Origin of the sequence: Agromyces sp. C10, from assembly GCF_023217995.1 — a bacterium.
GTDB classification, from domain to species: Bacteria; Actinomycetota; Actinomycetes; order Actinomycetales; family Microbacteriaceae; genus Agromyces; species Agromyces indicus.
Map to the genome: position 1 here is coordinate 113952 of NZ_JALPSX010000002.1, position 55441 is coordinate 169392.

General features: G+C 72.5%; 57 protein-coding genes and 1 tRNA gene (2 of these 58 only partly in view). 29 read left to right on the plus strand and 29 right to left on the minus strand.

From position 1 onward, the window contains the following. The 4 genes from M1L56_RS02835 to M1L56_RS02850 form a co-directional block, all read left to right on the plus strand. Positions 1-392, plus strand: partial view of a cation:proton antiporter gene (locus tag M1L56_RS02835; protein WP_248598076.1) — the 3' portion only. The gene continues 862 nt to the left of window position 1, outside the view; the window shows 392 of its 1254 coding nt (coding positions 863-1254); its start codon lies beyond the left edge, outside the window; it ends in the stop codon at positions 390-392. A gap of 48 nt (positions 393-440) precedes the next feature. Then, on the plus strand, positions 441-1235 hold the full coding sequence (locus M1L56_RS02840) for a carbon-nitrogen hydrolase family protein (protein ID WP_248598077.1): 795 nt from the start codon (positions 441-443) through the stop codon (positions 1233-1235). Positions 1236-1317: 82 nt separating this feature from the next. Next, positions 1318-2790 carry an APC family permease gene (locus tag M1L56_RS02845; RefSeq protein ID WP_248598078.1) on the plus strand — a complete coding sequence of 491 codons (1473 nt, stop codon included), beginning with the start codon at positions 1318-1320 and terminating at the stop codon, positions 2788-2790. A gap of 62 nt (positions 2791-2852) precedes the next feature. Beyond that, on the plus strand, positions 2853-3611 hold the full coding sequence (locus tag M1L56_RS02850) for a FadR/GntR family transcriptional regulator (RefSeq protein WP_248598079.1): 759 nt from the start codon (positions 2853-2855) through the stop codon (positions 3609-3611). A gap of 64 nt (positions 3612-3675) precedes the next feature. Here the strand turns inward: M1L56_RS02850 and M1L56_RS02855 are convergent, their stop codons facing one another. Both M1L56_RS02855 and M1L56_RS02860 read right to left on the minus strand, forming a co-directional pair. After that, positions 3676-4458: a PspA/IM30 family protein gene (locus tag M1L56_RS02855; RefSeq protein WP_248598080.1), complete on the minus strand. Its 783-nt coding sequence runs from the start codon at positions 4456-4458 to the stop codon at positions 3676-3678. A 12-nt stretch (positions 4459-4470) separates the two neighbouring features. Beyond that, complete coding sequence (locus M1L56_RS02860; RefSeq protein ID WP_248598081.1) at positions 4471-5079, minus strand: hypothetical protein; 609 nt, start codon at positions 5077-5079, stop codon at positions 4471-4473. A gap of 173 nt (positions 5080-5252) precedes the next feature. Here M1L56_RS02860 and M1L56_RS02865 point away from each other — a divergent pair, with 173 nt between their 5' ends. Continuing rightward, a complete protein-coding gene (locus M1L56_RS02865; protein ID WP_248598082.1) occupies positions 5253-6191 on the plus strand; it encodes an aldo/keto reductase in 939 nt (312 codons plus the stop codon). A gap of 119 nt (positions 6192-6310) precedes the next feature. On the opposite strand, the gene M1L56_RS02870 is transcribed toward M1L56_RS02865, so the two are convergent. Next, on the minus strand, positions 6311-6598 hold the full coding sequence (locus M1L56_RS02870) for a hypothetical protein (RefSeq protein ID WP_067950832.1): 288 nt from the start codon (positions 6596-6598) through the stop codon (positions 6311-6313). A gap of 180 nt (positions 6599-6778) precedes the next feature. Here M1L56_RS02870 and M1L56_RS02875 point away from each other — a divergent pair, with 180 nt between their 5' ends. Further along, entirely contained in the window at positions 6779-8629 is a 1851-nt protein-coding gene (locus tag M1L56_RS02875) for a DEAD/DEAH box helicase (RefSeq protein ID WP_248598083.1), read from the plus strand. Between the two features lie 13 nt (positions 8630-8642). Here the strand turns inward: M1L56_RS02875 and M1L56_RS02880 are convergent, their stop codons facing one another. From M1L56_RS02880 to M1L56_RS02905, 6 genes are all read right to left on the minus strand, one after another. After that, positions 8643-9212, minus strand: coding sequence for a GIY-YIG nuclease family protein (locus M1L56_RS02880; protein WP_248598084.1), 570 nt, complete (start codon positions 9210-9212; stop codon positions 8643-8645). A 79-nt stretch (positions 9213-9291) separates the two neighbouring features. After that, positions 9292-10197, minus strand: a complete 906-nt coding sequence (locus M1L56_RS02885; RefSeq protein WP_248598085.1) for a VOC family protein — start codon at positions 10195-10197, stop codon at positions 9292-9294. A 98-nt stretch (positions 10198-10295) separates the two neighbouring features. Further along, positions 10296-10892, minus strand: a complete 597-nt coding sequence (locus M1L56_RS02890; protein ID WP_248598086.1) for a hypothetical protein — start codon at positions 10890-10892, stop codon at positions 10296-10298. A gap of 15 nt (positions 10893-10907) precedes the next feature. Beyond that, positions 10908-12056 carry a zinc-dependent alcohol dehydrogenase gene (locus M1L56_RS02895; protein ID WP_067950824.1) on the minus strand — a complete coding sequence of 383 codons (1149 nt, stop codon included), beginning with the start codon at positions 12054-12056 and terminating at the stop codon, positions 10908-10910. A gap of 132 nt (positions 12057-12188) precedes the next feature. Next, positions 12189-12830, minus strand: a complete 642-nt coding sequence (locus M1L56_RS02900; protein WP_248598087.1) for a response regulator transcription factor — start codon at positions 12828-12830, stop codon at positions 12189-12191. A 16-nt stretch (positions 12831-12846) separates the two neighbouring features. Then, positions 12847-14550 carry a GAF domain-containing protein gene (locus M1L56_RS02905; RefSeq protein ID WP_067950819.1) on the minus strand — a complete coding sequence of 568 codons (1704 nt, stop codon included), beginning with the start codon at positions 14548-14550 and terminating at the stop codon, positions 12847-12849. A 170-nt stretch (positions 14551-14720) separates the two neighbouring features. Between M1L56_RS02905 and M1L56_RS02910 the strand changes: the two genes are divergently transcribed. Next, positions 14721-15533 (plus strand): universal stress protein, encoded by an 813-nt coding sequence (locus M1L56_RS02910; RefSeq protein ID WP_248598088.1) that lies wholly within the window; start codon positions 14721-14723, stop codon positions 15531-15533. A gap of 297 nt (positions 15534-15830) precedes the next feature. Beyond that, the gene (locus M1L56_RS02915) at positions 15831-16775 is read left to right on the plus strand and encodes a phosphodiesterase (RefSeq protein ID WP_248598089.1); all 945 of its coding nucleotides are present in this window, start codon (positions 15831-15833) and stop codon (positions 16773-16775) included. 35 nt (positions 16776-16810) lie between these two features. On the opposite strand, the gene M1L56_RS02920 is transcribed toward M1L56_RS02915, so the two are convergent. Further along, positions 16811-18499 (minus strand): stealth family protein, encoded by a 1689-nt coding sequence (locus M1L56_RS02920; protein WP_082847363.1) that lies wholly within the window; start codon positions 18497-18499, stop codon positions 16811-16813. Between the two features lie 259 nt (positions 18500-18758). Here M1L56_RS02920 and M1L56_RS02925 point away from each other — a divergent pair, with 259 nt between their 5' ends. Together M1L56_RS02925 and M1L56_RS02930 are read left to right on the plus strand one after the other, a co-directional pair. Further along, positions 18759-20111: an aminotransferase class V-fold PLP-dependent enzyme gene (locus M1L56_RS02925; RefSeq protein ID WP_248598090.1), complete on the plus strand. Its 1353-nt coding sequence runs from the start codon at positions 18759-18761 to the stop codon at positions 20109-20111. A gap of 78 nt (positions 20112-20189) precedes the next feature. Continuing rightward, positions 20190-20684: an FBP domain-containing protein gene (locus M1L56_RS02930; protein WP_067950811.1), complete on the plus strand. Its 495-nt coding sequence runs from the start codon at positions 20190-20192 to the stop codon at positions 20682-20684. A 44-nt stretch (positions 20685-20728) separates the two neighbouring features. Here the strand turns inward: M1L56_RS02930 and M1L56_RS02935 are convergent, their stop codons facing one another. The 3 genes from M1L56_RS02935 to M1L56_RS02945 form a co-directional block, all read right to left on the minus strand. Then, positions 20729-21502: an SGNH/GDSL hydrolase family protein gene (locus M1L56_RS02935; RefSeq protein ID WP_248598091.1), complete on the minus strand. Its 774-nt coding sequence runs from the start codon at positions 21500-21502 to the stop codon at positions 20729-20731. An 89-nt stretch (positions 21503-21591) separates the two neighbouring features. Further along, a complete protein-coding gene (locus M1L56_RS02940) occupies positions 21592-21780 on the minus strand; it encodes a DUF1918 domain-containing protein (protein ID WP_067950807.1) in 189 nt (62 codons plus the stop codon). 73 nt (positions 21781-21853) lie between these two features. Further along, the gene (locus tag M1L56_RS02945) at positions 21854-23407 is read right to left on the minus strand and encodes a PucR family transcriptional regulator ligand-binding domain-containing protein (RefSeq protein ID WP_248598092.1); all 1554 of its coding nucleotides are present in this window, start codon (positions 23405-23407) and stop codon (positions 21854-21856) included. Positions 23408-23536: 129 nt separating this feature from the next. On the opposite strand from M1L56_RS02945, the gene gabT reads away from it, so the two are divergent. From gabT to M1L56_RS02975, 6 genes are all read left to right on the plus strand, one after another. After that, the gene (gabT, locus tag M1L56_RS02950; protein WP_248598093.1) at positions 23537-24895 is read left to right on the plus strand and encodes a 4-aminobutyrate--2-oxoglutarate transaminase; all 1359 of its coding nucleotides are present in this window, start codon (positions 23537-23539) and stop codon (positions 24893-24895) included. Positions 24896-24915: 20 nt separating this feature from the next. After that, positions 24916-26214 carry a Glu/Leu/Phe/Val dehydrogenase gene (locus tag M1L56_RS02955; protein ID WP_067950886.1) on the plus strand — a complete coding sequence of 433 codons (1299 nt, stop codon included), beginning with the start codon at positions 24916-24918 and terminating at the stop codon, positions 26212-26214. Positions 26215-26257: 43 nt separating this feature from the next. After that, positions 26258-27724: an NAD-dependent succinate-semialdehyde dehydrogenase gene (locus M1L56_RS02960; RefSeq protein WP_067950801.1), complete on the plus strand. Its 1467-nt coding sequence runs from the start codon at positions 26258-26260 to the stop codon at positions 27722-27724. A gap of 191 nt (positions 27725-27915) precedes the next feature. After that, positions 27916-29289, plus strand: a complete 1374-nt coding sequence (locus tag M1L56_RS02965; protein ID WP_248598094.1) for an NAD(P)/FAD-dependent oxidoreductase — start codon at positions 27916-27918, stop codon at positions 29287-29289. Further along, positions 29286-30164, plus strand: coding sequence for a universal stress protein (locus M1L56_RS02970; protein ID WP_248598095.1), 879 nt, complete (start codon positions 29286-29288; stop codon positions 30162-30164). Before M1L56_RS02965 ends, M1L56_RS02970 begins: the two co-directional genes overlap by 4 nt. A gap of 11 nt (positions 30165-30175) precedes the next feature. Continuing rightward, positions 30176-31726, plus strand: a complete 1551-nt coding sequence (locus tag M1L56_RS02975) for an APC family permease (protein ID WP_248598096.1) — start codon at positions 30176-30178, stop codon at positions 31724-31726. A gap of 247 nt (positions 31727-31973) precedes the next feature. Here M1L56_RS02975 and M1L56_RS02980 read toward each other — a convergent pair whose 3' ends face one another. Both M1L56_RS02980 and M1L56_RS02985 read right to left on the minus strand, forming a co-directional pair. Next, on the minus strand, positions 31974-32624 hold the full coding sequence (locus tag M1L56_RS02980) for an SRPBCC family protein (protein WP_248598097.1): 651 nt from the start codon (positions 32622-32624) through the stop codon (positions 31974-31976). A 1-nt stretch (position 32625) separates the two neighbouring features. Beyond that, positions 32626-32994, minus strand: coding sequence for a helix-turn-helix transcriptional regulator (locus M1L56_RS02985; protein ID WP_067950791.1), 369 nt, complete (start codon positions 32992-32994; stop codon positions 32626-32628). Between the two features lie 185 nt (positions 32995-33179). Here M1L56_RS02985 and M1L56_RS02990 point away from each other — a divergent pair, with 185 nt between their 5' ends. The 5 genes from M1L56_RS02990 to M1L56_RS03010 all read left to right on the plus strand — a co-directional run bounded on the left by M1L56_RS02990 (position 33180) and on the right by M1L56_RS03010 (position 36388). Continuing rightward, positions 33180-33554 carry a hypothetical protein gene (locus tag M1L56_RS02990; protein ID WP_067950789.1) on the plus strand — a complete coding sequence of 125 codons (375 nt, stop codon included), beginning with the start codon at positions 33180-33182 and terminating at the stop codon, positions 33552-33554. Between the two features lie 45 nt (positions 33555-33599). Next, positions 33600-34220: a DUF937 domain-containing protein gene (locus M1L56_RS02995; RefSeq protein WP_248598098.1), complete on the plus strand. Its 621-nt coding sequence runs from the start codon at positions 33600-33602 to the stop codon at positions 34218-34220. A 74-nt stretch (positions 34221-34294) separates the two neighbouring features. After that, a complete protein-coding gene (locus M1L56_RS03000) occupies positions 34295-34741 on the plus strand; it encodes a MaoC family dehydratase N-terminal domain-containing protein (RefSeq protein WP_248598099.1) in 447 nt (148 codons plus the stop codon). Further along, the gene (locus M1L56_RS03005; protein ID WP_248598100.1) at positions 34741-35178 is read left to right on the plus strand and encodes a MaoC family dehydratase; all 438 of its coding nucleotides are present in this window, start codon (positions 34741-34743) and stop codon (positions 35176-35178) included. The genes M1L56_RS03000 and M1L56_RS03005 overlap by 1 nt, the downstream gene beginning before the upstream one ends. Position 35179: 1 nt before the next feature. Further along, positions 35180-36388 (plus strand): UDP-N-acetylmuramate dehydrogenase, encoded by a 1209-nt coding sequence (locus tag M1L56_RS03010; RefSeq protein WP_248598101.1) that lies wholly within the window; start codon positions 35180-35182, stop codon positions 36386-36388. A 27-nt stretch (positions 36389-36415) separates the two neighbouring features. On the opposite strand, the gene M1L56_RS03015 is transcribed toward M1L56_RS03010, so the two are convergent. From M1L56_RS03015 to M1L56_RS03050, 8 genes are all read right to left on the minus strand, one after another. Then, positions 36416-38125, minus strand: coding sequence for a long-chain-fatty-acid--CoA ligase (locus M1L56_RS03015; RefSeq protein WP_248598102.1), 1710 nt, complete (start codon positions 38123-38125; stop codon positions 36416-36418). Beyond that, complete coding sequence (locus tag M1L56_RS03020) at positions 38122-39732, minus strand: phosphatase PAP2 family protein (protein ID WP_248598103.1); 1611 nt, start codon at positions 39730-39732, stop codon at positions 38122-38124. Before M1L56_RS03020 ends, M1L56_RS03015 begins: the two co-directional genes overlap by 4 nt. Positions 39733-39758: 26 nt before the next feature. Further along, entirely contained in the window at positions 39759-40430 is a 672-nt protein-coding gene (locus M1L56_RS03025) for a response regulator transcription factor (RefSeq protein WP_248598104.1), read from the minus strand. Next, positions 40427-41623: a sensor histidine kinase gene (locus M1L56_RS03030; protein ID WP_248598105.1), complete on the minus strand. Its 1197-nt coding sequence runs from the start codon at positions 41621-41623 to the stop codon at positions 40427-40429. The genes M1L56_RS03025 and M1L56_RS03030 overlap by 4 nt, the downstream gene beginning before the upstream one ends. Before the next feature lie 24 nt (positions 41624-41647). Next, on the minus strand, positions 41648-42544 hold the full coding sequence (locus tag M1L56_RS03035; RefSeq protein ID WP_248598106.1) for an ABC transporter permease: 897 nt from the start codon (positions 42542-42544) through the stop codon (positions 41648-41650). After that, positions 42541-43440: an ABC transporter ATP-binding protein gene (locus tag M1L56_RS03040; RefSeq protein ID WP_248598107.1), complete on the minus strand. Its 900-nt coding sequence runs from the start codon at positions 43438-43440 to the stop codon at positions 42541-42543. Before M1L56_RS03040 ends, M1L56_RS03035 begins: the two co-directional genes overlap by 4 nt. 158 nt (positions 43441-43598) lie before the next feature. Further along, the gene (locus tag M1L56_RS03045) at positions 43599-44603 is read right to left on the minus strand and encodes an isopenicillin N synthase family oxygenase (RefSeq protein ID WP_067950768.1); all 1005 of its coding nucleotides are present in this window, start codon (positions 44601-44603) and stop codon (positions 43599-43601) included. 275 nt (positions 44604-44878) lie between these two features. Further along, the gene (locus tag M1L56_RS03050; RefSeq protein WP_248598108.1) at positions 44879-45580 is read right to left on the minus strand and encodes a LysE/ArgO family amino acid transporter; all 702 of its coding nucleotides are present in this window, start codon (positions 45578-45580) and stop codon (positions 44879-44881) included. Between the two features lie 69 nt (positions 45581-45649). Between M1L56_RS03050 and M1L56_RS03055 the strand changes: the two genes are divergently transcribed. Next, positions 45650-46555, plus strand: a complete 906-nt coding sequence (locus M1L56_RS03055) for a LysR family transcriptional regulator ArgP (RefSeq protein WP_248598109.1) — start codon at positions 45650-45652, stop codon at positions 46553-46555. A 25-nt stretch (positions 46556-46580) separates the two neighbouring features. Here the strand turns inward: M1L56_RS03055 and dgt are convergent, their stop codons facing one another. The 3 genes from dgt to M1L56_RS03070 all read right to left on the minus strand — a co-directional run bounded on the left by dgt (position 46581) and on the right by M1L56_RS03070 (position 49880). After that, positions 46581-48092, minus strand: a complete 1512-nt coding sequence (gene dgt / locus M1L56_RS03060) for a dGTP triphosphohydrolase (RefSeq protein ID WP_248598110.1) — start codon at positions 48090-48092, stop codon at positions 46581-46583. 14 nt (positions 48093-48106) lie between these two features. After that, a complete protein-coding gene (locus tag M1L56_RS03065) occupies positions 48107-49324 on the minus strand; it encodes a pyridoxal phosphate-dependent aminotransferase (protein WP_248598111.1) in 1218 nt (405 codons plus the stop codon). A 133-nt stretch (positions 49325-49457) separates the two neighbouring features. Next, positions 49458-49880: a hypothetical protein gene (locus M1L56_RS03070; RefSeq protein WP_067950759.1), complete on the minus strand. Its 423-nt coding sequence runs from the start codon at positions 49878-49880 to the stop codon at positions 49458-49460. 266 nt (positions 49881-50146) lie between these two features. On the opposite strand from M1L56_RS03070, the gene M1L56_RS03075 reads away from it, so the two are divergent. The 5 genes from M1L56_RS03075 to rplA all read left to right on the plus strand — a co-directional run bounded on the left by M1L56_RS03075 (position 50147) and on the right by rplA (position 52946). Continuing rightward, a tRNA-Trp gene (locus M1L56_RS03075) sits at positions 50147-50219 on the plus strand. A gap of 40 nt (positions 50220-50259) precedes the next feature. Continuing rightward, positions 50260-50535, plus strand: a complete 276-nt coding sequence (gene secE, locus M1L56_RS03080; protein WP_067950757.1) for a preprotein translocase subunit SecE — start codon at positions 50260-50262, stop codon at positions 50533-50535. 68 nt (positions 50536-50603) lie between these two features. Further along, a complete protein-coding gene (gene nusG / locus M1L56_RS03085; RefSeq protein ID WP_067950755.1) occupies positions 50604-51527 on the plus strand; it encodes a transcription termination/antitermination protein NusG in 924 nt (307 codons plus the stop codon). Positions 51528-51681: 154 nt separating this feature from the next. Next, positions 51682-52110 (plus strand): 50S ribosomal protein L11, encoded by a 429-nt coding sequence (gene rplK / locus M1L56_RS03090; protein ID WP_067950753.1) that lies wholly within the window; start codon positions 51682-51684, stop codon positions 52108-52110. A 146-nt stretch (positions 52111-52256) separates the two neighbouring features. Then, entirely contained in the window at positions 52257-52946 is a 690-nt protein-coding gene (gene rplA, locus M1L56_RS03095; RefSeq protein WP_067950751.1) for a 50S ribosomal protein L1, read from the plus strand. Positions 52947-53009: 63 nt separating this feature from the next. On the opposite strand, the gene M1L56_RS03100 is transcribed toward rplA, so the two are convergent. The 3 genes from M1L56_RS03100 to M1L56_RS03110 all read right to left on the minus strand — a co-directional run bounded on the left by M1L56_RS03100 (position 53010) and on the right by M1L56_RS03110 (position 53873). Continuing rightward, positions 53010-53228 (minus strand): hypothetical protein, encoded by a 219-nt coding sequence (locus tag M1L56_RS03100; protein ID WP_067950749.1) that lies wholly within the window; start codon positions 53226-53228, stop codon positions 53010-53012. Continuing rightward, positions 53225-53467 carry a DUF2188 domain-containing protein gene (locus M1L56_RS03105; protein ID WP_067950747.1) on the minus strand — a complete coding sequence of 81 codons (243 nt, stop codon included), beginning with the start codon at positions 53465-53467 and terminating at the stop codon, positions 53225-53227. The genes M1L56_RS03100 and M1L56_RS03105 overlap by 4 nt, the downstream gene beginning before the upstream one ends. Positions 53468-53603: 136 nt before the next feature. Beyond that, a complete protein-coding gene (locus tag M1L56_RS03110) occupies positions 53604-53873 on the minus strand; it encodes an acylphosphatase (protein WP_067950745.1) in 270 nt (89 codons plus the stop codon). Positions 53874-53956: 83 nt separating this feature from the next. Between M1L56_RS03110 and M1L56_RS03115 the strand changes: the two genes are divergently transcribed. Next, positions 53957-54319 carry an iron chaperone gene (locus M1L56_RS03115; protein WP_248598112.1) on the plus strand — a complete coding sequence of 121 codons (363 nt, stop codon included), beginning with the start codon at positions 53957-53959 and terminating at the stop codon, positions 54317-54319. Continuing rightward, on the plus strand, positions 54316-55441 hold the 5' portion of the coding sequence (gene glsA / locus M1L56_RS03120; RefSeq protein ID WP_248598113.1) for a glutaminase A. Its footprint extends 122 nt past the window's final position; only the first 1126 of its 1248 coding nucleotides appear in the window; its start codon is at positions 54316-54318; its stop codon lies beyond the right edge, outside the window. Before M1L56_RS03115 ends, glsA begins: the two co-directional genes overlap by 4 nt.

Here is a 55441-nt window from a genome sequence, read left to right on the forward strand (position 1 = left end):
ATCGCCTGTTCCTCCTGCCCATCTTCGTGCTGTTCGGCATGGCCTTGCCGATCGAGGAGTGGCTGGCGCTGGGCTGGTCGGTGCCGCTCGCCCTCCTCGCGGCGGTGCTCCTGCGGCGCCTGATCACCATCTGGAGCCTCAGGCCCCTGATCCGCGGCCTGCACACGCGTCCTGAGACGTTCTTCCTGAGTTGGTTCGGGCCGATCGGAGTCTCGGCCCTCTTCTACGCCACGATGGCCGAACGACTGACCGGAGACGAGCGGGTGTTCGTGCTCGTCAGCCTCGCCATCACCCTGTCGGTCGTCGTGCACGGGCTCACGACCGCTCCCCTCAGTGCGTGGCTCGAACGTCGGTGGAACCGAAACACCCACGAAACGCGTTCGACCCATTAGGATCACTTTGATCTGTTTCAATGACGCGACGATCAAAGGGAGCGCCACATGAGTCTGACCATCGCCGGCCTGCAGCACGCGGGCGTCGAGGGGGACGTCGACGCGAACCTCGCCATCATCGCCGAGGCGGCTCGCGAGGCATCCGCGCGCGGCGCTCGCCTGCTCGTCACCCCCGAGATGTTCGTGACGGGGTACAACATCGGCGACCGTCTCCCGCCGCTCGTGGCCGACGACCTCGTCGACCGCGTGGCCGCCATCGCAGCCGAGGTGGGAATCGCGATCGCCGCCGGGCTGCCCGAACGGCGCCCCGGCGGCGGTATCGCGAACGCGGTCGTGCTCGTCGACGAGCACGGGGAGGAGCTGCTCCGGTACCGCAAGACGCACCTCTTCGGGGCGCTCGATCGCGCGCTCTTCGAGCCGGGTGATCGCCTGCCCGATCCCGTCGAGCTCGACGGGGTCCGCCTGTCGGTCCTCATCTGCTACGACGTCGAGTTCCCGGAGACCGTGAGGGCGGCCGCGCTCGCCGGCGTCGATGCGGTGATCGTCCCCACGGCGCAGATGGAGCCCTTCGGCCACATCGCCGAACGGCTGATCCCGGTCCGTGCCTGGGAGAACCAGATCCACGTCGCCTACGTCGATCGCAGCGGCTCGGAGGGCGAGCTGCGGTACGTCGGCCTCAGCAGCATCGTCGGTCCGGACGGCGAGGTCCTCGCGCGTCTCGGCGGCACCGACGAGAGCGGCCTCATGATCGCCACGATCGATCCCGAGGCCACCCGCCGCGCACGAGCGGCGAACCCGTACCTCGCGGACCGCAGGCCCGCGCTGTACGCACCGGAGCGGTGACCCCGCCGACCGCCTGCGCACCAGCACCTTCCCAACGATCACTCTCGGACGCCGCGGCGCCCCCACTGCAGAAAGCGACCACATGACCGTCTCTCCCATCGCCGAACCCCGCGCACGCCAGCGCGCGCGGCTCGACGGACAGCTCGGCACGAGCGCCATCGTCTTCATGGTGATCGCCGCGGCGGCACCGCTCACCGTCATCGGCGGCAACGTCCCCCTCGCGATCGGCGTCGGCAACGGCGTCGGCGCGCCGGCCGGGTTCATCCTCGCCGCCGTCATCCTCCTGCTCTTCTCGGTCGGCTTCGTCGCGATGACGCCCCACGTCCGCGAGGCCGGCGCGTTCTTCTCCTATGTGACGGCGGGGCTCGGGTCCCGTGCCGGGCTGGGAACCGCCTTCACCGCCCTCGTGGCGTACACCGCGATCCAGGTCGGCATCTACGGCTACATGGGGTGGGCCCTCGACGACCTCGTCACGTTCTTCGGCGGTCCGTCGCTGCCGTGGTGGCTCTACTCGTTCGCCACGATGGCGGTCGTCGCGGTGCTCGGCTATCGCCACATCGAGCTGAGCGCGAAGGTGCTCGGCGTCGCGCTGGTACTCGAGATCCTCGTCGTGGTGGTCCTCGACGTCGCCATCCTCGCGACGGGCGGCGAGAACGGCCTCGCGCTCGAGAGCTTCGACCCCGCCAACATGTTCACGACCGGGCTCAGCGTCAGCGTGCTCTTCGCCCTCACCGGCTTCATCGGCTTCGAGGCCACCGCCGTCTTCCGCGACGAGGCCCGGAATCCCGAGCGCACTATCCCGCGAGCCACGTACCTCGCAGTCGTCATCATCGGCGTGTTCTACGCGGTCTCCTGCTGGGCGCTCGTCACGGGCGTCGGCGCGGGCAATGCGGTCGCCGTCGCCCAGCAGACGCTCGCGGGCGAGGGGAACCTGCTCCTCGACACCACCACGCAGTACCTCGGGCCGGTCGTGCGAGACGTCGTCCAGGTCCTGCTCATCACGAGCCTGTTCGCGTGCGTCCTCTCGTTCCACAACGTGATCGCGCGGTACCAGTTCACGCTCGCCCACAAGGGCGCGATGCCCGCTGCGCTCGGGCGTCGCCACGAGAAGCACCACTCGCCCGCGACGTCCTCGCTCGTGCAGACGGCGACCGCCGCCGTCGTGCTCGCCGTCCTCGCGCTCTCGGGCCTCGACCCCCTCGTCGGCGTCTTCGGCTCGATGGCCGGCGTCGCGACGGTGGGGATGGTGCTGCTCATGCTCGTCACCTCGATCGCGGTGGTCGTGTTCTTCGCACGCCGCCCCGAGCTCGGCGCGGGGCGCGCCTGGACCACCCGAGTCGTGCCCGCGGCGGCGGTCGCCGGCCTCCTCATCGGGATGTGGCTCGTGCTGTCGAACTTCACCCTCGTGACCGGCGGGAGCCTCGGCGTGAGCATCATGCTCGCCCTGGTCCCGGCGATCGCGTTCGTCGTCGGTATCCTGCTGGGCAGGCGGTTCCCGCTCGACGCGTCGGATGACGACGAGGTCGCGGAGGTCGCCGCAGCAGACCGCGGCTGAACGCCGACCCCCGACATCCGTCACCGCGCCGGATCGCACGCGAGCCTCGGAAGGAGTCCTCGATGGATCTCTCATCCGGGCCGCTCGGTGCGATTCGGCGTTCGGGGGCGGTCGACACCGTGCGGGCGCGCATCATGCTCGCCGTCGAGCTGGGGATGCTCGCGCCCGGCCAGCGACTCCCGTCGCCCGAGGAGACGGCGAGGGCGTTCGACGTGAGCGAGATGTCGGTGCGCCGCGCGTATCGCACGCTCGCCGACGAGGGCCTCGTCTCCCGTCGTCGCGGCAACAGCGGCGGCACGTTCATCGTCGACGAGCCCCACGTGGGCGACCTGCCCGAGATCGAGGCGTACCGGGCCGATGCGCAGCACGTCCACGACCTCATCGACCAACGCGCCGCCCTGGAGGCCGGGCTCGCCGGGCTCGCGGCGCACGCCTGTCCGGCAGAGGACCTGGCGGCCCTGTCCGATCTCGTCGAGCGCATGCGCACGGTGCCGGACTGGGCGGGCTACCGGGAGCTCGACGCCGAGTTCCACGACCGCATCGCCCGCATTCCCGACGTGGAGGCGGCCGCCCACCTGCACCACCGACTGTCGCACGAGCTGTACGCGTACTTCATCCCGTACCGCATCGACTACCTGCGGGCGTCGAACGAGGAGCACGCCCGGCTCGTCGACGCCCTCGCGGCCGCGGATGCCGCACTCGCGAGCCGCCTCACGTTCGAGCACATCGTCGAGCTCCACGAGTCGATGTACGTGGGCCTCGGTGAGCGGGAGGCGCGCGGCGACTCGCGGCGTCCCGACCCGCCCGCCGACGCGCGGTGAGGCGGCCCGGCCGGGGCGCTCGGTGACCGGAGGCGCAGGCGGGGATGCCGTCGCCGCCGACCGCTCAGGACCCGGTCGGCCCCTGTCCGATGCTGAGCCACTCGCCCGCGTCCTCGGCGCCACCCGGTCGCCCTGCGCCGCCCGCCGCTGATGCGCCCGTGCCCTTCATCGCCTCGAGCTGCCGGTCGATGTCGGACTTCGCCTGCATCGCGGCGAGCTGGCGCTCGATGTCGGCATCCGCGGGGGCGGTGAGGTCCTTCAGCGCGCCGCTCGCGAGCATCTCGTCGGTGGCCTGGGCGCGCGCCTGCATCTGCGCGACGCGGTCGCGAGCGCGTTCGAGGCTCGTGCCGACGTCGTGCATGCTCGTGCCGAGCCCGGCGACCGCCTCGTTGGCCCGCACCTGCGCCTCGGAGGCGGAGTAGGTGGCCTTGATGGCCTCCTTCTCGATGCGGAAGGCGGCGACCTGCTCGGACAGCTGGCGTTCGCGGTCCTGCAGCTGCTCGGTCTGCCGCTGCATGCCGAGGTACTGCTGCTGCAGGTTCGCGACCTGCCGCTCGATGAGTGCGCGACGTTCGAGGGCGGCGCGCGCGAGGTCCTCGCGGCCGCCGTCGAGCGCCTCCTGCGCCTGCGCCGCGAGTCGCTGGTAGCGCGCGCCGAGTTCCTGGCCCTGCAGGTCGATGCGCTTCTTCGCGGTCGCGACCTCGGCGAGGGCTTGCCTGACCTGCTGCAGCAGCTTGACCTGCTGGTCGTAGCTGTCGTCGAGCATCTCGCGGGGGTCCTCGATGCGGTCGAGGGCGCGGGAGGTCTTGCTGCGGAAGATGTCACGCATGCGCGACGAGTTGCTCATGGTGGTGTTCCCCTATCTCGAGCGGTCAAGGCGTCGGGCGGATGTCTCGGGGGAGGCGTCACCGTACGCGTCGCGCCCGTTGAGGGCGCGGAGTGCCTGGACCCCGGCGTGCAATGCGGACACCTCGCGGTCGACGTCGGCGCGCAGGGCCGCGAGGCTATCGTCGGTGAGCCCGTCGAGTTGCGCGCCGACCGCCGCGCGGACGCGGCGCACGAGCGACACCAGCTGGTCGACGCGGCCCTCGGCGACCGGGAGGTCGCGGGCGAGGGCGGCGGCGTCGGTCTCGCTCTCCATGAAGCGCAGCTGACGGTCGAGGGCGTCGCCCTCCTGGGCGATGCGCCGGTGCAGCCGGTCGAGCTCGCCGCGCGGTCCGGCGCCCTGCGCCGCGAGTTCCACGGCGGCTCGTCCGCTGGCGAGCGAGTCGGCCAGTCGGACCCGGAGCCGGAGGACCTGTCCGCGCGGCCCGGTCGTGAACCGGGCGCGGGTGCGCAGGGCGCGGCCGGCGAGGGCGCGGCTGCGGCGAATGCGCCGGAAGACGGCGCGCACGAGGAGCACCACGATCGTGATCGAGGCCAGGGCCATGATCAGGAATGCGACGAAGATCCAGAGCAGGACCTCCACACGACCACCTCCAGCACGCGGGTCGCGCGGGACGAGTTCCGCGCGCTCAACTCGCGATATAACGCAATGTACGCCCCATCGCGGGTCGGACGGGAGGGTTCCCCCCAAACTCTCGGGATCGCGACGGAATCGGCCCCGACCGCTCGAGGCTCCCCGCGGCTACGCTGGGGCGGGTGACGGATGCCGCACCCCTCGCCCCGCTCGGCCTGGGCCTGGCCGCGCTCGGCCGCCCGGCCTACATCACGGAGGGTCGCGACGACGACCTCGGCGGCGACCGGAGCGTCGAGGCGCTGCGCGCTCGCGCGCACGCGATGCTCGACGCGGCGTGGGCCCGCGGCATCCGCTTCGTCGATGCGGCCCGCTCGTACGGACTGGCCGAGGAGTTCCTCGGGTCGTGGCTCGCCGCCCACCCCGACCGTCGCGCCGACCTCACGATCGAGTCCAAGTGGGGCTACGAGTACGTCGGCGGATGGCGCATGGACGCCGACGTGCACGAGCGCAAGGAGCACTCGTTCGCGATGTTCGAGCGCCAATGGCCCGAGACGCTCGCCGCGCTCGGCGGGGCTCCGGACGTGTACCTCGTGCACTCGCTCACGCCCGACAGCCCGGCGCTCGCCGACCGGGCGCTGCTGGGCCGCCTCCGCGGCCTCGCGGCGTCCGGCATCCGGGTCGGGGTCTCCACCAGCGGACCCCGGCAGGGCGAGGCGCTCGATGCGGCGCGCACCCTGCGCGATTCGCCGTTCACGGCGGTGCAGGCGACGTGGAACCTGCTCGAGCCGTCAGCCGGGCCGGCGCTCGCACGCGCGCACGACGCGGGCTGGCTCGTCGTCGTGAAGGAGGCCGTCGCGAACGGGCGGCTCTCGCCCGCGGGTGCCGGGCCCTCGGCAGCGGCGCTCGCGTCGGCGCGAGGCGCGTCGCTCGACGCGGTGGCGATCGGCGCGGCCCGCGCCCAGCCGTGGGCCGGCGTGGTCCTCTCGGGGGCGGTCACGCCCGAGCAGCTCGACGCGAACCTCGCGTCCGGTGCGACGGTGACGGATGCCGCAGCCCTGCCCGACCTCGCCGAGGACCCCGAGTCCTACTGGGACGCCCGGAGCGCCCGTCCCTGGACCTGACCGGACGGGACGCGGCCCCGCCGCACGACGAACGCCCCGGGCCGAAGCCCGGGGCGTTCGTTGCGATCCGACGTGCGACGGTCCGGGGAACGGGTCACCGGACCACCGTCCTGATCGGATCAGACCCGCTGCGGGAGGATGTCGAACGCCACGCGTCCGTCCTCGGCCACATGGGCGTCCAGGGTCTTGTCGTCGAGCGCCTTCGCCGCGTTCTCGGCGAGGTAGACGCGCGCGCCCTCCTGCTCGACGACCGAATCCCGCTCCTCAGGAGCCGGCGCGATGGCGACGCCGAATTCGGTGCCGGCGGCATCCTCGGTGTCGATGCGGAGGCCGGCCCCGGCGGGGGCACCACTGCGGTCGACGATCTCCTTCACGACGGTGCTCGCCGATGGGGTGAGTGTCAGCATGTCGTTCCTCCTCTGATCACGAGCCTCCAACCCTTCCGAACGGCCGGAGGCGACGCGACCCCTTGCGGCATGGGCGCGGATGGCGCACACTGGGCGCCCCTCGCCGCGAGGCGGCATCCGTCTCGCCAGCGCGCAATGGGGCACCCGGGCGCCGTTCAGGCGCACGGACTACCCTGAAGCGTGACTTCCGTGGATTCCCCCGTCGAGGCCGCGGCTCCCGAGGAGCCCGCCGCGATCACCTTCTCCGACCTCGGGCTCGAGGGTCCGGTGCTCAAGGCACTCGACGACGTCGGCTACGAGACGCCCTCCGCGATCCAGGCCGCGACCATCCCGACCCTGCTCGCCGGCCGCGACGTCGTCGGACTCGCGCAGACCGGCACCGGCAAGACCGCCGCCTTCGCGCTGCCGATCCTCGCACGCCTCGACGTGTCGCAGAAGACCCCGCAGGCCCTCGTGCTCGCCCCCACCCGCGAGCTCGCGCTGCAGGTGTGCGAGGCGTTCGAGCGGTACGCCGCCCACCTCCGCGGCGTGCACATCCTGCCCGTCTACGGCGGCCAGGGGTACGGCGTGCAGCTGTCGGCGCTGCGCCGCGGCGTGCACATCATCGTCGGCACGCCCGGCCGCATCATGGACCACCTCGACAAGGGCACGCTCGACCTGTCGGAGCTGAAGTACCTCGTGCTCGACGAGGCCGACGAAATGCTCAAGATGGGCTTCGCCGAGGACGTCGAGACGATCCTCGCCGACACTCCCGACGACAAGCAGGTCGCGCTGTTCTCGGCGACCATGCCCGCCACGATCCGACGGATGTCGCAGCAGTACCTGCACGACCCCGAGGAGATCACGGTCAAGACGAAGACCCAGACCTCGGCGAACATCACGCAGCGCTACCTCGTCGTGTCGTACGCGCAGAAGGTCGATGCGCTCACCCGCATCCTCGAGGTCGAGAACTTCGAGGGCATGATCGTCTTCGTCCGCACCAAGAACGAGACCGAGACCCTCGCCGAGAAGCTCCGCGCCCGCGGCTACGAGGCCGCCGCGATCAACGGCGACATCGCGCAGGCGCAGCGCGAGCGCACCGTGAACCAGCTGAAGTCGGGCAAGCTCGACATCCTGGTGGCGACGGATGTCGCGGCCCGCGGCCTCGACGTGGAGCGCATCAGCCACGTCGTGAACTTCGACATCCCGACCGACAGCGAGCCCTACGTGCACCGCATCGGGCGCACGGGCCGCGCCGGCCGCACCGGCGACGCGATCAGCTTCGTCACGCCCCGCGAGCGCGGGCTCCTCGCGCGCATCGAGAAGGCCACCAAGCAGCCCATCACCCAGATGCAGCTGCCGAGCGTCGACGAGGTCAACGAGACCCGGCTCGCGCGGTTCGACGACCGCATCACCGCCGCGCTGGCCCAGGCCGAGCGCATCGACGGGTTCCGCGACATCATCGCCCACTATGTGCGCAACCACGACGTGCCCGAAGCGGATGTCGCAGCGGCCCTCGCCGTCGTCGCCCAGGGCGACTCGCCGCTGCTGCTCGAGCCGGAGCCCGAGCGGCCGGTGCGCGAGCGGTTCGATCGCGACCGGGAGCGCCCGGACCGCGGCGACCGCGGCGGCGAGCGACCGGACCGCCGTCCGCGTCCGAACACGCGGATGGCGCAGTACCGCATCGCCGTCGGCAAGCGCCAGCGGGTGCAGCCCCGCCAGATCGTGGGAGCGCTCGCGAACGAGGGTGGACTGCAGCGCGACGACTTCGGCGCCATCCAGATCAAGTCGGACTTCTCGCTGGTCGAGCTGCCCGCCGACCTGCCGAACGAGGTGTTCGACCGCCTCGCGGGCACCCGGATCTCGGGGCAGCTCATCGAGCTGCGGCCCGACTCCGGGCGGCCCCGCCGGCGAAGCTGGGACGACGACCGGGGCCCGCGCCGCCCGCGCGAGTACGGTGACCGCCCTGCGCGCGCTCGCGAGGGCGACGCCGGCGAGGCGGCCGGGGGCGACGACCGACCCGCTCGCAAGCCGCGTCACTCCAAGCGCTGACGCCGGCGCACGGTCACGCCCGCCTGGCGAGCTCCTCGCTGCGCCAGCGGTCGTACCGCTGCCAGGGGTCGTCGACCCCGGCGGCGAGTTCGGCCACGAGCGCGGCGATCGGGGCGTCGAACGCGAACCACTCGCCGCCCGGGTACCGGGATGCCGCGAACTGCGCGTGCCGCCGCTGCTCGAGCAGGCGACCGCCGCGTTCGAAGGCGAGCACCTCGTCGTGCGGGATCACCGCCAACCGCTGCCGCGGGTTCGAGGACGTGCCGATCTTGACGCGGTCGCGCCAGCGCACGTAGTAGACGACGTCGACCCGGGCCGGGAGGACGTCGAGGTCGGGCACGTCGCCGAGCCGCCACTCGCAGACGGCGCAGGTCCACCCCGACGGGTAGCGCACGCCCACGCGGGAGCCGCACACCGGGCACGCGCCCGGCAGTACGTCGGTCACGCCCTGCTCGCGCGCGACCCAGTCGTACGCGGCGAGCAGGTGCGTGGTGCACAGCGCCAGCGGAGCGCCCGGTTCGGCGGGAGCCGAGCAGGCGCCGAATTCGTCGACGGCGGTGCAGGCCGCGGCATCCGTTGCCATGGGGGCAGCGTACGGCGAGCCGGTGACGTTCGGCCGGGTCTCGGTACGGGCGCTTCGCGTCCTCCTCGACCACCGCTGGTCAGCGGGCGAGCAGTTCGTCGGTCGTGAGGTCGGGCAGGCCGACCGTGACCTGGGTGCCCCACGGGTCGTCGACCGTGATGGCGCGGCCGTCGTCGGCGAACCGCAGGCCGCGTCCGCGCAGGCGGGCGGCGAGCGCGTCGAGGTCGTCGCGGGCCGGCACGGTCACGGAGACGTCGCCGAGGCCGAGGCTCGCCGCGCGAGGTCCGGCGCCGCGGCTGTTCCACGTGTTCATGGCGATGTGGTGGTGGTATCCGCCGGCCGACGCGAACACCGCGCCCGGGTACCCGGTCTGCGTGGGCTCGAAGCCGATCGCGTCGACGTAGAACTCCCGTGAGCTCGTCAGGTCGCCGACCTGCAGGTGCACGTGCCCGACCTTCCCGACGAGCGACGGGCCGGCATCGACGGCGGCCTGGCTGAGGTGGCGGCGGAGGTAGTCGTTGGGATCCAGGTAGGCGGTCGCCATCCGGATCTGCTCGCCGTCGTGGATCCACGTGCTGCGATCGCGATCGGTGTAGAGCTCGACGCCGTTGCCCTCGGGGTCCGTGAAGTAGAACGCCTCGCTGACGAGGTGGTCGCTCGAGCCGACGAAGCGGCTGCGCGGGTCCTGCGCGGCGCGGAGCACCGTCGCCGCGAGGCTCGCCCGGTCGTCGAACAGGAACGCCGTGTGGAACAGGCCCGGCTGGCGGGGGTCGACCACGGGCAGGTCGGGCGTGTGCACGAGTCGGACCAGGGGAGTCGTGCCGCGACCCAGGACGCGATGCACCTCGCGGGCGCGGCTGCGCTCTTCGAGCGGCTCCATCGCGAAGGCGTTCGCGTAGTAGGCGGTCATGCCCTCGAGGTCGCCGACCCGCAGCGTGACGGCGCCCATCGAGGTGTCGGGGTCGAGTACGCGCTCGTCGGACATGAGGATCTCCCGTCGGTGATTACTTGTAGCGACAAGTATAACTCCAACAGTGGCGGGCGCATTCCGCCGCGTCGACGGAATGCGCCCGCCCGGTCGCGCTACTCGGTCTCGACCCGCTCGGACGACGCCGTGCGCCGCGCGCCGCGGACCAGGAGCCCGATCCCGATGGCCGTCACGACCCAGGGAGCCGCGACGATCACCGGGTCCATCCATTGATGCGCGGTGTCGGCGCGACCGACGCCGAACCGTGAGGCGACGCCGTGCCGGCGCCCCTCGCTCAGCACGCCGGTCTGCGTGATCGGGTTGTCGGGCCGCGTCGAGGCGAGCGAGCGGAGGTGCTGCTCGCCCGCGTCGACCCGGTCGCCGAGCACGAGCAGCAGCCAGTGCGCGGCGCGCGCCTCGCTGTAGTTCTCGTATGCGTAGCGTCGGATCGCCCCCGACAGGCCGCGCAGCGGCGCGACCGTGCCGAAGACCGGCGGCAGCATCCCGTGCTCGATGGACCGCTCACGCGGCTCGAGCTCCGGCTGACGCTCGGGCACGTCCCAATGCGCGCCGTTGTCCTCGGGGGTCAGGTTCAACTCGCGCGGCACCGACGGCCGATCGGCCGGGTCGAGGTCGGCGCCCCACCCGGGGATGCGCTCCCTCAGCGCCTCGGAACTGGGCCGGCGCAGGTGCGGTTCAGCGTTGTACGGCATGGTCTCCTCCTCCGTTCAGGCCGCGCTCGGCACGACGATGGGCTTGATGCAGTTGTCGAGCTTCGCCGAGAACATGTGGTAGCCCTCGGTGATGTGCTCGAGCGGGATCTCGTGGGTGATGATGTCGCTCGGCTTGAAGTAGCCCGCGCGGATGTGCTCGAGCAGTCGCGGCCACTGCCGCTTGACCGGGCACTGGTTGGTGCGGATGGTGAGGCCCTTGTTCATGGCGTCCCCGAACTTGACCGCACTGAAGATCGGCCCGTACGCACCCACCACCGACACCGTGCCGCCCTTCCGGACGGAGTCGATCGCCCAGTTCAGCGCGACGGGCGAGCCGCCCTGCAGCTTGAACTTCGCGCTGGTCACGTGCTGCAGGAAGTTCCCATCGGCCTCCGCGCCCACCGCATCGATGACGACATCCGCCCCGAGCCAATCGGTCGTGCGCTTCATCTCGACGACCACGTCGTCGAGTTCGGTGAAGTTGACGGTCTCGGCGTGGGCGAAGTCCCGGGCCTTCTCCAGCCGGTACTCCAGGTGGTCGACGACGATGACGCGGCCGGCGCCCATGAGCCACGCCGACCGCGCGGCGAACAGCCCGACCGGCCCGGCCCCGAAGACCACGACCGTGTCGCCCTCGGCGATGTCGCCGAGTTGCGCGCCGAAGTAGCCCGTCGGCAGCGCGTCGGTCAGCAGCACGGCGTCGCGTTCGTCGAGCCAGTCGGGGATCACCGACGGACCCACGTCGGCGAGCGGCACGCGGACGTACTCGGCCTGGCCGCCGTCGTAGCCGCCGCTCGTGTGGGAGTACCCGTAGATCCCGCCGACGGCGGTGGCGTTCGGGTTCACGTTGTGGCAGTTGGAGAACAGGCCGCGCACGCAGAAGTAGCAGGACCCGCAGTAGATGTTGAACGGCACCATCACCCGGTCGCCGACCTTCAGGCGTTCCACCGACGGTCCGACCTCGACGACCTCGCCGACGAACTCGTGGCCGAAGGTCATGCCCACTCGCGTGTCGGGGATCATGCCGTGGTACAGGTGGAGGTCGGAACCGCAGATCGCGGCGGCCGTGACGCGCACGATCGCGTCGTTCGGATGCTCGATCCGCGGCCGGTCCTTCTCCTCGACGCGGACCTTGTAGGGCCCTCGGTACACCATCGCGCGCATGTGTCGCTCCTCATCGTCGGCCGTGCCGTGTCGTGCTCGAGCGCACAGCCGAACACGGCGGTACCGACGCCGTCAGGGGGTTGCGGAACGACCGGAACAGTCGAACGCGACGGACGCGGTGCGTCTCGGAGCTCAGCCCTGCTCGTGCGCGCGCCGCTCCATCTGGTACACGGCAGCCTGCGTGCGGCGCTCGAACCCGAGCTTCGAGAGCAGGCCGGAGACGTAGTTCTTCACGGTCTTCTCCGCCAGTCCGAGCTGTTCACCGATCTGCCGGTTCGTGAGCCCGTCGGCGATGAGCGCGAGCACCTGCCGTTCCCGGAGGTTGAGGGCCGCGAAGCGGGGATCGTCGTGGTCGTCGCGCGCGGCCTGCTGCGTGACGCGCGCGGTGACCCTCGCGTCGATGAGCGACTTGCCGGCCGCCACTGCGCGGACGTCCTCGACGATGGTCGAGCCGCGGACGTTCTTCAGCACGTACCCCGATGCCCCCGCGAGCACGGCCGACATGGCCGCCTGGTCGTCGTCGTACGCGGTGAGGATCAGGCAGGCGATCTCGGGATTGTGCGAACGGATCTCCCGGCACAGGTCGATGCCGTCGCCGTCGGGGAGCCGCATGTCGAGCACCGCGACATCCGGCGCCGTGGCCTGGATGCGGGGGAGCGCGTGCGCCACGCTGTCGGCCTCGCCCACGACGACGAGGTCGGGTTCGCGCTCGAGCAGCTCGGCGACGCCGCGCCGCACGATCTCGTGGTCGTCGACGAGGAAGACTCGGGTCACTGGGGCTCCAATTCGCTCAGGGGTTCGCCGACACGGGCTCGGCCTCGACGGGGACGGACCACCGCGCGCGGGTGCCGTGCGGGCCGCTGTCGATCTCGAAGGCGCCGCCGAGCTGCTCGGCGCGCGTCCGCAGGTTGTCCAGGCCGCTCCGCCGGACGGGAGCGCCGATGCCGCGCCCGTCGTCGACCACCTCGGCCGCCACGACGCCGTCGGATGCCGCGACCGTCAGCCCCACGGTGTGCGCGTCGGCGTGCTTGACCGCGTTGGAGAGCAGTTCGCGGACCGACGCCGTGAGTTCGTCTGAGAGGCGGCCCTGCGAGATCAGGTCGACCGGACCGCTGAACGACACCGAGACCGGCTGCCGCAGGTGCCGCGACGCCGCGCCGGCGAGGTCGAGCACGCGGTGCCGCAACGTCGGCGCGCCGCCCGCACGGGGCGTGAGCGCGAACACGATCGTGCGGATCTGCGCGATGGACTCGTCGAGGGTCTCGACGGCCGACTCGATGCGTTCGGCCGCCGCGCCCGTGCTCAGCGAGGCGACCGCCTGCAGATCGAGCCCGGCGCCGTAGAGCTGCTGCACGACGTGGTCGTGCAGGTCGCGGGCGATGCGGGCGCGGTCCTCGAGCAGCAGGGAACGCTGCTGGGCCTCCCGGGCCTCGGCGAGCTCGTGCGCGAGGGAGACGCGTTCCGCGAGGTCCTCGGCGATGCGCATCTCCGCGGGGGTGAAGTGCGGGGCGCCCGGGCGCCGGCCTGCGGCGATCACGGCAGTGGGCAGGCCCGACTTGCGCAGCGCGACGAACAGCACGGGTCCGTCGTGTCCGTCCGCGTGGAGGGCGAGGGCGTCGCGCGGCGCCTCGGTCCGCCCGCCGGGGGCGGTCCGCGTGGCGCCGCCCTCGAGGGTGACCGCTGCGAGCGTCCGACCGGGCGGCACCTCGTCGCCGGCGACGTCGTCGCAGTCGACCCCGCGTGACTCGAGCACGCGCACCGATCCCGGTTCCTCGCCGCGCACCACGACCGACACGCGGTCGGCGGCCCCGCGCGACGCGAGTTCGTCGGCGATCAACGCGGCCGCATCGTCGCTCGACGAGGTGAGCAGCGCGGCGGCGACCTGGGCGGATGCCGCGGCCCAGGCCTCCCGCATCTGGGCCTCGGCGAAGCGGCGCGCGTTGTCGATCGCGACCCCCGCCGCGGCGGCGAGCGCCGAGATGAGCTCGACGTCCTCCTCCGAGAAGTCGCCGTCGGCGCGGTTGGTGAGGTAGAGGTTGCCGAAGATCTCGTCGCGCACGCGCACGGGGACGCCGAGGAAGCTGTGCATGGGCGGGTGCCCGGCGGGGAACCCGACCGAGCGGGGGTCCTCGCCGATCTCGTGCAGGCGGATCGGGTCGGGGTGGTCGATCAACGCGCCGAGCAGGCCGCGCCCTTCCGGCAGGTGGCCGATGCGATGCACCATGTCGTCGGGCATGCCGACGTGGATGAACTCCTCGAGTCCGCCCTGCGGCGCGAGCACCCCCAGGGCGCCGTACTCGGCGTCGACGAGCCTCACCGCGGCCTCCACGATGCGACGCAGCACCTCGGCGAGCTCGATCGGCTCCACGACGGCCTGGGTCGCCGAGAGGAGGGCGCGGAGACGCTCCTGCGTGCGCATGACCTCGTCCGCACGGTCGACGAGCTCCCTGAGCGTCCGGTCGAGCTCCGAGCGCGGACCCTCGGGAAACGACAAGGGCGAATCCATCGCACCCATCCCCATATCCCCCACGGTATCTGCCGCCACTGTAGCACCCGCTTTCCGGCGCCCGGGACCCCCTCGGCAGGCGTCCGCCGCGGCGACCCGACGCGCTGGGGGACCAAAGGCCTCGCTCCCGCAGCCCCCGGGAGCGGATGCTGGATCGCATGACGATCGTGGTCGGTGCGGATGGAAGCGTGGCGAGTCGGGCGGCTCTCACCTGGGCGATCGATCGTGCGCGCAGCACCGGCGAGGACCTCGTGCTCGCGACTGTGGTCGACGACGGCTGGGGCACGGTGGGCGGGTCGGCGCTCGCAGAGCTGAAGGGTGCGGCGGAGCGCGGCTCCGAGCGCGAGGTCGAGTTCGTGCGGGGCCTGGCGCCGGACCTCGAGGTGTCGACGCACCTCGCCGTGGGCAGCCCGATGCTGGCGCTCGCCGAGGCCGCGCGGGACGCCGCCCTCGTCGCGGTCGGCACCCACAAGGTCGGCTACTTCCACGGCCACGCCCTCGGCTCGCGGAGCCTGCAGCTCGCCGCCGTCTCGACCACGCCGACCGTCGTCGTGCCCGTGACGTCGTGGCGCGGCCGGTCGGGCGTGGCCGTCGGCGTCTCCGAGGGCACCGACAGCGACGAGGCCGTGCGGTTCGCCGCGCGGGAGGCGAAGCGGCTCGGGGAGGCCCTCGTCATCGTGCACTCCGACGGCGACGAGGAGCGACCGGCGCCCGCCGAGCGCGCGGCCTCTCTCGCTGCGGCGGTGCACCCGGACGTCTCCATCGAGCAGCGCAGCACCGCCGACCCGGCCTCGGGCACGCTGATCGGCGTCTCCCGCCGGGCGGTCCTGACGGTGACGGGGCGACGCGGAGCGGACGGGCGAGGCTTCCTGCCCCTCGGCCGCACCAACTCCGACCTGCTCATGAACCTCGCCGGCCCCGTCGTGGTCGTGCCCGCCGAGTCCTCCGCGGCCGCCTCGTCCGCCGCCTGAGTCGCCCGACCGCAGACGGTCGCCGGGACCGCATCGGGTGGACGGCAGGCCGGCGGCGAGGCTCCCGGGGGACGGGAACGGTCTTCAGCACGCCGACCGGCCTGCCAGAGGTGACGACCACCTCGGCACCGAGTCTGCGACGGCGCGACGATTCGGGGGAGGGCCTTGACATCCGGAATCGACCGTGGTCGGCGAAGCGTCCAGGTTCGTCACACTCCGCATTCACTGATCGTTCGGGTGGGCATGCTGCGCTAGCTTCGGATCGACCCGGACCATCGGCAACGAGACGGAGTCAGCGTGAACCCCCGCAGGGCCGAGTACCCCCGCCCGTCGCACTTCCTCCTGCACATCAGCGACACCCACCTGCTCGGAGCCGGACGACGGCTCTACGACCGGATCGACGCCGACCGGCACCTGCGCGAGCTCTTCGAGCAGTTCGAGGCGTCGGGCGGACGGCCCGACGCGATCGTCTTCACGGGCGACCTCGCCGACCGCGGCGAACCCGAGGCGTACGACCTGATCCGTCGCATCGTCGAACCGGCCGCCGCGCGCCTCGGCTCGCGGATCATCTGGGTCATGGGCAACCACGACGACCGCGACGCCTTCCGTCGTGGCCTCCTCCGCGACGTCGCCGGCGGGCAGCGCCCGGTCGACCGCGTCGACGACGTGAACGGCCTCCGCGTCATCACGCTCGACACGACCGTCCCCGGTCGGCACCACGGCGAGGTCGCCGACGAGCAGCTCGACTGGCTCGCCGAGGAACTGTCGATCCCCGCGCCCGACGGCACGATCCTCGCGATGCACCACCCGCCGATCCCGAGCGTGCTCGACCTGGCCGTGTCGGTCGAGCTGCGCGACCAGGGACCGCTCGCCGAGGTCATCGCGGGCAGCGACATCCGCTCGATCATCGCCGGGCACCTGCACTACTCGTCGACCGCGATGTTCGCGGGCGTGCCGGTCTCGGTCGCCTCGGCCAGCTGCTACACCCAGGACCTCACGGTGCCGGCCGGCGGCACGCGCGGACGCGACGGCGCCCGCGCCTTCAACCTCGTGCACGTCTACCCCGGCACGGTGCTCCACTCGGTGGTCCCGCTCGGCGAGACGCCCGCGCTCGACTGGGTCGACGCCGCCGAGACCCGGCGCCGGCTCGACGCGGCCGGGGTCGAGATCACGGATGCCGCGGCGCCCGCCCCGCGCGAGGAGGAGCCGCCCTTCACGCGGCCCATCCCCGTCATGGCGTAGCCGGCGACGTCCCCGGTCGCGGCGAGCGCCGCGCGTCAGGCCGCCGAGTGGTCGGCGTCGCTCGTGATCGGCGCGCCCGCGGCGTCGAACGCCGGCTCCGCGGCATCCGTCGCGCCCTTCTCCCACGGTGCCGCGAAGGGGAAGTAGCGCTCGAGGAAGTCGATGACCGCCTCGGTTCGCTCCTCGACCGAGATCTCGGGGAAGCTGCCGTCGTTGAGGCAGAACATGTCCATGTCGCGGCGCTTCAGCAGGCGCTTCATCGCCGGGAGCGCGCGCTTCAGGGTCGTCTCGATGTACTTGACCTTCGCATCGGTCTGCACCACGGCACGGCCGGTGAGCAGCGCGTAGTAGTGGTACAGCGAGTTCGTCACCGAGATGTCGGTCGCCGAGCGGAACCGGCTCGCGGCCGTGCGGCGGAACTCGTCGGGGAACTCGCGCTCGAGCTCGGCCATGACCGACTTGCGGAGCGGCGCCGCGCAGTGCTCGAGGTGCCGGGTGGTGACCTTGCCGAACCGCTCGCGCAGCAGCCGGCGGTTCACGCGAGCGGCGTTCTCGAAGCCCGACCGGCTCGGGTCGGAGTCGCCGAGCCCGATGCGCGTGCCGGCCTCGACGAACTTGGTGATGCCGCCCGGCGAGAAGAACAGGTCGGGCGAGAGCGGGCGCCCGAAGAACATGTCGTCGTTCGAGTACAGGATGTGCTCGGCGATGCCCGGGATGCGGTGCAGCTGGCTCTCGACGGCGTGCGAGTTGTACGTGGGCAGCACCGACGTGTCGGCGAACATCTCCTCGGCCCGCACGATCGTCACCTTCGGGTGCTTCGCGAGCCACGCCGGCGGCCGCGAGTCGGTGCAGATGAAGATGCGGCGCACCCACGGCGCGAACAGGTACACCGAGCGCAGCGCGTACTTCAGCTCGTCGATCTGCCGGTAGCGCGCCTCGGAGTCGTCGCCCTCGCCGACGACGTAGGTCTGCATGCGACGTGCGCGCTCGCGGAGGAACTCGACGTCGGACCCGTCGACCCACGAGAACACCATGTCGATCTCGAAGTCGACGTCGCTCGCGAGCGGCGACCACATGTGCTCGAGCGTGCGCCACTCGCGCCCGTGCAGGTGCACGGTCTCCTCGACCGCTTCGCCGCGCGGCAGGGTGCGACGCATGAGGGCGTTCTCGACGGGCGCCTCGATGACGTCCTCGCCGAAGCGCCAGAACTCGAGCTGCACGGCGGTCTCCGCGCCGTACCGCAGCCGGCCCACGGGCTCGACCCGCGGGCGGTACAGGCGCACCGCCTTGGGCTTGCGGTGCGACGACAGGCTGCCGTCGGCCACGAGCACGTGCCGGTCGCCCGCGGCCTTGTCGGGCACGAGCGTCGCCGAGTAGAACGGCTCGTCGGCGAACGCCTCGGCGAGGGCGCGCGCGACCCGCTTGCGCTCGGCCCGGTCGACCGCGATCACGGGGCGACCGCCGTCGCGGCGCACCAGCAGGTAGTCGATGCCCGCGCCGTCGAGAGCGGATGCCACGGCGCAGAGGTCCTCGACCATCGACTCGTGCGGCGTGACGTGGCCGTTGCGCAGGGCGTACTGGCCCTTGCGCACCACGATGTCGTCGCGGTCGAAGCGCGAGTGCGTGGCATCCGGGGAGACGAGGACGAGCTCGGGCACGTCGCTGAGGCGCAGGCCGGGATCCGGGACGGGACGGCGACGGAACGCGTCGCCGGTCTGGGGCATGCGGTCGCGGCGGGGCTCGGCGGGCTCGGTCGTCGTCACGTCGTGAGGTGCTCCTCGGTCGGGGGTGTGCGCCGAACGGCGCGATGCTCTCATGGTACGTCCACGCGGGCGCCCGGATGCGGGGTTGCGTGGGGGCGGGAGACCGCCCCCGTGTTTCGCCGCGTGTCGCACCGTGTCGTGCCGTGACGGGCGCCCCTTGAGCGGGTCCTCGCGGCATCCGTAGCGTCGGGCGCACCGCACGCGACGGGAGGGAGGCGGCATGCCGGACACGAGTGCGAGCACGACCCCGCGCGGCGGCGCGACGACGCTCGCGGGCTCCCCGGCGCGGGTGCCGGGAGCCGGGCCCGGACCGCTCGCCGCGCTCGTCGGCGCCGACCTGGACGTCCCCGTCCTCGGCGGCGGGCGCGTGCGCCACGTGAACCTCGACGTCGCGGCATCCGCCCCCGCGTTCACGGCCGTCGCCGAGCGGGTCGCCCGGGTGCTGCCGTACTACGCGAGCGTGCACCGCGGCACCGGCTACCTCTCGCAGGCGTCGACCGCCGTCGTCGACGACGCCCGCGTCGCCATCGCCCGCCACGTGGGCGCCCGGATCGACGACCACGTGGTCGTCACCCGCAACACCACCGACGCGCTCAACCTCCTCGCCTCGGCCGTGCCCGGCGACACCGTGGTGCTCGACCTCGAGCACCACGCGAACCTGCTGCCCTGGACGCGTCGCGGTCGTCGCGTGGTCGTCGCGCGCGGCACCCTCGCCGCCACGCTCGACGCGCTCGCCGTCGAGCTCCGCCGCACGCCTGCGGCACTGCTGTCGGTCACGGGCGCCTCCAACCTCACCGGCGAGGTGCTGCCGCTCGAGGTGCTCGCCCGGGTCGCCCACGACCACGGTGCGCGGTTCGCGGTGGATGCCGCGCAGCTCCTGCCGCACCGGCGCATCGACCTCGCGGCATCCGACATCGACTACGTCGCCTTCTCGGGACACAAGGCGTACGCGCCGTTCGGAGCGGGTGCGCTCGTCGGCCGGGGCGACTGGCTGGACGTGGCGCCCCCGCACCTCGCGGGCGGCGGCGCCGTCGAGACGGTGGCCGTCGACGGTGCCGAGTGGAAGCGCGGACCGGAGCGGCACGAGGCGGGCACCCCCAACGTCATCGGCGTCGCCGCGATCGCCGCGGCCCTCGCGGAACTCGAGCGGCTCGGCGAATCGGCGCTGCGCGCCCACGAGGCGGCGCTCACCGGCCGTCTCCACGACGGGCTCGCCGCGATCCCAGGCGTGCGCGTGCTGCGCGGCTTCGCCGACGTCGACGACCGGCTCGGCATCGCCACCGTCGAGCTCGAACGCGGGTCGGTCGGGCTCGTCGCCGCGGCGCTCGCCGCCGAGCACGGCATCTCGGTGCGAGCCGGTCGGTTCTGCGCGCACCCGTTCTTCGACCGCATCGCCACGCGCGCCAACGGCCTCCGGGCGAGCGTCGGTGCGGGCACGTCGGCCGACGACGTCGACCGGTTCCTCGACGCACTCCGCCGGCTCGTCGCCGCCGGCCCCGGGCACGTCTACGACCGCACGCCCGCGGGCTGGTGCCCGCGACACGACGACCGGCCGCGCCCCGCCGTCGGCTGACCGACCGTCGACGCGGCGTCCACCCGGTGGCGGCATCCGGGGTCGCGCCTACACTGGTTCGGGTCGAAGGGGGTCGGAATGCGTCCGCTCAGCGAGGACGAGCTCCGGTCGTCGTTCGTGAACGCGACCGATCGGGAGCTCGACGAGTTCGAACTGCCGCTCGAGTACCTGCTCGTCGACTGGGAGCACGTCGACGCGCTGGCCTGGCGCGACCGTCGGGCGAGCCGCCGCGGCTACCTCGTGACGATCATCGACGACGAGCCCGTCGGCATCGTGCTGCGCGCCGCCGACCCGCCGTCCTCGCGGTTCCGGGCCGGCATGTGCAACTTCTGCCACACGCAGCAGCCGGCGAACCAGGTGACCATGTTCTCCGCGCGGCGCGCGGGCGAGGCCGGGCGCAACGGCAACACGGTCGGCACCTACCTGTGCAGCGACCTGTCGTGCCAGGAGAACGTGCGACTCCACGCCCCGCTCGCCCCCGCCGAGGTGCGCACCGGCTCGCACGCGTGGGCGCGCATCGACGGACTCGCCCGACGCACGCGCGCCTTCGTCGAGGGCGTCCGCGCGGGCTGACGCGCTCGGTGGTCGAGTCGGACGCGAAGCGCCCGTACCGAGACCTACTCCGCGTCGAGCGCGACGGGCTCGAGCGTCGGCCGCTTGGCCGCGCGACCGTCGCCCGACGACCGCCCCGTGAGTCGTCGCCCGATCCAGGGCAGGACGTACTCGCGGTAGTACACGGCCGTGTTCCGGCTCTTCGGACCGGGCGGCGCAGCCGCCACCTCGGCGACGCCCCACTCCTCGGGCACGGGCACCCCGAGCGCCGTGAGCACGTTCGAGGCGACGCGCGCGTGGCCGAGCGAGTTGAGGTGCAGCTTGTCGGCCGACCAGTAGCGGATGTCGCGGAGCCCGCGATCGGCGAAGTTGTCGACGAAGGTGACGCCGTCGAGCGACGCGAGGTCGTACAGCGCCTGGGTGAGCCGCACCCCGCGCGCGTCGAACACGCGCCCGAGCGGCAGGTGCTCGGTGGGGTTGGCGCCGCTCAGCATGAGCACGTGGATGCCCTCGTCGCGGATGCGGTGCACCGCCTGGCGGAACCGCTGCGCCACGAGCTCCTCGGGCATGCGCGGGCGCAGCATGTCGTTGCCGCCGCCGTTGAAGCTGATCACCTCGGGCTTCAGCGCGATGGCCGCCTCGAGCTGCTCGTCGACGATGGGACCGAGCTTGCGGCCCCGGATTGCGAGGTTCGCGTACCGCACCGCCTCGGGGGAGGCCTCCTTGGCCAGCCCGAGGGCGACGAAGTCCGCCCATCCGCGCACGCTGCCGTCGGGCAACTCGTCGCCGACGCCCTCGGTGAAGCTGTCGCCGATCGCCGCGTACGAGTGGAAGAGCATGCGTTCCACGCTAGCGTGCGGCATCCGTCATCTCTCGGGGGTTGCCTTTCGGGCGTCGACGGATGCCACGACGCCGCCCCGTGCGCGCCTCAGCCGGTCGCGTGCTCGAGCTCGCAGTCGCTGCCCGGGTAGAGCAGGGCCTCGTGCCCGTCGTCGAAGCGGACGACGTACGGGGGTGCGCCGTCGGCACCGCGGACCTCGAGCACCTCGCCGTGCCGTTCGGCGCTGCCCACCTGCTTGCCGTGGATGACCAGTCGATCGCCGACCGTCGCCTGCATCGGGAAGCCTCCCTCCGTCGCGAGAACCGTCCGCTTCCACGGTACGCCTCGGCGTCCGCCGCGGGAAGGGAGGTCAGTCCGTCGCGAGGAGCGCCGCCCAGAGGTCGGCACGCGCGTGGAACCCCGACAGGTCGCGGACGAGGAGCTTCTCGGCGAGCGCGATGCGGCTGCGGACGGTGTGGCGGTGCACGCCGAGTTCCTGCGCGGTCGCGTCGAACTGGCCGCCGTGCGCGAGCCAGGCGCGGGTCGTCTCGAGGAGGGCCGTGCCGTTCTGCTCGTCGTGCCGGATGAGCGGCTCGAGCGTGGCACGGGCCACGGCGCGGGCGTCGGTGCGGGCGAGGAACGCGAGCACGCCCTGGCGGCTGATGTCGTCGAACATGGTCACGCCCGGCCCGGTCTCGCGGGCGCGGTCGAGGGCGCGCAGCGCCTGCTCGTGCAGCTCGGCGAGGCGGGTGACGGATGCCGCGTCGGAGACGCCGACGGGCACGTCGAACTCCGTGGCGAGCTCGTCGGCGACCCCGCTGTCGGCGTCCTCCATCACGATGGTGACGGATTCGCCGTCGCGGCCGAAGAACAGCCGTCCGTCCCGTTCGTCGACGCGGAGCTCGAGGAACTCGGCCACCCGGTCGATGTGCTCGGTGGGCAGGTCGCACACGGCGACGCGGACGGGGTCGGCGGGGAGCGGCCCCCACATCTCGGCCGACACCTCGCTCGCGAGGTGCACGTCGCCCGCGAGCATCGAGCGCAGCAGCCCGGAGCGGAGGTGCCCGCGCGCGCGGTCGAGGTCGCGGTTCTGCTCGAGCGCGAGTCCGGCGAGCGCGATCACCGACGTCACGACCTCGCGGCCGGCCTGGTCGAGCTCGGGCGACTCGCCGATCGCCAGGACGCCGCGGAGCGCGCCGCCGGCGCCGAGCGTCTGCAGCGTCATCCGCTGCGGTCGGCCCACCGAGGCGCCGGCCTCGAGGGTGCGGCTCGCGCGCTGCCCTCGTCGCAGCATCGACCGGGCCTCGCCGACGACCTCGCCGAGCGCCGGCTGGCCGAGTCCGCCCTCGGGCGCCTCGCGGTCGAGCGCGCCCGCGGCGTCGACGAGCCCGACCCACGTGCCGAGGCGCTGGCTGAGCTCGGTGAGCGTCGCACCGAGCCCGTCCGGCCGGAGCGCCGCGAGCGAGATGGCCCGTTGCGCCTGCAGCGCCCACGCCTGCCGGGCGTTCGCGTCGGCGGCGGTGAGGTCGGCGATGGTGCGCGCGATGCGGATGAACGGCACGCGGTACGGCACCTCGAACAGCGGAAGTCCGTGGCGTTCGCACGCCTCGACGAGCGGGGCGGGCGTGGCGGGCCGCACCACCTCGGCGCCGAAGCCGAGTGCGGCGAGCCCCGCACCCTCGAGCCGCGCCACGTACGCGTCGAACACGGCCGGGTCGTCGCGGGACGGGTCGGCGCCGAACTGGGTGCCGGTGGTGAGCAGCACCTGGCCCGGCTCGAGGAACGGCGCGGGGTCGTCGAGATCGGAGCTGTGCACCCACGGCACGGGCGCGTCGAGGACGCCGCCGGGCAGGTGCGACTCGTCGACCAGTGGAGTGAGCGCGAGGTCGCCGCGCTCGAGCAGGGTGCGCACGGTGGGCTTCACGGGACCTCCTCGGTGTACGCCGCGTCGAGAACACTGGGGTCGAGTGTACATCGGGGAGGGGGTGGCATCCGTTCGCCGCTGCCTACCATGGCCCGACACCGCCACCGTCGTCACCGCATCGGAGCACCCATGACCCTCGTCGAACCCACGGCCACCGCCGTCGGCGGCCCCTCGCTCGCCCAGGAGCGCCGCCTCGTCACCAGCATTCCCGGCCCCCGCTCGCAGGAGCTCATGACCCGCAAGGCGGGCGCCGTCGCCAAGGGCGTGGGCACCACCATCCCCGTCTCGGTCGTCGCGGCCGGCGGCGGCGTCATCGTCGACGCCGACGGCAACTCGATCATCGACCTCGGCTCGGGCATCGCCGTCACCGGCGTCGGCAACTCGAACCCGCGCGTCGTCGAGGCCGTCACCGCGCAGCTCAACGCCTTCACCCACACCTGCTTCACCGTCGCGCCCTACGACAGCTACGTCGCCGTGGCCGAGAAGCTCAACGAGCTCACCCCGGGCGACCACGCGAAGCGGTCGGCCCTGTTCAACTCCGGCGCCGAGGCCGTCGAGAACGCCGTGAAGATCGCCCGCCACTTCACCAAGAAGATGGCCGTCGTCGCGTTCGACCACGCCTACCACGGCCGCACCAACCTCACCATGGGCCTCACCGCGAAGAACATCCCGTACAAGGACGGCTTCGGCCCGTTCGCGCCCGAGGTGTACCGCGCACCCCTCAGCTACCCGTACCGCGACAACGGCCTCTCGGGCGCCGAGGCCGCGGCCCGCGCCATCACGCAGATCGAGAAGCAGATCGGCGCGAACAACCTCGCCGCGATCATCATCGAGCCCATCCAGGGCGAGGGCGGCTTCATCGTGCCCGCCCCCGGCTTCCTGCCCGCGCTCGTGAAGTGGGCGAACGAGAACGACGTCGTCTTCATCGCCGACGAGGTGCAGACCGGCTTCGCCCGCACGGGCGCCTGGTTCGCGAGCGAGCACGAGGGCATCGTGCCCGACCTGATCGTCACCGCGAAGGGCATCGCCGGCGGCCTGCCGCTCTCGGCCGTCACCGGCCGCGCCGACATCATGGACTCCGCCCACGCCGGCGGCCTCGGCGGCACCTACGGCGGCAACCCGCTCGCGTGCGCCGCCGCGCTCGCCGCGATCGACTCGTACGAGCAGGACGGGCTCATCGAGCGCGCCCAGCAGATCGGCGCCGTGCTCATCGGCCGCCTCAACGCGCTCCGCACCGCCGACGCCCGCATCGGCGACGTCCGCGGCCGCGGCGCCATGGTCGCCATCGAGCTCGTCGACCCCGCGACCGGCGCGCCCGACGCGGCGCTCACCGGCAAGCTCGCCGCCTACGCCCACGCCAACGGCGTGCTCGTGCTCACGTGCGGCACCTACGGCAACGTCATCCGCTTCCTGCCGCCGCTCACCATCGGCGACGAGCTGCTCATCGAGGGCCTCGACGTCATCGCCGAGGGGCTGAAGCAGGCATGAACCCCGTGACGGCGCCGACGATGTCGCCGACGGATGCCGCGGCATCCGTCACCCGCCCCGCCCCCTCGGTCGACGCCGAGGCGACCCCGCTCGCCGACGCGCGCGCCCAGCTCGCCGAGGCCGTCGCCCTGCTCGGCTACGGCGACGGACTGCACCAGATGCTCGCGACCCCGCGCCGCGAGCTCAGCGTGGCCGTGCCGCTGCGCATGGACTCGGGCGAGAGCCGCCTGTACCTCGGCTACCGCGTGCAGCACAACTTCTCGCGCGGCCCCGCCAAGGGCGGCCTGCGCTACGCGCCGAACGTGAACCTCGACGAGGTGCGCGCGCTCGCCATGTGGATGACGTGGAAGTGCGCGCTTCTCGACGTGCCGTACGGCGGCGCCAAGGGCGGGCTCGCGATCGACCCGCGCGAGCACTCGCAGGCCGAGCTCGAGCGCGTCACGCGCCGCTACACGAGCGAGATCCTCCCGATCATCGGCCCGGAGCGCGACATCCCCGCACCCGACATCGGCACCGACGAGCAGACCATGGCCTGGATCATGGACACCTACTCGGTGAACTCCGGCTACACCGTGCCCGGCATCGTCACCGGCAAGCCGATCTCGCTCGGCGGGTCGCTCGGCCGCGCCTCCGCCACCTCGCGCGGCGTCACGCACATCGCGCTCGCGGCGCTCCGGCACGCCGGGTTCGAGCCGTCGCGGTCGACCGCCGCCGTGCAGGGCTTCGGCAAGGTCGGTGCGGATGCCGCGCGGTTCCTCGCCGAAGCGGGCGTGCGCGTCACCGCCGTGAGCGACCAGTACGGCGCCGTGCGCAACGACAGCGGGCTCGACATCGAGGCGCTCGCCGACCACGTGCGCGCCACCGGCTCGGTCGTCGGGTTCGCCGGCGCCGACGAGCTCGACCGCGACGCCGTGCTCACGCAGGACGTCGACCTGCTCGTGCCCGCCGCCGTCGAGGGCGTGCTCAACGAGTCCAACGCGCGCGAGGTGCTCGCCCGCGTCATCGTCGAGGGCGCCAACGGCCCCACGACGCCCGCAGCCGACGCGATACTTCGCGAGCGCGGCGTGCTCGTCGTTCCCGACATCCTCGCCAACGCGGGCGGTGTCATCGTCTCGTACTTCGAGTGGGTGCAGGCCAACCAGGCGTACTGGTGGCGTGCCGACGAGGTCGAGAGCAGACTTGAGGAGCGGATGCTGAACGCCTGGCGTCACGTCCTCGGCTACGCCGAGGCCCGCGACCTCTCGCTCCGCACCGCCGCCACGGCGCTCGCCGTCGAGCGCGTCGCCGAGGCGCACCGCATCCGCGGCCTCTACCCCTGATCGCGCGAGACCCGCGCACGACACGGAAACGGACAACCAACGCATGACCACTGCAACGCAGGAATCCGCACTCCTCGACCGCGTCGCCGACGGCCTGTACATCGGCGGCGAGTGGGTCGAGGCCGAGGGCGGCAAGACCTTCGAGGTCCGCGACCCGTCCACGGGCGAGGTCATCAAGACGATCGCCGACGCGTCGGCCGCCGACGGCATCCGCGCCCTCGACGCCGCCGTCGCGGCGCAGGACGCCTGGGCGTCGACCGCACCCCGCGAGCGCGGCGAGATCCTCCGTCGCGCGTTCGACCGCCTCATCGAGCGCCGCGAGGATTTCGCCCTGCTCATGACGCTCGAGATGGGCAAGCCCCTCGCCGAGGCCCGCGGCGAGGTGAACTACGGCGGCGAGTTCCTCCGCTGGTTCAGCGAGGAGGCCGTGCGCATCACCGGCCGGTACGGCTGGAACCCCGAGGGCACCGGCCGCATCGTGGTCGCCCAGCGTCCCGTCGGCCCGTCGTACTTCATCACGCCGTGGAACTTCCCGCTCGCGATGGCGACCCGCAAGATCGCCCCGGCGCTCGCCGCGGGCTGCACCGTCGTCGTGAAGCCGGCCGCGCTCACGCCGCTCACCACCATCGCCTTCGTGCAGCTGCTCGAGGAGGTCGGCCTGCCCAAGGGCGTCGTGAACGTCGTCACCACGACGAGCTCGTCGAAGGTCTCGGGTCCGATCATCGCCGACCCGCGCCTGCGGAAGCTCTCGTTCACGGGCTCGACCGAGGTGGGCCGCAAGCTCATCGAGCAGTCCGCGCAGGGCATCCTCCGCACGTCGATGGAGCTCGGCGGCAACGCGCCGTTCGTCGTCTTCGAGGACGCCGACCTCGACAAGGCCGTGGAGGGCGCGCTCGTCGCCAAGTTCCGCAACATCGGCCAGGCGTGCACGGCCGCGAACCGGTTCATCGTGCACGAGTCGGTCGCCGCCGAGTTCGCCAAGCGCGTCACCGAGCGCGTCTCGGCGATGCGCGTCGGCCGTGGCACGGAGGACGGCGTCGCGATCGGTCCGCTCATCGACGACAACGCGGTCGCCTCGACCGACGAGCTCGTGCAGGACGCGGTCTCCAAGGGCGCGAAGGTGCTCGCCGGCGGCGCCCCCGTCGACGGCACCGGCTCGTTCTACGCGCCGACCGTGCTCGGCGACGTCTCGGCCGACGCGCGCCTGCTGCGCGAGGAGATCTTCGGACCGGTGCTCGGCATCACCACGTTCGCCGACGAGGACGAGGCGGTGCGCCTGGCGAACGCCACCGAGTACGGCCTCATCTCCTACGTGTTCACGCAGGATCTCGCGCGCGGCCACCGGATGATCGACCGCCTCGACACCGGCATGATGGGCCTCAACACGGGCCTCGTCTCGAACGCGGCCGCCCCCTTCGGCGGCGTCAAGCAGTCGGGCATCGGTCGCGAGGGCGGCTTCGAGGGCATCCACGAGTTCCTCGACACCAAGTACACCCTGATCCCGGCCTAGCGCCGGGCGGGGCGGATGTCGCGAACCCTCGCGTCGCGGCATCCGCCCGCTTCTCTCTCGCCGCACTGCTCTTCTCAGGACGCGCCCGCCGAACCGGGCCGTTTCTCAGGACGACACGCCGCCGCGGGCGGCGACACGCCCGAGAACTCCTGAGAACAGCAGGGGCGGACCCCGCACACAGAAGGAACACCATGCAACGCATCGACACCGACGTCGTCATCGTCGGCGCTGGCGCGGCCGGCCTCACCGCCGCGACCGAGCTCGTCAAGGCCGGGCGCGACGTCGTCGTGCTCGAGGCGCGCGACCGCGTCGGCGGCCGCCTGCACACCGACGTCATCGACGGCGCCATGCTCGAGGTCGGCGGCCAGTGGGTCTCGCCCGACCAGGACGCGCTGATCGAGACGCTCGACGAGCTCGGCCTCGAGACGTACCCCCGCTACCGCGAGGGCGTCAACGTCTACATCGGACCCGACGGCGAGGTGAAGAAGTTCGAGGGCGACATCTTCCCGGTGCCCCCGGCGACCGAGCAGCAGATCCTGACGCTCATCGAGAAGCTCGACGCGCTCGTCGCCGAGATCGACCCCGAGCAGCCGTGGGCCCACCCGCGTGCGAAGGAGCTCGACGAGATCTCGTTCGCCCGCTGGCTCGAGACGCAGACCGACGACGAGGAGGCCCGCGAGAACATCGGCATGTTCATCGCCGGTGCCATGCTCACCAAGCCCGCGCACGCGTTCTCCGCGCTGCAGGCCCTGCTCATGGCGGCATCCGCGGGCTCGTTCTCGAACCTCGTCGACGCCGACTTCATCCTCGACCGCCGCGTCGTCGGCGGCCTGCAGCTCGTGCCGATCGGCCTCGCCGAGCGCCTCGGCGAGCGCGTGCGCCTGAACCAGCCCGTACGCACCATCCGCTGGCAGTCGGATGCCGCACCCGGGCAGGCCGCGGTCGTGGCCGTGACCGACGACCTCGAGGTGCACGCGCGCGAGGTCGTGCTCGCCGTGCCGCCGATCCTCGTGAACCGCATCTCGTACGAGCCGCCGCTGCCGCGCCGCCAGCACCAGCTGCACCAGCACCTGTCGATGGGCTTCGTCATCAAGGTGCACGCCGTCTACGAGACGCCGTTCTGGCGCGAGCAGGGCCTGTCGGGCACCGCGTTCAGCCCGTGGGAGCTCGTGCACGAGGCGTACGACAACTCCAACCACGACGACCCGCGCGGCACGCTCGTCGGCTTCGTCGCCGACGAGGCCGCCGACGGCGTCTTCGAGCTCAGCGCCGAGGAGCGCAAGGCGCGCATCCTCGAGTCGATGTCGCACTACTACGGCGAGCAGGCGAAGCATCCGGTGGTCTACTACGAGTCCGACTGGGGCTCGGAGGAGTGGACCCGCGGTGCGTACGCGGCGAGCTTCGACATGGGCGGCCTCGCCCGCTACGGCGCCGACCTGCGCACGCCGGTCGGACCGATCCGCTTCGCGTGCTCGGACATGGCCGGCAAGGGCTACCAGCACGTCGACGGCGCCATCCGCATGGGGCGCCTCGTCGCCGCCCAGATCCTGGAGGAGCTCGCATGACCGACGTGACCATCGTCGTCGGGTACACCGCCAACGAGGCCGGCGCCGACGCCCTGGCGCTCGCCAACCGCGTCGCCTCCGCGGCCGAGGCGCTGCTCGAGGTCGTGATGATCCTCCCGTCCGAGGCGCGCAACGCGCTGGTGCCCGCCGACGCCGGCTACGAGCGGTACCTGCGCGAGCAGTCGCGCGAGTGGCTCGCCGAGGCGTCGAAGCACCTGGGGGCGGATGTCGCGTCGAAGCTGCACCTGCGCTACGCCGAGTCGTACGCCGAGGGCCTCGTCGCGGCCGCCCACGAGTTCGGTGCCTCGCTCATCGTGGTCGGCGCCGCCGGCGGCGGACTGCTCGGACGCTCGCGCATCGGCTCGGTCGCCAACGAGCTGCTGCACTCCTCGGACGTGCCGGTCGTGATCGCGCCCGCCGGATCGCGCGAGGTCCCCGCTTCGCAGGGCGTGACGCGCGTGACGGCGTGCGTGGGCACCCGCCCCGGCGCCGACGCGCTGCTCGAGTCGGCGATCGTGCTCGCCCGGGCGACGAAGGCGCCGCTGCGACTGCTCTCGCTCGTGCCGATCGACCTGCCCCACGGCCTCGACCCGGAGCTCGTCGCGCTGACGAGCACGGTGCACGCCGAGGAGGTCCTCGACGAGGCCCGCCAGGCACTGCCCGACGGCGTCGAGGCGACCGTCGAGACCGCGACGGGCGCGTCCATCGAGGACGCCGTCCGTGCGCTCGACTGGCACTCGGGCGAGCTCGTGCTCGTCGGCTCGAGCCGCCTCGCGGCACCGCGCCACCTGTTCCTGGGCTCGACCGCGGCGAAGATGCTGCGCGAGCTCCCGGTGCCCATGATCGTGGTGCCGCGCACCACCCGCTCCTCCTGAAAGACCGTGCAATGACGCAAACCAACCCCTCCCAGCCCCCGCTGACCGAGGCGACCCGTGCGGTCGACTCGTCCGATCACGGCATCAGCAAGAAGGGCCTGTCGGCCGGCTCGGTCGGTCTCATCGGCGCGATCGTCATCGGCATTTCGTGCATCGCCCCGGCGTACACGCTGACCGCGGCGCTCGGCCCGACGGTGTCCGAGGTGGGCACGCAGGTCCCCGCGATCATCCTGCTCGGATTCATCCCGATGCTGCTCGTCGCGTTCGGCTACCGCGAGCTGAACCGCCGCATGCCCGACTCGGGCACGTCGTTCACGTGGGCGACGCGCGCGTTCGGTCCGTGGATCGGCTGGATGGCCGGCTGGGGCCTCGTGGCCGCGACCATCCTCGTGCTGTCGAACCTCGCCGGCATCGCGGTCGACTTCCTGTTCCTCGCGATCTCCCAGGTCGTCGGGAACCCGGAGATCGCCGGCATCGCCGCGAACCCGTTCGTGAACGTGGTCGTGTGCCTGCTGTTCATGCTCGGCGCGACGACGATCTCGTACCGCGACATGCAGACCACGCAGAAGCTGCAGTACTGGCTGGTCGGGTTCCAGGTGCTCGTCCTCGTCATCTTCTCGGGCGCGGCGCTCGTCGAGGTCGCGAACGGCAACGCGTTCGACGCGACGCCCATCGAGCTCAGCTGGTTCAACCCGTTCGCGGTGAGCGACTTCAGCGCCCTGGCGGCCGGCCTGTCCCTGTCGATCTTCATCTTCTGGGGCTGGGACGTCACCCTCACCATGAACGAGGAGACGAAGGGCTCGGAGCGGACCCCGGGCCGTGCGGCGACCCTGTCGGTGCTCATCATCGTCTCGCTCTACCTGCTGATCTCGGTCTCGCTCATCTCGTTCGCCGGCGTCGGCGACGGCGAGTACGGCCTCGGCAACCCCGACATCCAGGACAACGTGTTCTTCGCGCTCGCCGGGCCCGTGCTCGGCCCGCTCGCGATCCTCGTCTCGCTCGCGGTGCTCACGAGCTCCGCGTCGAGCCTGCAGTCGACGTTCGTGTCGCCGGCCCGCACGCTCCTCGCGATGGGCCACTACGGCGCGCTGCCGAAGAAGTTCGCGCAGGTGAGCCCGCGGTTCTTCACGCCCGGGTACGCGACGATCGTGTCGGCCGTCGTGGCATCCGTCTTCTACGCGGTCATGCGGTTCGTGAGCGAGAACGTGCTGTGGGACACCATCACCGCGCTCGGCATGATGATCTGCTTCTACTACGGCATCACGGCGTTCGCGGCGGTCTGGTTCTTCCGGAAGACGTGGTTCCGCTCGGTGCGCGAGTTCTTCTTCACGCTCCTGTTCCCGCTCGTCGGCGGCGTCATCCTGTCGGTGCTGTTCTTCACGACGCTGATCGACAGCATGGACCCCGACTACGGCTCGGGTTCGGCGATCGGCGGCGTCGGCCTCGTGTTCATCCTCGGCATGTTGGTGCTGCTCACGGGCGTGGTCATCATGATCTGGCAGGCGATCAAGCGTCCCGCGTTCTTCCGCGGCGAGGTGCTCTCGCGCGCCTCGGCCGACTGAGCCGCGCCGGGTCCCGCGTCGCCTCACCGCGCGGGACCCGCGCGAACCGAACCGCCCCGCCGGCGACACCCGGCGGGGCGGTTCCGCGTTCCCGCCGGTGCCGGCGCCGCATCCTTCATGCGCGAGGGGACGCAACACGCCGTCCGGGCCGCCGGCCCGACGGCGTGTTGCGTCCCCTCGACGGGGCCTGGGCGGGCCGGGGGCGGCGGGCTGCTGGCGCGCGGCGGGCGTCAGTCCGCGGCGGGCGTCAGTCCGCGGCGGGCGCGGATGTACCGGTGTAGGCGGCGTATGTGGTGTCGGCCGCCCGGCGGGCGGTCGCGGCATCCGCCCCGCTCGCCTCGTGGGCTGCGGCCCATCGGTCGGCGCTCAGGCGCTGGAACCGCCGGCCCTCGTCGGACTGCAGCCACTCGGCGGAGTTGTCGGGGCGGATCTCGCCGGTCGTGAGGTGCTGGCTGAGTCCGAGCAGCGCCCCGTCCCATCCGATTCCGGTCGCCGACGGCCCGAACTGCTCCCACATCTCGGAGCCGAGGTCGTCGGCGAGCGCGACGTGCTCGAGTTCGACGCGGGTGTGCGTCTCGTCGACGGCGCTGAGCCGCACCGTGAGCCAGGTGACGCCCCCGCCGAACTCCCACGTGACGCCGTACGAGTTCGGGGCGTCGCACGTCTGGACGGTGCCGCCCGCGTTGCCCTCGACCTGGTAGCGGCCGCCGAGGCGCAGGTCGCCCGTGACCGGGAGGAACCAGCGGGGGATCCGCTCGACCGACGTGAGCGCGTCCCACACGTCGTCGATCGGAGCCGCGTAGGTCTGCGCGAGGGTCTGCACGCGCGTCACGGCGCCGTCCCGCGTGCCGTCGGTGAGGCCGCGGTCGACCGCGGCGATCTGGGCGTCGATGTCCATGTCAGGTCTCCTTCGTCTGCGTCGTCGCTGAAGCGGATGCCGCGAGCCGGCGCGCCCGCGCCGACCGGGCCAGTTCGGTGCCCAGTGCGTCCAGGCGCGGACCCCAGAAACGCTCGAACGGCGTGAACCACTCGGCCGCCTCGCGCATCGGCTCGGGGTCGAGTGCGTAGAGGCGTCGGGTGCCCTCGGCCCGCACCGTGGCGAGGCCGGCTTCGCGCAGCACCCGGAGGTGCTGCGACACGGCGGGTTGGCTGATGCCGAACTCGCGCTGCACGACGCGCCCGACCTCTCCCGCGGCCAGTTCGCCATCGGCGAGCAGCTCCACGATCCGGCGTCGGACCGGATCGCCAAGGAGGTCGAGCGCGTGCATGCCACCATAATTCACCAATGACTTATATAAGTCAACGCTCAATTATGAATAGCCCTCTCACCTCCGGTCCGGTGCGGCCCGGGTCGCAGCGCGGACGTCGTTCACGGCGGATTCCCGGCGACGACGCACCGGCCCGGATGGATCCCGGCGGTACCGTGACGGCAGGCCGATCACCGGGAGGGCGCATGTCGGAGCACGATCTCATCGCGGCGTGGCGGGCGAGCCGCTGGCACGTCATCGTCTCGCAGCTCGGGCCGACGTTCCTGCTCACGCTCACGACGTGGTTCCTGCTCATCGGGCTCGCCGACGCCGAGCTGCCGGTGCGACTCGCCGCGGCCGGGATCCTGCTCGCCTCGGGGATCCTCGGGGCCGTCGCTCAGGTCAGCGCGGCGAACGAGGGGCTCGCGGTGATCGACGACCTCCGGGCGCTCCCGGCGGCCACGCCCCTCGGGCGGCGGATCGCGGCATCCGCCCTCTGGATGCAGGTCGTGAAGTGGGTCACGCCGACGATCTTCGTGCTGATCTACCTCGCGCTGCTCTGGGCGATGTTCCTCGGCTGACTCGCAGCAACGGGGCCTACCGCGGCGCGGGACGCTGCGGTTAGCGTGAACGAGGACGCCCGACGGCGGGCGCGGAGGGAGACCATCCAGATGGCCGCGTACGACGACATCATCGCCAACATCCCGATCTCCGACCTGTCGCGACGCCTCGGCGTCGACGAGGCGACTACGCGTCGCGCGGTCGACGAGGCGCTCCCGGCGCTGCTCGGCGGCATGGGCGCGAACGCGCAGGACCCCGCGGGGGCCGCGTCGCTCGAGCGCGCGGTGCAGCAGCACCCGGCGACGCTGTTCGAGGGCGGCGTCAACCTCGACGAGGTCGACGAGCAGGACGGTGACAAGATCGTCCACAACGTCTTCGGCCGGAACACCGACCAGGTGGTGCAGAAGCTCGGCGCATCGGGCAGCGCCGACCAGGGCCTGATCCAGAAGCTGCTGCCGATCCTCGCGCCGATCGTGCTCAGCTTCCTCGCGAGCCAGTTCGCCAAGCGCCAGCAGAACCCCGGGCAGGCGGATGCCGCGCCCACGGGCGGTGGCGGCGGCATCGGCGACCTGCTGGGCGGCCTGCTCGGCGGCGGCGGCGGTGCGGGTGCCGGCGGCGGGGCCGGCGGCATGCTCGGCGGCCTGGGCGACGTCCTCGGCGGACTCCTCGGCGGCGGCAAGCGCTGACCCCACCCGCACGGGTGGGCTGGCGACGGATGCCGCATCGACCCGCCGCGGGCACCCCTGCGTAGACTGTCACGGTGCCTGTGAACCCCGAGCTGCAGGGGCGCGTATTCGCGCCCACCGCGCCGTACCTCGTCGGCCGCGAGAAGGTGCGCGAGTTCGCGCGCGCCGTGTTCGCGACGAACCCCGTCAACCTCGACGTCGACGCCGCCCGCGCCGCCGGGCACGACGACGTCGTCGCCCCGCCCACGTTCGCGGTGGTCGTGCAGGAGCACACGCTCGCGCAGCTGCTCGCCGAACCCGACGCCGGCATCGACTTCTCCCGGGTCGTCCACGGCGACCAGCGGTTCACGTCGTCGCGTCCGATCGTCGCGGGCGACGAGCTGACCGCGACGCTCACCGTGTCGGGCGTGAAGACGCTCGGCGCCCACTCGATGGTGACCGCCGAGTCGGTCATCACGGATGCCGCGGGCGCGCACGTCGTCACCGCGATCTCCACCCTCGTCGTGCGAGGAGACGACTGATGGCCGCCGCCCCCACCACCCCCGACTTCGACGCGCTCGCCGTCGGCGACGTGGTCGCCGAACGCGACGTCCACCTCACGCGCGACTCGCTCGTCCGCTACGCGGGCGCCTCGGGCGACTTCAACCCGATCCACTACCGCGACGACGTGGCCGCCGCCGTCGGCCTGCCCGGCGTGCTCGCCCACGGCATGCTCACCATGGGGCTCGCCGTGCAGCCGGTCGTCGACTGGGCCGGCGACCCCGGCCGCGTCGCCGACTACCAGGTGCGCTTCACGCGTCCGGTGGTCGTCGACCCCGAGGCGGGCGCCGACGTGAGCGTCACCGCCAAGGTGGGCCAGCTCGACGCCGAGGCCCGCGCTGCGCGCATCGACCTCACCGTGACCTTCGAGGGCGCCACGGTGCTCGGCAAGGCCCAGGTGCGGGTGGTGCTCGCCTGACATGACCGACGCCGCGACCACGGAGGAGCCCGGCATCCGCTTCGCCGACCTCACGACCCTGCGCGTGGGCGGGCCGATCGGCCGCCTCGTGACGGCGACGACCCCCGACGAGCTCGTCGCGCACGTGCGCGAGGCCGAGGCGTCGGGCGGGCCGTGGATGGTGCTCGGCGGCGGATCGAACCTGCTCGTCGGCGACGACGGCTTCCCCGGCACGGTCGTGCGCATCGCGACGCGCGGCATCGAGGTGCACCCCGGCGACGACGAGGGCACCGTGCGTCTGCGCGTGCAGGCCGGCGAGAACTGGGATGAGCTCGTCGCGTTCACCGTCACCCGCGGCTACTCGGGCCTCGAGGCGCTGTCGGGCATCCCCGGCTCGGTGGGCGCGTCGCCCGTGCAGAACATCGGCGCGTACGGGCAGGAGGTCTCCGACGCGCTCATCGGCATCGAGTTCCTCGACGAGGGCGCCGACGAGCCGCGCTTCATGTCCGCCGACGAGCTCGAGCTCGGGTACCGCACGTCGGTGCTGAAGCAGGGGCTTCGCGGTGTGGTGGTGTCGGTCGAGTTCGCCCTCCACGACACGACCGCCGAGCGCGAGGTGCTCGGCGAGCCGGTGGGCCGGCCGGTCGCCTACGCGCAGCTCGCGCAGGCCCTCGGCGTGCAGCTCGGCGACCGGGTGCCGGTCGCGCGAGTGCGCGAGGCCGTGCTCGCGCTCCGCTCGGCCAAGGGCATGGTCCTCGACCCCGACGACCGCGACTCGGTGAGCGCCGGGTCGTTCTTCACCAACCCGATCGTCTCCGAGCACGTCGCGCGCACCCTGCCCGGCGATGCGCCGCGCTGGTACCTCGAACCCGACGAACCCGACGAGGTCACCCCGCTCGCCGAGCTCGAGGCCCGGTCGCCGCTCGACGCGTTCCTCGCCCACCAGGCCGAGGTCGAGCAGGCCGAGCAGCGGGCGGATGCCGCACCCGACGAGCCGCTCGTGAAGCTCTCGGCCGCGTGGTTGATCGAGCACAGCGGCATCCGTCGCGGCTTCGCCCTGCCCGGGTCGCGCGCTGGCATCTCGACGAAGCACACGCTCGCGCTCACCAACCGGGGCGGCGCCTCAGCCGAGGAGATCGTGCAGCTCGCCCGGTTCGTGCAGGGACGCGTGCAGGCCGAGTTCGGCATCACGCTGCACCCCGAGCCGGTGCTGATCGGCCTCGAGCTCTAGCCGCGGGCTCCGACTCGCGACGCGGCGTCAGCCGGCGTCGCGCTCGGCGAGGAGCCGCTCCCGCACCTTCCGCCGCAGCACCTTGCCGATGAGCGAGCGCGGCAGCTCGTCGACCGCGACGATGCGGCGCGGCACCTTGTACGGGGTGAGGCTCTCGCGGCAGAAGTCGCGCATCGCGCCGGCGTCGAACGCGGCGCCGTCGCGCAACTCGACCACGGCGGCGACCTCCTCGCCGCCCGCGTCGCGCGGCAGTCCGACGACGGCCGCACCGCGCACGTCGGGGTGCGCGAGCAGGATGCCCTCGACCTCCGACGGCGCCACGTTGAAGCCGCCCGTGATGATGAGCTCCTTGCGCCGGTCCACGATCGCGACGAACCCGTCGTCGGACACCTGCACGATGTCGCCCGTGCGCAGCCATCCGCCCGGCAGCAGCGTCTCGGCCGTCTCGGACGGCCGTCGCCAGTAGCCCTCGAACACCTGCGGACCGCGGAGCAGCAGCTCGCCCTCCTCACCCGCCGGCACGTCCTCGGTCGGGCGCTCTGGGTCGACCACACGGATCTCCGTGCTGGGGAACGGCACGCCCACCGTGCCCGGCCGACGGGTGGGGCCCATCGGGTTCCCGATGGCCACCGGCGAGGACTCGGTCATGCCGTATCCCTCGACGAGGAGACCGCCGGTCACGCCCTCCCAGCGGTCGACCGAGGCGGTCGGCAACGCCATGGCCCCCGAGATCGCGTAGCGGATGCCGCGCAGCGGGGCGGTGCTGCCGCGAGCCTCGGCGGCTCGGGCCAGCGCGTCGTAGATCGGCGGGACCGCCGGCAGGAAGGTCGGCGGGGAGTGCTTCGCCGCGGCGAAGACCAGGTCGACGTCGAACTTGGGGAAGAGGACGAGCCTCGCGCCGATGCTCATCGCGAACGTCAGGCACAGCGTCATGCCGTAGGCGTGGAACAGCGGCAGCACCCCGTAGAACACCTCCTCGCCCTCGCGGAGACCCGGAACCCAGGCGCGCCCCTGCATGGCGTTGGCGCGCAGGTTGCGGTGGGTGAGCACGGCGCCCTTGGGCGTGCCGGTGGTACCGCTGGTGTACTGCAGCAGCGCGGTGTCGCCGAGCGCGGGCCGCGGATGCCGCTTCGAGAGCGGACGCGCGTCCTGCACGTCGTGCCAGGCGACGACGCCGCGCGCCGTGGGCCGGGTCGTGAGCGCCGCGCGTGCCGTGCGCGCCTTCCGCAGGGGCAGGCGGAGCGCCACCCGCTTGCCGAACGGGAGCGCCCGCGTGAGGTCCACCGAGATGATATGCCCGGGCCGGATGTCGCGCGGGAAGTCGGCGACGGTGTCGGCCGTGGCGTCCCAGACGATCGCGACGGTCGCGCCGTGGTCCTCGAACTGGTGGCGCAGCTCGCGTGCCGTGTAGAGCGGATTGTGTTCGACGACGACGGCCCCGAGCCGGAGCACGGCGTAGAACGCGACGACGTGCTGCGGGCAGTTCGGCAGCACGAGGGCCACCCGGTCGCCCGGCCCCACCCCGAGCCGCCGGAGCCCTTCCGCGGCCCGCGCGATCTGCTCGCCGAGCTCGCGGTAGCTGGTCTCGGCGCCGAAGAACTCGAGCGCGGTGCGACGGTCGAACCGAGCGACCGCGTCGTCGATCAGGTCGACGAGCGTCTGCGTCGGCTCGTCGATCTCGTGCGGCACGCCCGGGGCGTAGTGCGCGAGCCAGGGCCGGTGCTCGTACGGATTCATCGTGGACCTTCCATGCGGGTGGTGCGAACGGCGGGCCGGTACACGTCGAGCGCGCCGGGCACGAGCCGCACGGTCGTGCGGTAGCCCGGGGCCGAGAGGTCGGCGGATGCCGCAGCCGGCTCGTCGACCGCGAGCTCGCCGTCGTGCGCGAATCCGGGCGGCTGACCGCCCCGCGGACGCACGTCGACGGTGACCTCGGTGTCGGTGTACGCCTCGACCCGCTCGGGGATCAGCCGGAGCCGCCGGAGCAGGCCCGCCGACCGGCGCCCGAACGCGAGCGACGCGATCGCCCGCAGGTGGGAGCCCGCGTGCAGGATGCGAACGTCGAGCAGGCCGTCGTCGAGGTACTGCCGCTGCAGCGGAGCCGGGGTGTCGCGGTCGTTGCGTCCGAGTCCGATGAAGAGCGTCCACACCTGTGCGCGGCGTCCGTCGACCACGACCGTCGTCGGCTGCGCGCGGCGCAGGACGCGCTCGGCGGCGACCACGCCCGCGAGCCACTTGTTGCCGAGGCGCCGCTGCAGCACCTCGCGCGCCTGCACGAAGTCGGGGTAGATGCCGACGGATGCCGCGTTGATGACCGTGATCGGGTCGGCGTCGCCGAAGGCGAGCTCGGCGACATCCGCTCGCACCCCTTCACCGCGCTGCAGCGCCTCCACGGCGACCTCGGCGGAGGGCACGCCCGCCGTGCGCGCGAAGTGGTTGAAGGTCCCGCCGGGGACGACGAGGAGCGGAACGCCCGCGCGCCGGGCCTCGTGCGCGACCGCGGCGACCGAGCCGTCGCCGCCGCAGATGCCGAGCACGCGCGGCGGGGTCGATCGTGCGAGCGCGTCCCGCACCACCTCGCCGAGGTCCTCGTCGTCGTCGAGGATCCGCACCTCGGCGAGGGGCAGCCGGTCGCGGACGACGTCGAGGGGGTCGGTGCGCACGATGCTCGTGCCCGACGAGCGGTTGGCGACGACGAACACGCCCTCGCCCTCGGGCGACGCGAGCAGTTCCCGGTCGGCGCCCGCCGGGAGCGGGGTGGGTGGCGGGCCCGGCCGGGGGCGGACGACGGCGGCGCCGACCGCCGCCACGCCCGCGCCGATCGTGATGCCGCCGACGACGTCGGAGAGCCAGTGCGCGCCGACGTGCAGCCGCGAGTACGCGACACCCAGCGCGACGGGGGCGATCGCCGCCCCGATCCGCGGCGACTCGAGGGCGACGCCCGTGGCGAACGCGGCCGCGCTCGCGGAGTGGCCCGACGGGAACGTGCGGCTCGACGGCTGCACCGGGAGGCGGCGTCCGATGGGGATGTCCTCGAGCGTGGGCCGGTCGCCGCCGAAGATGCGCTTGGCGATGAGGTTGGTGAGGGCGCTCGCCGCGGTGAGCGACAGGATGCCGCGCGCCGCCGCACGACGGCGGCCGACCACGGCGAGCACGCCCGCGATGGTGAACCACAGCACGCCCTTGTCGGCGAAGCCCGTGAGCCTGGACCAGAAGCGGTCGACGTGCGGATGCGAGTGCCATCCGTTCACGCGACGCGCGGCCGCGGCATCCGCTCGCTGCACCCAGGGCGGCAGCAGGCGCGCGCGACGGACGGCGACGCGTACCCCCGTGACGACCCCCACGAGGCCAGCGTAGGCCCACGGTCCCGTCAGAGCAGCCCGAGCTCCATCGCGCGCGTGACGGCACGCGTGCGGTCGCTCACCTCGAGCTTCGCGAACACGTTGATCAGGTGGGTCTTCACCGTCGCCTCGCCGATGTGCAGCAGGCGCGCGATCTCGGGGTTGGAGCGTCCGTCGGCGACGTGGCGCAGTACCTCGAGCTCGCGCGGCGACAGTGACGGCGCCGCCCGGCCGGCGGAGGCCGCCCCCTGGCGGACGCGCGTCACGAGCTTCGCCGCGATCGACGGCGCCAGCACCGTCTCGCCGGCGGCGACCGAGCGGATGCCGGCCAGGATCTCCTCCTGCGGCGCCGCCTTCAGCAGGTACCCGCTCGCGCCCGCCTCGATGGCGGCGAGGATGTGGTCGTCGGTCTCGTACGTCGTGAGGACGAGCACGCGCGTGCCGGCGCCCGCCTCGGCGAGGATGCGTTCGGTCGCCGCCGCGCCGTCGAGCACGGGCATCCGCAGGTCCATGAGCACGAGGTCGGGGTACAGCTCGGCGGCGAGCGCCGCGGCCTCGGCGCCGTCGGCGGCCTCGCCGACCACCTCGATGCCGGGCTCCGACTCGAGCAGCGCGACGATGCCCGACCGGACGATGGGGTGGTCGTCGGCGACGACGACGCGGATGGGCTCGGCGCCGTCCCCGGGTGCTCGCACGGTCATGGTGTCACTCCCGTCGGATCGTCGGGGGCGGTGGTCGCGGCATCCGCCCTCGGCACGGTCACGCGCAGCACGGTGCCGCCGGACGCGCCGGGACCGAACTCGACGCGGCCGCCGACGAGCGCGACGCGGTCGCGCATGCCGGCGAGCCCGAAGCCGCCGTCGCCGGCCGCCACGTCGCCCGGGCCGACCCCGTCGTCCTGCACCTCGAGCGTCACGGCGCCGGCGTCGGCCCCGACGCGCACCTCCGCCGCCGAGGCGTGCGCGTGCTTGCGCACGTTCGCCAGTCCCTCCTGTGCGCAGCGCAGCAGCACGACCTCGAGTTCGCGGTCGAGGTCCGCGGCATCCGTCGTCGCCGTCACCCGGACCCCGGTCTCGCGCTCGAACGACGTCGCGAGCCGCCGCAGCGCCTCGGCGAGTCCGGCGCCCGGATCGACGGGCGCGAGCGAGGCGACCAGTCCGCGCGCCTCCGTGAGGGCCTCCCGGGCCATCTGCTCCATGAGCTCGAGATCGCTGCGAGCGGATGCCGCGCCCGCGCCGTCGACGCCGTCGAGCCGCCGCTCGGCACGCTGCGCGACCATCACGAGCCCGGTGAGGCTCTGCGCGATCGTGTCGTGGATCTCGCGCGCGACCCGGGCCCGCTCGTCGGCGACGCCCGCGTCGCGATGGACGGCGGCGAGCTGGCCCTGCGCCGCCTGCAGCTCGTCGAGCAGCCGGGCGCGTTCCTCGCCGTACATCGCGATCCGGGTGATCCAGAGGCCGAGGGCGATGCTGAACCCGACCGAGAGCGCGGCGATCGCGGTGCCCGTCACGAGCCCGGCGGGCCAGTGCCGGATCGCGTAGCCGGCGACGATCGCGACCGCGATGAGGAGGTTCGCGACGATCGCGGCGCGCGTCGACGGCGAGGTCGACCAGACGAACGGATAGAGGAACGCCTGCAGGATCGCGAACGACGGCTCGATCGTGGTGCCGACGGCGAGGATCACCGCGTAGGCGATCGCGACCGCGAGGTGACGGCGGCTCGACGCCACCGGCACGCATCCGCGGCCCCACGCGAGGTGGACGAGCAGGAACGCCCCGGCCGCCGCCCAGGTCGCGGCGTCGTCCATCCCGTACGGCGGGTCGAGCAGGCTGATCGCGACGATGACGGCCGCGACCGCCACCGCCGCGGCATCCCACCACCGCACGTTCTGCATCGACTCAGGCTCCCACAGCCGCCGTCAGTCGTCCCGGCGGATCCAGCGGAACGTGAGGCGGCTGACGACCAGCCCGACGATCAGCCAGGCGAGCAGCACGAGCGCGACCCAGCCGAGGTCCCACGACTCGTTCTGCTCGAGGACCGCGAAGTCCTCGGGGAGGAACACGGCGCGCATGCCCTGCGCCATCCACTTCAGCGGGAACAGGCTCGCGAGGTTCTGCATCCACTCCGGCAGCGCGTAGAACTGCAGGTAGACGCCCGAGATGAACTGCAGCACCAGCAGGATCGGGATGACGACCGCCGCCGCCGACTTGCCCGACCGCGGCACCGACGAGAGCGCGATGCCGAGCAGCGCCGACGTGGCGACGCCGAGCACGAACACCCAGGCGAAGGTCGCCCACTTCTCGGGCTCGGTCGGCAGGGCGATCCCGAACAGTGTCGCCGCGGCGAGGAGCAGCAGGGCGGCCTGGAGCAGGCCGGTCACGAACACCTGGCCGAACTTGCCGAGGAAGTACGACACCGGCGAGAGCGGTGTCCCGCCGAGGCGCTTCAGCGTGCCGTCCGACTTCTCCATGGCGATGTCGATCGCCAGGTTCTGCACGCCCGAGAGCAGCATGCCCGCCGCGAGCAGGCCCGGCAGGTAGTACGCCCCGACCGAGATGCCCTCGGCTCCCGGCCCGGGCTGGATGTCGCCCGAGGAGCTGAACGCGGCGGTGAAGATGCCGAGCATGATGAACGGGAACAGGAACGTGAAGAACACCGCGTCCGGGGTGCGGAAGTAGCCCACCACCTCGTATCCGATGCGGCCGATGCCGACGGCGAGCCGGCCGGGCCGGGTGCCGCGTCGACGGCGGGCGTCGGGGGCGGTCGAGCGGATGTCGCGGGCGGTGCCGTCGGCGCGATCGGTCGTGGTGCTCATGCGAGCGCCTCCTCGTCATCGGGGGCGACGCTTCCCGTCGCGCCCACCATCCCCAGGTAGATGTCCTCGAGGCTCGGGCGGATCACCTCGAGCCCGTCGGGTTCGCCGCCCAGGTCGCGCGCGACGGCGGCCACGAGCTCGGCGGGCCGCTCGGTGCGCTCCTCGCGGAGGACCCCGTCACGGTCGCGCCAGCGCACGATCGGCACCCGCGCCTCGGCGCCGCCGATCTCGCCGATCGGGGCGACCTCGACGAGCCGGCCGCCGACGATCACGCCCGCCCGGTCGCCGAGCTGCGCGGCCTCGTCGAGGTAGTGCGTGGTCAGCAGGATGGTGGTGCCCTCCTGCTTGAGGGCGCGGATGAGCGTCCAGAACTCGCGCCGCGCCTCCGGGTCGAACCCGGTCGTGGGCTCGTCGAGGAACAGCAGCTCCGGCCGGCCGATGATGCCGAGGGCGACATCCACTCGCCGACGCTGGCCGCCGGAGAGCTTGGCGATGCGCGTGCGCGCCTGCGGCTCGAGCCCGACGGCGGCGATGACCTCGTCGACGTCGCGAGGATCGGGGTAGAACCGGGCGAAGTGGGCGAGCTGCTCGCGGACGGTGTATCGACCGGGTTCGGCGGCCGACTGCAGCACGATGCCGATGCGGGCCTTCCAGTCGAGGCTGCCGTGCGCCGGGTCGGCGCCGAGCACGCTCACCTCGCCCGCGGTGCGGAGCCGGTAGCCCTCGAGGATCTCGATCGTCGTCGACTTCCCGGCCCCGTTCGGACCCAGGAGGGCGAACGTCTCGCCCCGGTCGATGTCGAGGTCGATGCCGTCGACCGCGGCCTTGCCGCCGTAGTCCTTGCGGAGCCCGCGCACCCGTACGGCGGGGGCGTCCGATGTCGCGATCTGGTCCATGCTCCCGATCCTGCCCGCCCGCCCCGGGCCGCGGTAGCCGTGATCCGGTCGATTCCGCCCTCCACCGACCGGTGGATGCCGGCGTCCCCGACGATCGAGTGTCCACATCGTGCGGGTCCGGTGCTCCGCGACCCGCATCGAGTGGACACTCGATCGGATCAGGCCCCGACGAGCAGGTGCGGGTGCTGCGCCTCGACCACGTTCGGGTGCGCGCGCAGCCGGCTCTTCAGCCAGTTCTCGCCGAAGACCGCGTGGAGCGGGTTCGCCGGGTCCTGCGTGACCCCCGCCGCCTCGGCCGCGAGCGCAGGCGGGAGCTCGATGGTCGGAATCGTGGCGTCGAGGGCCGGTCCGTGGAAGTAGGGGATCGAGATCCGCTCCGTACCAGGCGCCGGGGAGACCACGCGGTGCAGCGTCGCCTTGAGGTACCCGCCGGTGGCGATCTCGAGGAGCTCCCCGATGTTCACCACGAACGCGTGGGCGGGCGGGGTCACGTCGATCCACTCGCCGTCCTTCTCGACCTGCAGCCCGGCCTTGCCCTCCTCGACCGAGAGCAGCGTGAGCACCCCGAGGTCCTTGTGGGCGCCGACGCCCTGCGCGGGCTGCTCGGCCTCGACACCGGGGTAGCGGGCGATCTTCATGTACGGCGACGGGTTCCGGAACGCCTCGTCGAACGTGTCGGCGGGTGCGCCGAGCGCCTCCGCCCAGGCGCGCAGCAGGCGCGAGCTCACCTCGTCGAGCCGGGCGATCCACTCCTCGGCGACCTCGCGCAGCTCGGGCAGCGCCTCCGGCCACAGGTTCGGGCCCTGCAGGATCCAGTAGTCCGGCGTGTCGGGTCCGGCGGGCACGGCGGGGCGCTCGGCGCCGATGTCGATCTGCTCGCGGATGTCGACGCGGCCGAGCGTGCGCTCACCGCCCATCCGCGTGTAGCCGCGGAAGTGCGGGCTCGTGACGTTCTCGATCGCGAGCTTGTGCGACTCGGGCAGCGCGAAGAACGCGTGCGCCACCTCGTACGCGCGGTCGATCAGCTCAGCGGGGACGCCGTGGCCGACGAGCGAGAAGAAGCCCACCTCGTGGGTCGCGCGGCGCAGTTCGTCGCGGAACTGCGCCTGCTGCTCCGCGGTGCCGTTGAGGAGGGAGAGGTCGAGGACGGGGATGCCGGACATGTGCTGGTCCTTTCGAGGGTGCCGGGGATGGGTGCGCCGACGACGAGGCGGCCCCGGCATCCTTGACGTCGGCTCGTGGCATCCGTTTCGATGGCGGTGCCTCGAAGAGCGGATGCCGCTGAGCTGACGCGGACGCGTCGGATGCGGCGTGAGCACGGGGGCTGCGGTCGGCGGCGCGGAGGAATCGCGCCCTGGGATCGTCGGGGAGACGATCGCCTAGCGGCGACAGCAGCGACAGGACTTGGTGCTCACGATGACGCACACGGTAGCACGACTCAGGTGGGCAGCACGAGCGAGACCGCGATGGCGAGCATCACGACGGCGATGATGCCGTCGAGGATGCGCCAGGCACGCGGGCTCGCCAGCACCCGGCCGAGCAGGCGGGCGCCGTACGCGAGCGAGAAGAACCAGACGAGGCTCGCGAGCATCGCGCCGACGGCGAAGGTCCAGCGGAGGTCGCCGTACGTGGCGCCCACCGAGCCGAGCAGCACGACCGTGTCGAGGTAGACGTGCGGGTTCAGCCAGGTCAGCGCGAGGCACGTGAGCATGACGGGGAGCACCGCCGTCGGCCGGGCGATCACGCCGGCGGTCGAGGAGGACGCGCCGGCGCCCGCCCCGGTGGTCGAGGAGGACGCGTCAGCGCCCGTATCGAGGCCCCCGGCTCCGTCCTCCGCGACGAGCCCCGCCTCCGTCCCACGGATGGCCCGCCGTGCCGCGAGCACCGCGTATCCCACGAGGAACGCCGCGCCCGCCCAGCGCGCGACGCCGACCAGCCACGGCATCGCCTGCAGCGCCGCGCCCATGCCGCCGACGCCCGCGGCGATGAGCACCGCGTCGGAGATCGCGCAGATCGCGGCGACGACGAAGACGTGCTCGCGGCGGATGCCCTGCCGCAGCACGAACACGTTCTGCGCGCCGATCGCGATGATGAGCGAGAAGCCGAGGCCGAGGCCGGCCACGAGCACGCTGAAGTCCATGGCGTCAGGCTACGCAGTGCATCGAATCAACTCCAGCTCAGGATTCTTCACAAGCATTAGCATTGCTTCATGCAGATCCCCCTCGACCTGGCGCGCACGCTCGCCGCCGTGGTCGACGCCGGCACGCTCGAGGCGGCCGCCGCCGAGCTCAGCATCACGCCGTCGGCCGTGTCGCAGCGCCTCAAGCAGCTCGAGCAGCGACTCGGTCGGGTGCTCGTCGTGCGCTCGAAGCCGGTTCGCACCACCGAGGCGGGTGCCGCGGTCGTCCGCCTGGCTCGCCAACTCGCCCTGCTCGAGCACGACGCGCTCGCCGCGTTCGGCGGCGACGACGCGGCATCCGCTCGCCCCACCACCGTGCCCCTCGCGGTCAACGCGGACTCGCTCGGCACGTGGTTCCTGCCGGCGCTCGCGCGGATCGCCGAGCGCCACCGCGTCGTCTTCGACCTGCACCGCGACGACCAGGACTTCACCGCCGAGCTCCTGGAGTCGGGCACCGTCATGGGCGCCGTCACCTCCCGTGCGGCGGCGGTCGCGGGCTGCGTCGTCCGCCCGCTCGGGGTCATGCGGTACACCGCCGTCGCGACGCCCGGCTGGGTCGCGCGATGGTGTCCCCAGGGGGCGGATGCCGCGGCGCTCGCCGACGCGCCCCGGGTCGACTTCGATCGCCGCGACGACCTGCAGGGCGAGTACCTGCGGCTGCTGGGGACGGATGCAGCGGAGCCGCCCCGGCATTACGTGCCCGCCTCGAACGACTTCGCCACGGCCGTGAAGCTCGGACTCGGGTGGGGCCTGCTGCCCGGATTCCAGTCCGACGACGAGCTCGCCGACGGACGCCTCGTCGCCCTCGGCGGGCCGCCCATCGACGTACCGCTCTACTGGCAGCAGTGGAACCTCGGCTCGCCCCTGCTCGACGCGATCGCCGAGGGCATCACCGCCGAGGCGCGCCGCGCCCTGCGGCGCCCGCCGGTCGAGTAGGACGCGAAGCGCCCGTACCGAGACCTCAGAGGTTCTGCCCGATGTCCCACAGCCGGTCGGGGCGACCGTCGATCGCCTCCGACACCGCGAGCGCCTGGTCGTCGGACAGCGACGCGACGTAGTCGATCACGCCGCGGCCGACCCCGAGCGCCGGCACGTCCGCGGCATCCGGGACGGGCACGCCCTCGGGTCGCGTCTCGCGCAGCTGCGCGTACCCGTCGGTGGCGATCTCGACCAGCTCCTTCAGTCGCTGCGGGACGCGGTCGCGGTCGTCCTCGTCGTGCACCCACGCGGTGAGCCCGTTGACCGCGCGGGTCAGCACCCGGCTGAGCCCGCGCTGGTACATGACGATGTCGGACCGGTCGAGGATGAAGTGACGGTGCACGAACTTCAGCACCTCGACCTCGTGCCACGCCCGCACGTCGAGCGTCACGGGACCGGCCCGCACGACGCCCTCGGGCGACGGCACGACCGAGGACTGCAGGTGGTCGATCCACCGGTTCGCGAACGACGACAGCGCCCGTTCGGAGGCGATCGAGCCATCGAACGGCATCGCGAGCAGGCCGTCGACGAGGTCGTCGGCCACCACGGACACCGCCTCGCGGAACGCGTCGTCGTTCGCGATCCACGGGTCGCTCGCGTGCATCTTGCGGCGCAGCGCCTCGAGTGCGCTGCCGGGCGGGGCGGTCCGCCCGCGGAGCGCGTCGGCCTCGAGGTCGCGGAGCTGGGCGGTGAAGTCCATCCAGCCGCGGAACTCGCGCGCCACCGCGCCCTGGCTGAGCAGGCCCGCGCGGTAGAAGTCGTCGACGTCGTGGATGGAGTACGCGATGTCGTCGGCGATGTCCATGACGGAGCACTCGAGCGACTGGGTGAGCGGCGCGTGGCCGCGGCGCGCCTCGTGGAAGTCGGCGGCGTCGATGCCGTACGTCGAGAACTTCAGCACGTCGACCCCGTCGGGCGTGCGACGCAGGCCGCGGGGGAGGGGGCCGTCGCCGAGGGCCTCCACGTCGAGGTAGCGCGTCCACGGGTACTTCGCGACCGCCGTGCGGACCGCGGCGGTCAGGTTGAGCCCGCGGGGCGCCGCCTCGCTCACGTCGAGCGAGGCGAGGATGCGGTACGTCTGCGCGTTGCCCTCGAAGCCGTCGGTGAGGCCCAGCCGCTCGCGCGCGAGCCGGTCGAGCACGCGCTCGCCGAGGTGCCCGAACGGCGGATGTCCGAGGTCGTGGGCGCTCGCGGCCGCCTGCACGACGACGGCGTCGCAGCCGTGCTCGAGGGCGAGCGACCGGGCGGGGGACGCGGCATCCGTCAGCTTGACGGCGATCGCGCGCGCGACCGCGGTCACCTTGATCGAGTGGGTCAGGCGGTTGTGGATGAGCGGCCCGGCCCCGGGCTGCGCGATGACCTGCGTCACGGCCGACAGCCGGGAGAAGTACGGCGAGAACCGGATCCGCTCGAGGTCGAGGCGGAACTGCGAGTGCTCGCCGACCACGTCGGCGCTGCGGCGCGGTTCGTGGACGCGTCGCGTCGCGCGATCCATCGGCGGCACCCGGGTCAGCCGAACAGGCGCTGCAGGCGCTGGACGCCCTCGAGCAGCGGCTCGTCGCCGAGCGCGTAGCTGAACCGCAGGTAGCCGCTCGGGCCGAACGCCTCACCGGGCACGGCCGCGACCTCGGCGCGCTCGAGCATGAGGTCGGCGAGCTCGAGCGACGTCGTCGGCGTGACGCCGTCCCACTCGCGGCCGAGCAGGCCCGTGACATCCGGGTACACGTAGAAGGCGCCCTGCGGGACGGGCACCGCCATGCCGTCGATCTTCGACAGTTCGGCGACGATCAGGCGCCGGCGGCGGTCGAAGGCCTGCCGCATCCGCTCGACGGGCTCCTGGGGCCCGGTGAGGGCCGCGATCGCCGCGCGCTGCGAGATGTTCGACACGTTCGACGTGAGGTGCGACTGGAGGTTCGCGGCGCCCTTCATGACGTCGGCGGGGCCGACCATCCAGCCGAGGCGCCAGCCGGTCATCGCGTACGTCTTGGCGACGCCGTTGACGAGGACGGTGCGGTCGGCGAGCTCCGGCACGGCCTCGACGATCGACACGGCCCGTGGCGCGGGCGCCCCCTCGTCGTCGGCGTACGTGAGGTTCTGGTAGATCTCGTCGGTCACGACCCAGATGCCGTGCTCGAGCGCCCACTCGCCGATCTCGCGGACCTGCTCGGGCGAGTACACCGCACCGGTGGGGTTCGAGGGCGAGACGAACAGCAGCACCTTCGTGCGCTCGGTGCGCGCCGCCTCGAGCTGGTCGACCGTGACGAGGTAGCCCTGGTCGCTGCCGGCGAACACGTCGACCTGCGTGCCGCCCGCGAGCTTGATCGCCTCGGGATACGTGGTCCAGTACGGCGTGGGGACGAGCACCTCGTCGCCCTCGTCGAGCAGCACCTGGAAGGCCTGGTAGACCGCCTGCTTGCCGCCGTTGGTCACGACCACCTGGCCGATGCCGACCTCGAGCCCGGAGTCGCGGAGGGTCTTCGCCGCGATGGCCTCGCGGAGGTCGGGCAGGCCCGCCGCGGGCGTGTACCGGTGGTTGCGCGGGTCGCGGACCGCCTCGAGCGCGGCCTCGACGATGTGTTCGGGCGTGGCGAAGTCGGGCTCGCCCGCGGCGTACGAGATCACCGGGCGGCCCTCGGCCTGCAGGGCTTTCGCCTTCGCATCGACCTTCAGGGTCGCGGACTCGGCGATGGCGGCGATGCGGGCTGAGAGACGTCGCTGTTCGTTCACGCGACCAGCCTAGGGTTTGCGCCCGTCCGTGTCAGCGGATGCCGCGGGGAGCCCGCTCGCCCGCACGGAGGGGCGCCGCGGCAGTGCCCCCAGCCGCGGCGCCGGCGCCCGCCCCCACGGGCGCGCCCTGTGCTCAGTCGTTCCGGACGGCCAACTCCCTGCCGTGGACGGTGAGCGCGTAGATGACGAAGACGTCGAGCACGATGACGATGAGCGACCACCACGGCTGGGCCGGGAGGAGGAAGACGTGGCCCACCGCGTTCAGCGACGCGAGCACGACGGCGACGACGCGGGCCCACGTGGCGCCGGTGAACAGCGCGAGCGCGACGAGGATGAGGACGATCCCGAGGATCAGGTGCCACCAGCCCCACCCGGACACGTCGAGCAGGAACAGCGTGCCGCTCGTCACGACGAAGTACGCGTCGGGCTGCAGGATGGCGATGAAGCCGTAGATCGCGTCGATCGCGCCGGCGATCAGCAGGATGGTCCCGGCGAACCAGCCCCAGCCGATCCAACCGGTCACGCGGACCTCGTCCGCGGCGGAACGAGTGCTCATGGCGGTGCCCCCTTCCGTGCGGTGGCGGGGCGGCCTCCGGCCCGCTCGCCGTACGCGCGTCACGGTAATCCCGAGGCGGATGCCGCGGGCGGGACGTTCGTCCCGCGGGATTCCGGGCGGTTTGGTGCCGCTCCCGGCGTCGCATACACTTGGTGAGGTTGTTGAAGTCAGCCAAGATCTTCTGCGCCTTCTTCCGGGTCTCCGCCCGTCGGGAGGAACGGGATCGGCGGCTTCGATCCATGTGATCCGCCGGTTGCGGGTCGCATAGGGCGGTGGCTCAATTGGTAGAGCAGCGGTCTCCAAAACCGCAGGTTGCAGGTTCGAGTCCTGTCCGCCCTGCGAGCCGGCCGGCGTCGGCCGGCCCATGAAAGGTGTACGAGTGGCCCGGAAAGTGATCGACGAACCCAGCGAGGAGATCGTCGCCGATGCCAAGCGCGAACGCGCGGCACGGCGCAACCCCTTCGCCCGGATCGCCCTGTTCATCCGGCAGGTCATCGGCGAGCTGAAGAAGGTCGTCACCCCGACGCGCAAGGAGCTGTTCACCTTCACCGGTGTCGTGCTGGTGTTCGTGGTGATCATGATGGCGATCGTCTGGGGTATGGACCAGGTGTTCGGCTGGCTGGTTCTGTACGTCTTCGGACAGCCGGGGGTCTGATCGGGCCGTCGGCCCGATACCCGCCGCCGTCTCCGGGCGGCACGGCAGAAGAGAAGGATTGAGGAACAGTGTCGAGGAACGAGCGCGAAGACGTCGACTGGGCCACGGCCGCTGAGCAGTCGTCCGAGGTCGAGGAGGCCCAGGAGGGCGCCACGCAGGAGCACGACGAGGACTCGGTCGAGCCCGCCGAGCACCGCGCGGTGCACGTCGTCGACGACGAGGGCACCGAGGTCGACCTCGACGCCGTGCTCGACTCGCTGGCCGAGGCGACCGACCCCGAGGCCGACGCCGTCGTGGACGACGCCCTCGACATCGACTCCGCCGACGAGGCCGAGGCCGCATTCGAGGCCGTGACCGAAGAGGACGAGGAGCACGACCCCTACGAGGCGTTCCGCAACGAGCTGCGCTTCCTCCCGGGCAAGTGGTACGTCGTCCACTCCTACGCCGGGTTCGAGCGTCGCGTGAAGGCGAACATCGAGCAGCGTCGCGAGACCATGGCCATGGCGGAGTTCATCCACCAGGTCGAGGTCCCGATGGAGGACGTCGTCGAGATCAAGAACGGCCAGCGCAAGATGGTCACGCGCGTCCGCGTGCCCGGCTACGTGCTCGTCCGCATGGACCTCAACGAGGAGAGCTGGTCGGTCATCCGCCACACTCCCGGCGTCACCGGCTTCGTGGGCAACGCGCACAACCCGACGCCGCTCCGCTTCGAGGAGGCCTTCAACATGCTGAAGAGCCTCGTCGACATCAAGGACGTCGCTCCCGCCAAGGGTGCGAAGGGTGCCGCCGCGGGCGGTGCCGCGCGCCAGATCCCCGCCGAGGTCGACTTCGAGATCGGCGAGACCATCACCATCAAGGACGGCTCGTTCGCGGGCCTGCCCGGCACGATCAACGAGATCAAGCCCGAGAGCGGCAAGCTCACCGTGCTCGTCTCGCTGTTCGAGCGCGAGACGCCGGTCGAGCTCAGCTTCGACCAGGTCACCAAGCTCTAAACCGAACACAGCATCCGCGCAGCGACCCTCCGGTATCATCGGAGGGTTGTGCTGCGTTCCGCACACACCACAGACCACCGCAACCCGGAACCGCCGGGACCTGCGGGAGAGTGCCCCGGCCCAGGCCGGGCGTTCGAACAGGAAGAGAGAAATCATGGCACCGAAGAAGAAGGTCACGGGTCTGATCAAGCTTCAGATCAAGGCCGGCGCCGCCAACCCCGCCCCGCCGATCGGTCCGGCGCTGGGTCAGCACGGCGTCAACATCATGGAGTTCTGCAAGGCGTACAACGCCGCCACCGAGGCGCAGCGCGGCAACGTCATCCCCGTCGAGATCACCGTCTACGAGGACCGCTCCTTCACCTTCGTCCTGAAGACCCCGCCCGCCGCGGAGCTCATCAAGAAGGCCGCCGGCGTCGCCAAGGGCTCGGGCGTCCCGCACACCACCAAGGTGGGCAAGATCTCGGCCGACCAGGTCCGCGAGATCGCCGAGGCCAAGATGGTCGACCTCAACGCCAACGACATCGACGCCGCGTCGAAGATCATCGCCGGCACCGCTCGCTCGATGGGCATCACGGTCGAATAGCCGACTCGCCCGGGTCTCGGTACGGCGCTTCGCGCCGACTCGACCACCGGGCCGACGGATGCCACGCGGCATCGGTCACCACAGAACTCTCATTCGTGGCAGCGCCCGCCAGGCGCGATGACCACACTCTCGCAAGGAGAACCAACATGGCACAGAAGTCCAAGGCCTACCGGGCCGCGGCCGAGAAGATCGAGGCCGGCAAGTACTACACCCCGACCGACGCCGTCGCGCTCGCGAAGGAGACCGGCTCGGCGAAGTTCGACTCGACCGTCGAGGTCGCGCTGAAGCTCGGCGTCGACCCCCGCAAGGCCGACCAGATGGTGCGCGGCACCGTCATCCTCCCGCACGGCACCGGCAAGACCGCCCGCGTCATCGTCTTCGCGACCGGCCCGGCCGCCGAGGCCGCCATCGCGGCGGGCGCCGACGAGGTCGGCGGCGCCGAGCTCATCGAGAAGGTCGCCGGCGGCTACACCGCGTTCGACGCGGCCGTCGCCACCCCGGAGCTCATGGGCCAGGTCGGTCGTCTCGGCAAGGTCCTCGGCCCCCGCGGCCTCATGCCGAACCCGAAGACCGGCACCGTCACCCCCAACCCGGCCAAGGCCGTGGAGGACATCAAGGGCGGCAAGATCGAGTTCCGCGTCGACAAGCACGCCAACGTGCACTTCGTCGTCGGCAAGGCCTCGTTCACGCAGGAGCAGCTGAACGACAACATCAAGACCGCCCTCGAGGAGGTCGTGCGCCTCAAGCCGTCGAGCGCCAAGGGCCGCTACATCCAGAAGGGCGCCGTGTCGACCACGTTCGGCCCCGGCATCCCGCTGGACGTCAACGCCATCTGAGTCGCCTGACTCGTCACGAGGGGCCCGCCGGTTCGCCGGCGGGCCCCTCGTCGTACCCGGAGGCTACTCGGTCGACTCCGGCGCGTCGTCGAGGTCGATCTCCTCGCCAGCCAGGTCGTTGTCCGCGTACATCGGCTCCTGCTCGCGGGGCGACCCACCGGTCGGCCCGTCGTTGCCGTCGCCGGTGCCCGGCAGGACGGTTTCGCCGGCGACCGCGTCGTTCACCACGGTCTCCTTCGCCTCCCGGTCGGCCTCGATGAAGTCGTCTCGTCGATCGGTCATGCGTCCGCCTCCTCTGCTCGCGCGCGGTCGTCCGCGCCCGCCTCGTCCTCATCGGTGATCACGCCGGTCTCCTCAGCCGGGATGATCCGGTGCTCGGTGCCGAGCGACGCGGCGAGCTCGCGCCCGGCGTCGATCGCCTCGTCGCGCGTGCGGAAGCTCCGCGAGCGCTCGGGCTCGCCGATCACCCGGTTGACCCACTGTCCGCGCTTGGACATCGTCTCGACATCGCCCTCGGCCATGGGCACCTCCTCTCGGTCCGCCGGCGGTCGTCGACCGCCGACCGTCCCAGTCAAGACCGGCACGCCTCGGACCGACAGGCGTTGACACGCTCCCCGCCGGACGTCACGCGCCGCGGGCCATGGGCGGCGGCATCCGTCAGCTGACGACGCGGAACCCGCGCTCGCCGGTCGGCGCGAGGTCGGCGGTGCTCATCGAGGTGACGTCGGCACCGGGCGGGCCCTCGTCGAGCCACGACAGCATGGCGTCGACCGCGGCGGCCTCGCCCTCGATCTCGGCCTCCACGGCGCCGTCCGAGCGGTTCTTGATCCATCCGGAGACGCCGAGCCGCTGGGCCTCGACGCGCGCGCTGAACCGGAAGCCGACCGCCTGCACGCGGCCGTGGACGATGACGCGCTGTCGGATCATGCGACCCCCTCGTCCCGAGGGTAGACCCGCCGACCCGGCGACGCACGGATGCCGCCGCGCGAGCCCCGCGTAGCATGAGCCGCATGGGCGAGGTCGACGAGTACGTGGCGGGGCTCGACGAACCGGCGAGGTCCGCCATCGCGGCGGTGTACCGGGTGGCGCGGGCGACCGTCCCGGACGCGGTCGATGGCCAGGGCTACGGCATGCCGGCGCTGCGCTACCGCGACGCCGCCCTGCTCTCGGTGATGCAGGCGAAGGCGCACCTCGGGCTGTACCCGTTCAGTCCCGCCGTGATCGCAGCACTCGCCGACGAGCTGGCGGGCTTCGGCACGGCCAAGGGCACGATCCGGTTCACCCCGCAGCATCCGCTGCCCGATGACCTGGTCGAACGACTCGTGTCGCTGCGGCGCGACGAGATCGACGCGTCCGTCGGCGGTCGCCGGTGAGCGGCAACGAGCGGCCGCGGCTCCTGGGCGCCGCCGTCGACGAGGAGCTCGCCCGGGCGCTCGGCCGCGTCGTGGAATCGGTCGACGGCGGGAAGGTCGCCGACGGCATCCCGGAACTCGCCGACGTGGACCCCGACCGGTTCGGGGTGTCGGTCGCGAGCGTGCTCGGACGCGTGTACGGCGCGGGCGACACCGGGGTCGGGTTCACGATCCAGTCCGCCTCGAAGCCGTTCGTGTACGCGTTCGCGTGCGAGACGGTCGGCACCGACGCCGTGCACCGCAGCGTCGGCGTGGAACCCAGCGGCGAGCCGTTCAACGCGATCAGCCTCGACGAGCTCGGTCGGCCCGAGAACCCGTTCATCAACGCCGGCGCGATCGTGACGACCTCGCTCGTGCCGGCGGCCGACGCCGAGGAGCGGTTTTCACGCATCCACGAGGCGCTGTCGCGATTCGCCGGCCGCGAGCTCGACGTCGACGAGGAGGTGTACACCTCGGAAGCCGACACCGGCCACCGCAACCGGGCGCTCGCGGGCCTCGCGCTCGCGGCCGGATCGCTCGCGACCGACGACGTCGACAGCGCGACCGACCCGTACTTCCGCCAGTGCTCGCTCATCGTCACCACCGAGGACCTCGCGCTCATGGGGGCGACGCTGGCGAACGGCGGCGTGCACCCGCTGACGCGCGACCGCGTCGTGGGCGAGCGGGCCGCCCGCGACACGCTCTCGGTCATGGCCACGTGCGGCATGTACGACCGCTCCGGGTCCTGGGCGTTCCGGGTCGGGATGCCGGCCAAGTCGGGCGTCGGCGGCGGGATCGTCGCCGTGCGGCCCGGCGAGTTCGGCGTGGGCGTGTTCAGCCCGCCCCTCGACGAGGCCGGCAACAGCCTCCGCGGGGTCGCGATGCTCGAAGAGCTGTCGGCCCGCTTCGGCCTGCACATGTTCGACCACCTGCGCGTGCCGGCGTCGCCCGTCGGGTCGGCGACGGTCGACGAGGAGACCCGCTCGGTCACGCTCGAGCTTCGCGGCGAGCTCGACTTCCTGGCGGCCGAGCAGGTCGTGCACGACGCAGGCCGGCTCGTGGAGCACGTCGACGCGCGCACCCTCCGCCTCGACTTCGACGACG

Bases quoted from the DNA above. Each gene is read 5' to 3' on its own strand.
- M1L56_RS02840 (WP_248598077.1), top strand. From the start codon at position 441: ATGAGTCTGACCATCGCCGGCCTGCAGCACGCGGGCGTCGAGGGGGAC.
- M1L56_RS02845 (WP_248598078.1), top strand. From the start codon at position 1,318: ATGACCGTCTCTCCCATCGCCGAACCCCGCGCACGCCAGCGCGCGCGG.
- M1L56_RS02850 (WP_248598079.1), top strand. From the start codon at position 2,853: ATGGATCTCTCATCCGGGCCGCTCGGTGCGATTCGGCGTTCGGGGGCG.
- M1L56_RS02855 (WP_248598080.1), bottom strand. From the start codon at position 4,458: ATGAGCAACTCGTCGCGCATGCGTGACATCTTCCGCAGCAAGACCTCC.
- M1L56_RS02870 (WP_067950832.1), bottom strand. From the start codon at position 6,598: ATGCTGACACTCACCCCATCGGCGAGCACCGTCGTGAAGGAGATCGTC.
- M1L56_RS02880 (WP_248598084.1), bottom strand. From the start codon at position 9,212: ATGGCAACGGATGCCGCGGCCTGCACCGCCGTCGACGAATTCGGCGCC.
- M1L56_RS02885 (WP_248598085.1), bottom strand. From the start codon at position 10,197: ATGTCCGACGAGCGCGTACTCGACCCCGACACCTCGATGGGCGCCGTC.
- M1L56_RS02890 (WP_248598086.1), bottom strand. From the start codon at position 10,892: ATGCCGTACAACGCTGAACCGCACCTGCGCCGGCCCAGTTCCGAGGCG.
- M1L56_RS02895 (WP_067950824.1), bottom strand. From the start codon at position 12,056: ATGCGCGCGATGGTGTACCGAGGGCCCTACAAGGTCCGCGTCGAGGAG.
- M1L56_RS02910 (WP_248598088.1), top strand. From the start codon at position 14,721: ATGACGATCGTGGTCGGTGCGGATGGAAGCGTGGCGAGTCGGGCGGCT.
- M1L56_RS02920 (WP_082847363.1), bottom strand. From the start codon at position 18,499: ATGCCCCAGACCGGCGACGCGTTCCGTCGCCGTCCCGTCCCGGATCCC.
- M1L56_RS02925 (WP_248598090.1), top strand. From the start codon at position 18,759: ATGCCGGACACGAGTGCGAGCACGACCCCGCGCGGCGGCGCGACGACG.
- M1L56_RS02930 (WP_067950811.1), top strand. From the start codon at position 20,190: ATGCGTCCGCTCAGCGAGGACGAGCTCCGGTCGTCGTTCGTGAACGCG.
- M1L56_RS02935 (WP_248598091.1), bottom strand. From the start codon at position 21,502: ATGCTCTTCCACTCGTACGCGGCGATCGGCGACAGCTTCACCGAGGGC.
- M1L56_RS02940 (WP_067950807.1), bottom strand. From the start codon at position 21,780: ATGCAGGCGACGGTCGGCGATCGACTGGTCATCCACGGCAAGCAGGTG.
- gabT (WP_248598093.1), top strand. From the start codon at position 23,537: ATGACCCTCGTCGAACCCACGGCCACCGCCGTCGGCGGCCCCTCGCTC.
- M1L56_RS02955 (WP_067950886.1), top strand. From the start codon at position 24,916: ATGTCGCCGACGGATGCCGCGGCATCCGTCACCCGCCCCGCCCCCTCG.
- M1L56_RS02960 (WP_067950801.1), top strand. From the start codon at position 26,258: ATGACCACTGCAACGCAGGAATCCGCACTCCTCGACCGCGTCGCCGAC.
- M1L56_RS02965 (WP_248598094.1), top strand. From the start codon at position 27,916: ATGCAACGCATCGACACCGACGTCGTCATCGTCGGCGCTGGCGCGGCC.
- M1L56_RS02970 (WP_248598095.1), top strand. From the start codon at position 29,286: ATGACCGACGTGACCATCGTCGTCGGGTACACCGCCAACGAGGCCGGC.
- M1L56_RS02975 (WP_248598096.1), top strand. From the start codon at position 30,176: ATGACGCAAACCAACCCCTCCCAGCCCCCGCTGACCGAGGCGACCCGT.
- M1L56_RS02980 (WP_248598097.1), bottom strand. From the start codon at position 32,624: ATGGACATCGACGCCCAGATCGCCGCGGTCGACCGCGGCCTCACCGAC.
- M1L56_RS02985 (WP_067950791.1), bottom strand. From the start codon at position 32,994: ATGCACGCGCTCGACCTCCTTGGCGATCCGGTCCGACGCCGGATCGTG.
- M1L56_RS02990 (WP_067950789.1), top strand. From the start codon at position 33,180: ATGTCGGAGCACGATCTCATCGCGGCGTGGCGGGCGAGCCGCTGGCAC.
- M1L56_RS03005 (WP_248598100.1), top strand. From the start codon at position 34,741: ATGGCCGCCGCCCCCACCACCCCCGACTTCGACGCGCTCGCCGTCGGC.
- M1L56_RS03010 (WP_248598101.1), top strand. From the start codon at position 35,180: ATGACCGACGCCGCGACCACGGAGGAGCCCGGCATCCGCTTCGCCGAC.
- M1L56_RS03015 (WP_248598102.1), bottom strand. From the start codon at position 38,125: ATGAATCCGTACGAGCACCGGCCCTGGCTCGCGCACTACGCCCCGGGC.
- M1L56_RS03025 (WP_248598104.1), bottom strand. From the start codon at position 40,430: ATGACCGTGCGAGCACCCGGGGACGGCGCCGAGCCCATCCGCGTCGTC.
- M1L56_RS03030 (WP_248598105.1), bottom strand. From the start codon at position 41,623: ATGCAGAACGTGCGGTGGTGGGATGCCGCGGCGGTGGCGGTCGCGGCC.
- M1L56_RS03035 (WP_248598106.1), bottom strand. From the start codon at position 42,544: ATGAGCACCACGACCGATCGCGCCGACGGCACCGCCCGCGACATCCGC.
- M1L56_RS03040 (WP_248598107.1), bottom strand. From the start codon at position 43,440: ATGGACCAGATCGCGACATCGGACGCCCCCGCCGTACGGGTGCGCGGG.
- M1L56_RS03045 (WP_067950768.1), bottom strand. From the start codon at position 44,603: ATGTCCGGCATCCCCGTCCTCGACCTCTCCCTCCTCAACGGCACCGCG.
- M1L56_RS03050 (WP_248598108.1), bottom strand. From the start codon at position 45,580: ATGGACTTCAGCGTGCTCGTGGCCGGCCTCGGCCTCGGCTTCTCGCTC.
- M1L56_RS03055 (WP_248598109.1), top strand. From the start codon at position 45,650: ATGCAGATCCCCCTCGACCTGGCGCGCACGCTCGCCGCCGTGGTCGAC.
- dgt (WP_248598110.1), bottom strand. From the start codon at position 48,092: ATGGATCGCGCGACGCGACGCGTCCACGAACCGCGCCGCAGCGCCGAC.
- M1L56_RS03070 (WP_067950759.1), bottom strand. From the start codon at position 49,880: ATGAGCACTCGTTCCGCCGCGGACGAGGTCCGCGTGACCGGTTGGATC.
- rplK (WP_067950753.1), top strand. From the start codon at position 51,682: ATGGCACCGAAGAAGAAGGTCACGGGTCTGATCAAGCTTCAGATCAAG.
- rplA (WP_067950751.1), top strand. From the start codon at position 52,257: ATGGCACAGAAGTCCAAGGCCTACCGGGCCGCGGCCGAGAAGATCGAG.
- M1L56_RS03100 (WP_067950749.1), bottom strand. From the start codon at position 53,228: ATGACCGATCGACGAGACGACTTCATCGAGGCCGACCGGGAGGCGAAG.
- M1L56_RS03105 (WP_067950747.1), bottom strand. From the start codon at position 53,467: ATGGCCGAGGGCGATGTCGAGACGATGTCCAAGCGCGGACAGTGGGTC.
- M1L56_RS03110 (WP_067950745.1), bottom strand. From the start codon at position 53,873: ATGATCCGACAGCGCGTCATCGTCCACGGCCGCGTGCAGGCGGTCGGC.
- M1L56_RS03115 (WP_248598112.1), top strand. From the start codon at position 53,957: ATGGGCGAGGTCGACGAGTACGTGGCGGGGCTCGACGAACCGGCGAGG.